The organism is Roseibium sediminis (assembly GCF_008711325.1).
Classification (GTDB): domain Bacteria; phylum Pseudomonadota; class Alphaproteobacteria; order Rhizobiales; family Stappiaceae; genus Roseibium; species Roseibium sediminis.
In genome coordinates, this window is the sequence record NZ_VXDB01000010.1 from 115,344 (window position 1) to 171,926 (window position 56,583).

Below are 56,583 nucleotides of genomic sequence, written 5' to 3' on the forward strand. Positions count from 1 at the left end.
CAAATTTTGTGATCACAAATTACCACTAGTTGATATGGCAATCGGAAGTCCCATGGACTGATCGCGGATTTCATGCCGGATGCAATTGCCAAAAGATCTGAACGGAGCCAGTCGTGAGCAAAGACCAAAACACGCCAACCACATCACCGGTAGACAGCCTGCTCGGTGTCCCGGACGGGGAAGCTGCGCGTGCCTGGCTCCGGGCACGCAACATTCAGGACATCGAGTGTATCGTTCCGGATCTTGCCGGCGTTGCGCGCGGCAAGATGATGCCGACCGAGAAATTCTTCTCCGGCCCGGTCATGACGATGCCGGCTTCAATTTTTGCCCAGACCATTTCCGGCGAATACCCCGAGGACGACGATCGCTTCCAGCACAACCCGGTCGATGGCGACCTCTATTTTCGCCCGGACTATTCCACTCTGACCTCGGTTCCGTGGGAAACGGACCCGACCGCGCAGCTGATCCATGATGCCTACACGCGCGACGGCGCGCTGGTCGAAACAGCACCGCGCAACGTGCTCAAGCGCATTCTGAAACTCTACGAAGACAAAGGCTGGGAGCCGGTTGTTGCCCCGGAAATCGAGTTCTACCTCGTCAAGCCGAACACCGATCCGGATTATCCGCTTGAGCCGCCGGTTGGTCGCTCGGGACGTCCGGAAGTCGGGCGCCAGTCCTATTCCATATCGGCTCTCAACGAGTTCGACGAGTTGATCGACGACATCTACGACCTGTCGGAAAGCCAGGGCCTCGAGATCGACACCATGATCCACGAGGAAGGCGCGGCACAGATGGAAATCAACCTGCGCCACGGCGATCCGCTGGCTCTGGCCGATCAGGTGTTCCTGTTCAAGCGCACGATCCGCGAGGCGGCCCTGCGCCATGACATGTATGCGACCTTCATGGCAAAGCCCATGTCCAGCCAGCCCGGATCAGCCATGCACATTCACCAGTCGGTGAAGGACAAGGTCACCGGCAAGAACATCTTTGCAGATGGCAATGGCGAGGAAACGGCAGAGTTCCATTCCTTCATTGCAGGACATCAGGCCTATCTGCCCCATGTCACCTGCGTGATGGCTCCGTTCGTGAACTCCTACCGCCGATTTGCCCGGAATTCGACGTCGCCGGTCAACGTGTTCTGGGGGTATGACAACCGGACAGTTGGCCTGCGTGTGCCCTATTCGGACCCGCAGTCCCGTCGCCTTGAAAACCGGATTCCCGGCTCCGATGCAAACCCCTATCTCGCCATGGCAGCGTCGCTGGCCTGCGGCTATCTCGGCATGACCAAGGGCCTCACCCCCGATGCGCCGCGCTCCGACTATAACAGCGACGTGCAAAAGTCCCTGCCTCGCGGCTTGCCGGAGGCTTTGGGCCTGTTTGAAAGCAACGAAGACATAGTCGAGGTCTTCGGCGAGCGCTTTGTCGCCACCTACCGGGCGATCAAATATGAAGAGTTCGAAACCTTCATGTCCGTGATCAGCCCGTGGGAACGCGAATACCTTCTCTTGAACGTCTAAGTCTGCCGCACCACGACCGTGTGCCTGCACATCTGGAGTATCCTGCCATGACGGCTCAATCGAATATCTATCCAACCGCGGCCCTGCAGGCCCTTGATGCGGCTCATCATCTTCATCCATTCAGCGACATGAAGTCGCTGAATGCGGAAGGAAGCCGCGTCATCACGCGGGCGGAGGGCGTGTGGCTCTATGATTCTGAAGGCAACCGGATCATGGACGGCATGGCCGGTCTGTGGTGTGTTCAAGTTGGCCATGGACGGACCGAGATCATCGAAGCGGTCAGCAAGCAGATGGAAGAGCTGGCCTATTACAACACGTTCTTCAAGACGACTCATCCGCCTGCGGTGGCCTTGTCCGAAAAGCTCGCGAAGCTGGCCGCTCCGCATATCAACCGCGTCTTCTATTGCTCCTCGGGTTCCGAGGCCAATGACACCGTGTTCCGCATGGCCCGCTTCTACTGGGACCAGATGGGCAAGCCGGACAAGAAGGTCTTCATCGGCCGCTGGAACGGGTATCACGGTTCGACGCTTGCCGGCACCAGCCTTGGCGGCATGAAGGCCATGCATGGCCAGGGCGATCTGCCGGTTCCGGGTGTGCGCCACATCAACCAGCCATATTGGTTCGGTGAAGGCGGCGATATGAGCCCGGAAGAATTCGGCATCCAGCGCGCCCGCGAACTCGAGCAGATGATCGACCAGATCGGTGAGGACAAGGTTGCGGCCTTCATCGCCGAACCCATTCAGGGCGCGGGCGGGGTCATCATGCCGCCGGACAGCTACTGGCCGGAAGTTCGCCGCATCCTGAAGGAACGCGACATCCTGTTCATTTCCGACGAAGTGATTTGTGGATTCGGACGCCTCGGCACCTGGTTTGGTTCCGACTATTACGGCATGGAACCGGACATGATGCCGATCGCCAAGGGCCTGACATCAGGCTACCTGCCGATGGGCGGTGTGATGGTTTCCGACCGTGTCAGTGATGCACTGGTGAACAAGAGCGGCGAGTTCTACCACGGCTATACCTATTCCGGGCATCCGGTCTGTGCCGCTGCAGCTCTGGCAAACCTCGAAATCATCGAACGCGAAGGCCTTGTCGACCGCGTTGCCAATGACATCGGGCCGTACCTCAAGAGCCGCTGGATGACCTTGGCAGATCACCCGCTCGTTGGAGAAGCCCGCATGAAGGGGCTTGTCGGTGCGCTGGAACTGGTCCCCGAAAAAGGCAACCGCAACAAACAGTTCCCGGATACTGGCTCTGTCGGCACCATCTGCCGTGACCAATCATTCAAGAATGGGCTCGTCATGCGTGCCGTCCGTGACAGCATGATCATCTCGCCGCCACTGGTGCTTAGCCATGAGGAGGCGGACGCCCTGGTCGACACAACTCACAAGACACTGGATGCCACTCACCAGATCCTCAAAAAGGACGGCTGGCTGGTTTGAGATCTACACACTCCAACTTCAGATGAAATCTGAGGCCGACTGTTTGGTCGGCCTCTTTTCCCATGATTTCCAATCTCGCCAGGAAATCGGAAAGCCTCGCTCGCACATTGCGAATACTTTACAATCTGTACCAGAAGAAAAGGCCGCCTTGAACGTTTGTTCGAGTGCCGCGGTCCTTGACAATCGGACTGTCGGCCATATCCCCCAGCAGATGAGAAGCCCCGGCTGTTCCACCAATGCCCCAGTTCTCGGTGACGGCAAATCGGGAAGACGCGCTCAGGGTTATATCCCGCAAGCCAGAACCTGCTTTGAAGGTTGCCAATCCACTTGCTGCCGAACCGGAGGCGGAGACGGAATAGTAGGCATCCCCATAATCGGAAGTAACATATGTGGTTGACAGATCCACACCAAATGCCAACCTCTCACTCGCGTTAATTTCATATCCCACACTAAACGTTGCCGTCGTGCCGCTATCTCCCATTACATCATGGGCAACCTCGATGCGTGCGCCAATGCGATCGCGTTGTAACATCAGACCACTATAACCAACGCCAGCTACGCCGCCGAGCCACAGCTCCGCATCAACTTCGTCAAGTTTCTTGATTACGCTGTCGCTGACGTCCTTTCGACCGCCACCATATGCAATCAGTGGCCCCGCATAAAACGTTTCGGAGGGCAATACGTTGGCAGTTAGCTGGGTCCCTGTCAGCTTGATGAAATACGGCCCATTCTGGATGGTGCCGATCAGCCCTGGGTTGAAGCCATAGTCCTTCGAACCAAGGTATTCGGGGCCGTAAAATGCACCCGTTCCCACCAGAACGCTCCAGTCCGAACTTGTGGTGAGAGGGTCAGTCTTTTCCTGCGCAAAAGACTGGGAAGCGAAGAATCCGAGACTTGCCAGACACCCGACCCAAACATAACAATTAGCCACCATGGAAAATACCTCAAGACATTGCAACCACGAATGTTGACACTGTCTATACTTGGATTCAGCCATCGTCAACAGAAATGTTGACACAGTCTACTTTAATTGGAGAAAGCGCCTGAGCGACACGAAATATCATCATGGCAACCTGAAGCAGGCGCTGATAGAGGCAGGCCTTGACATCCTGTGCGCCGAAGGGCTTGAGAAATTGTCACTTCGGGCCTGCGCCAACCGGGCCGGGGTCTCTCATGGCGCACCGAAAAACCATTTTGCCACTTTGGCGGTTTTACATGGGGCGCTCGCAACGGAGGGGTTCAAACGGTTTTCGGCAACGATGCGGGAACATATGATCAACGCCCCAAAGGATGCCAAGTCGCAAGTTCTGGCGAGCGCACAAGGTTATGTCGCATTCGTGGAGGAAAACAAGGACCTCTTCCGCCTCATGTTTTCCATGGAGCGGCAGCCGGATATCTATCCAGAGCTACTTCCGGCCAGCCGAGAAGCGTATTCGGTGCTTCGGGAAGTCGCCCAAAACATGTCGCCGGAGAATTGCGAAAACCCGCAGGGGCAGCTCTCCGTCGAGACAATGCTCTGGACATTCATCCATGGCTACGCGGTCCTGAAGTCCAACAAACAGTTTTACACTGCCAATGCAGAAACAGGGGCAGACCCAAAGCTGGAGGACATATTTCCCAGGTTTCTTTTCAAGAACGAGTGAAGAGTGATCGGAATTGTTTCAAGCCATTGGCTCTTTCGCAGTTTCCTGATCCCAACTCCCAGTTTTGTAGAATCTGCCAAAAGCCTCTATCCGGGCTGAAAATTGCCCGGAGAAATCGGCGCCTACATGCATGAATTGGGCTGAGCCCTGCCCGGGACCAAAGGGACTGCAGCGTAAAAGGCAGTCAGCAGCCTATTCGGCCGCTTCCTGAAAATCGCGCCGTGAGCGCCGAGCCCAGGGGCGCGTGCCTTCCGGCAGTTCGTCGACTGTTCCGACCGGCTGCAGGTACTTCGTCACTTCCGGCCATTCTCCGGCCTTGAGCGCCTTCAGAACTTCCGGCTTGGAAATTTCAAAGCTGGACACTCCGCATCGACGTGCGAGCGGAACCTGATCGAGAATGTATTTTCCGACCGCACGAATATCGCCCTTGTAGGCGAGATGCTCGCGCAACACGCGCGCTGCGGAAAAGCCGCGGCCATCGGAGAAGCTCGGGAAGTCGACGGCAACCACAGCCAGCCGATCCAGATACTCGGTCAGCTGTTCAACGTCATCGCCTGCCTCAACGAGAACAGCCACTGCGTCCTTGCGGCTCAGGATTGCCTGCGGGTCCGACAAGAACTGCTTCAACGGCAAAAGAACGAGCCCGGTCTGCGGCAGGTCCTCAATCGTCTCAATCCGCTGCCAGTTTTCCTCGAAAAAGGAACCGTCCTTGAAAATCGTAGTCATCACTGTTTCCTGACTTTTCAATTTCTGCCACCGGCAGCTTGTCCATCACCTAGCGATAGATGGATGCCACATTCCGTTTTTTCCTGACCGCGCCAGCGACCCGAGCGCGGGTCTTCACCCGGCTCAACCTTGCTTGTGCACGGCAGGCACCCGATGGACGGATATCCCTGCGCGACCAGCGGATGCGGCGGCAGATCCCGATCTCGCGCATAGGCCAGAACATCGTCCGCACCCCAATTGGCCAGTGGATTGACCTTGATCCGCCCGTCTTCCCGCTCGAACACCTGAAGGCTGGAGCGGGTCGAGCTCTGATGACGCTTGCGACCCGATATCCAGGCAGAGAAGCCCGAGAGAGCACGGTCCAGCGGCAGCACCTTGCGGACATGGCAGCAGGCATCGGTGTCGCTCATCCAAAGCATGCCCGCCGGATCTGCAGCCTGCAGATCGTCCTGCGCCGGAAATTCCGTGCGAATATCGGTCAATCCGAGTAGTTCGACCAACCGCTCGCGATACCGCAGTGTCTCGGGAAAGAGCTTGCGCGTATCCACAAAGAGGATTGGCGTTGCCGGGTCGATCTCGGCGACCATATGCAGGAGGACCGAGGAATCGGCTCCGAAGCTCGACACAAGTGCGATTTCGCCAGCGTAGAGATCACGAATAGCCGCCTTGAGGATGTCCTGAGCGGGCGCATCCTCATAGCGGCTGTTGAGCATGGCTATTTCCGCGCTTACACCCAGTTCCGGATCAACGGCTGCACCGAGATCGTCAAGCAGTGCCATAAAGCGCCTCCTTGAAGGGCTCTTCCCCGACCCTTCGATAAGCATCGAGGAAGGTTTCACCTTCGCTCTCACGAAGGCCCAGATAGGTGTCAACCAGTGTTTCGATTGCGTCCACGACTTCTTCCGACGAGAAGCCACGGCCAACGATTTCACCGATAGAGGCGTTTTCATTCGCCGATCCACCGAGGGTGATCTGGTAGAATTCCTCACCCTTCTTTTCCAGACCCAGAATGCCGATATGGCCAACATGGTGGTGACCACAGGCGTTGATGCAGCCTGAAATCTTGATCTTCAGCTCACCAATTTCCGATTGACGTTCGGGTGTCCCGAAGCGCTCGGAAATCCGCTGTGCGACGGGAATCGAGCGGGCTGTTGCCAGTGCGCAATAGTCCATACCGGGGCAGGCGATGATGTCGGTGATGAGACCAGAATTGCCTTCTGCGAAACCGGCGGCAACCGCACGATCGTAGAGCGCCGGCAGGTCATCCAGCTTCACATGCGGCAGGATGACGTTCTGTTCGTGGCTGATGCGGATCTCGTCATGACCAAAGGTTTCGGCGAGTTCTGCAATCACGTCCATCTGCACATCGGTTGCATCCCCCGGAATGCCGCCAATCGGCTTCATGGACAGCGTCACGCTGGTGTGTCCGGGAACCCGGTGCGGGTTGAGATTGTGCTTCACGAAATGGGCAAAGCCGGCATCCGTCGCCTTGCGCGTTTCGACTGCGGAAGACACGTCAGGCAGAACTTCAAGCGGGGGCGGAGCGAAATACGCTTCGATGCGCCGTACTTCCTCGTCCGGCAGTCTCAGAACGCCAAACCGGATCTTTTCGAATTCCGCTTCGATATCCGCCTTCAGTTCCTCCAGTCCGGTTTCGTGGACGAGGATCTTGATGCGGGCCTTATACTTGTTGTCGCGGCGGCCATAACGGTTATAGACGCGCAGGATTGCCTCGGAATAGGCCAGCAGATCCTCTTCCGGCAGGAAGTCACGCACCTTGCGACCGATCATCGGCGTGCGGCCAAGGCCGCCGCCCACGAAGACGACAAAGCCGATTTCACCCTCGTCGTTGCGGGTCAGCTGCAAGCCAATGTCATGCACCTGAACGGCTGCGCGATCATTCGGCGCGCCAGTGATGGCCATCTTGAACTTGCGCGGCAGGAACGAGAATTCCGGGTGGAGCGAAGACCACTGACGCAGGATTTCCGCATAGGGGCGCGGATCGGCAATCTCGTCAGCTGCCGCGCCCGCAAAATGGTCTGCAGTCACGTTGCGAATGCAGTTGCCCGAGGTCTGGATGGCATGCATTTCCACTTCGGCCAGTTCTTCCAGAATGGCCGGGGTATCTTCCAGTTTCGGCCAGTTGAACTGGATGTTCTGACGTGTCGTGAAATGGCCGTAGCTGTGATCGTAAGTCCGGGCGATGTGCGCGAGCTTGCGCATCTGGCGACCGTTCAACGTGCCATAGGGAATGGCCACACGCAGCATGTAGGCATGAAGCTGCAGATAAAGGCCGTTCATCAGGCGCAGCGGCTTGAACTCGTCTTCCGACAGTTCGCCAGCCAGGCGGCGGCGGACCTGATCCTTGAACTGTTCCGTTCTCTGGGTGACAAAGCCGTGGTCGAATTCATCGTAGCGATACATGGAATAACGTCCTTACACAGCTGCCGCGTGGGCCTGCTTGCCCAGATTCGGATGAGTGGTCGGGCCTTTGGCGCGGATTTTTTCGCGCAGGCGAACCGGAACAAGATCACCGTCTTCCTCGGTGACTGCCATTTCATAAACGCCGACAACGAGCTGAGCCTTCTCGGCAGCAGCTCCAAGCGCAAGACCTTCGGCAACGGCGTCCTTGCCTTCGAACACACGGGCACCGGACACGGTCTCGACCCAAATGCCGCCCTCGGCGAGCCAGACGACTTCACCATCCAGAAGACGGTTTGCAGTAATGACCTGCATTGATTTTCTCCTTAAGCCGCGACCACCTGACGGGCATCAAATACCGTCAAGGGTTCAGCAGACGTCATTGCGGCGTAGCCAACGGCCTCGCCAATCACGATCAGCACCGGCCCGTCGATTTCCGGTCGGGTTTCCAGGGTGCTGAGTTCATAAAGCGTGCCGGAAAACTGGCGCTCGTCCGGATGGCTTGCATTCTCGATGATGGCGACCGGCGTTTCGCCCTTCATACCGGACGCGATCAAGCGTTCGGAGACGGCGGCAGCAACCGTGCGGCCCATATAGACGGCAACCGTTGCCCCTTTCAGGGCCAGCCCTGCCCAGTCTGGCAGGGTTTCTGAATTCGCATTGTGGCCGGTCGCAAAGACAAGTGTTGAAGCAACACCGCGAAGGGTCAGCGGCAGCTGCGCGGAGGCGGCAGCTGCAAAGGCAGCGGTGACGCCCGGAACGACTTCAAAGCCAATGTTGCCTGCGCGAAGTGCGTCCATTTCTTCTGCAGCCCGACCGAAAATCATCGGGTCCCCGGCCTTCAGGCGGACAACCTTGTGACCTTCCTTTGCCAACTGAACGAGCAGCTCGCAAATGTCTTTTTGCGGAACGGAATGAGCGCCCTTGCGCTTGCCGACGGAAATGCGCTCGGCATCGCGCCGTCCCATGGCAACCACAGCTGCCGGCACGAGGGCGTCATGCACGATCACGTCCGCTTCCTGCAGCAGGCGCTGCGCCCGCAAGGTCAGCAGATCTTCAGCGCCGGGACCTGCACCAACCAGCCAGACGAAACCCGGCTCATCCGCCATGTTGTTGAGAAGGCGTTGTGCTTCTGAGCGAGCGATATCAGCATTGCCTGCATAGAGATTGGAAGCAACCGAGCCGGAAAAGAACTTCGCCCAGAAGCGACGGCGGGTTGCGCCATCACGGATAAAGCGCGCAGCAGCATCGCGGAAACCTTCCGCAAGGCGTGCAAGCTCACCGGTCTGACGCGGCAACATGCCCTCGATGCGCGCCCGGATATGTCGAGCCAGAACAGGGCCGACGCCTGTGGAGGTGATGGCAACAGCGATCGGTGCTCGATTGACCAGGGCACCCGTGTAGAAGTCGCAGAGATCAGGCTTGTCGACGGCATTGACCGGCACACCCATGATCCGGGCGGCATCCACCACGGCCTTGTCCAGGTCGCGATCCTCGCGGGCACTGAACACCATGGCTGCGTCTGTGATCAATCCCGGACGGAAGTCCTCGGCCACGTGCACAGCGCCCACCGCCTTGATGGCTGCTTCAAGATCGGCGTCGATTTCCCGGGAGATAACTTCGATGCGAGCGTTGGTCTCTCCAAGCAGGCGCACCTTCGCGGCGGCTTCACCGCCATGACCGACAACGAGAACGCGGCGTCCGGCAACCTTCATGAAGGCCGGGAACACATCCAGTCGATCCTTGCGCCATTTGGTCGAGGCATTTGCCATCGGTCACTCTCCGCTCTTGCTCAGGGCATAATTTATGGAGAGCCGGAGCAAAGCGCCGGGCACCAATTTTCAAAGGTGAGCGAAAGAGCGAAATAGTTTTCCAATCGCGCGGAACTTGCTCTCACAAGAGTCTAATGCGCGCGAACACCGTCGGTTTGTGCGAAACAAGAAGAAGGGCCGGGTCACCTTGACCCGGCCCATTTTCACGAGTTGGCCGCCAGTTTGTCTGCGGGAGCCGCCGCGAGCTCTCCGGCGACGGTTTCTGCCGCCTCCAGAGCCCCTTCAAGGAACCCGCCGAACGTGCGGGCCGTCTCAGTGGAGCCAAAGATTACTTTGCCTGACCATAGACCGCGCAAGGGTGCTGGCAAGCCATAGGCTGGATGGAACCTCAGCGGCGCCTTGTCTCGTTCCGTTGCCGTTCTGGGCTCCTGTGCCCAATCCCGCATCAAAAGCGCCTTTGGATTGGCCATCTCGGACCCAAACAGGGCAACGAGCTGTTGCCGCGCGTAGTCGAGAACCTGATCCGCATGTTCAGCACGCGTACTCGCCGCAACACCGACAAAGCCGAACAAGCCATATGGCCCACCTTCTGCCGGAGACGCATCGTGGATCTCGACCATTGGTCCGCGCATGCTCATGGCATCACCTGAATATCCTGCGTCCCTCCAGTAGGGACGGTCATAGACCGCCACGATCTTTGCCTGCCCTGCCATCCATGTCGGAATTGAAGCGAGAGCCTCCCCAACTGCGACCGGCAGGTCAGGGCTGAAAGTGACGCTTTCGGCGATGACACGGGGCGGGACGGCCAACACGATACGCCGGGCCTTGATGAGCTGATTTCCTGCCTTGGCCACAACACCGTCGCTCTGTTCCTCGACATGCACGAGCGGCGAGTGAAACAGAACCCTCTCTTCCGGCAACTCCTTCAAATAGGCCTCTATCAGCTTCCCTACCCCGCCGCTGATGCGCAGCGAACCTTGCATGGAAGCATAGCCGCGATTGGCCTGAACCTCCCCTGACTGATCCTGAAACAGAAGGGCGCCTTGCGAATATTGCTCGAACACTGTCAGTCCGAATCTGGTGGTTGCTGCCTCCATGCGCGGCTGGCCGGGCCAGAACCACGCGGGCCCCAGATCGAAATTCGCCCCCGCTAATTCAGGAGACAGTATGCGCCCGCCGGGCCTGTCCAATGCCTCCACCAGCATCCAGTCCCTGCCTTGCTGCTCAAGGAGGTCGGCAAGGGCAAGGCCAGCCAAACCGGCCCCGACAATCAGAATATCCGTCTTCATCAGAAACTCTCCCCCATTGGCCGCAGGTCCATTTCGAATGTCCATGCGGACTTGGGTTGGTTGGCAAGGGCCAGATAGGCCTCGGCCACATCATCCAGCTTGAGCATGCGATCCGGGGACATGTCATGGAGATCGCGGCTGGCCGCCGTGTCCAGAATTCCATCCAGAATGACATGACCGACATGAACGCCCCTTGGTCCATATTCCTTGGCAAGGGACTGTGTGAGCGCCCGAAGTCCAGCCTTTGCGGAGGCAAAGGCTCCAAACCCTGCCCCGCCCCTTAAACTTGCGGTCGCTCCGGAAACCAGAAACGCTCCCTCGCCAGCATCTGCCATCATTGGCAGAACGGCTTTGCCGAGATTGACGGCAGAGAGCACCATCGACCGCCAGGTCGCCTCGAATTCCGCCACGGAAGTGTCTTCAAACCGGGACATGACAAGTTTTGCCGGATTGTGGATCACCACACGAGGAACACCATGCTCCGAGACGAGGCTATTGACCGCCGCCTTGACGCGATCACCCTCGGTGAGATCGCAGGACAATACCGCGCTTTCGCCCGCAATTGCGGACCGGTTCAGCCCCACAGCTGTGTAGCCTCTCGCCTCAAGTACCTTGACGAGATGCAGCCCGAGGCCCGGGCCACTTCCTGCGACGATTGCCAATGGTTGTTCACTCATGGATATTCTCCTTGGAGACCAACGGGGTTTGCGATGCCTGACCGGGGCACTGGACCACTCCGATCAACGGTTCATCAGGATCTCGAAACGGTCCTCGACAAGCAGGGCTTGACCGTCGGCCTGAACCTTCCAGACTTCGCGGGTGATTATTCCGAAAGCCTTGTTCATGCGCCAACCGGATGAAATGATGCCGGTTGTCTCATCGACAATCTCAAGCTTTGGCAGGATGTAAGTCACATCCGCAAAACCTGTTGCGATGATATTCTGCCAAAAGCCTTCAATCTCGGTACGCCCGGTGAAGGTGCCAAAGGGTTTGGCCTCCATCACTGCGTCCTCAGTATATTGTCTGGCTGCAGAGTTTGCGTCGCCAATATTGAAGGCGCCAATCCATGCAGTGGAGGCTGCAGTGACTGCCTTTTCCACCCGAGCGACCTGATTTTCGTCCAGAGTGCTGCCTTCAGATACAACAACAAGGAGGTCATCGGCCCTGACGCCAAGCGGCAGCGTAAGAACAAGAGCGACCAAAGCAACACGCGCCCAGTTTTCAAAATGACCCAACATGACAGTCTCCCTTTCGATGGATCTTTTCTTGAATTTGCCCGCCGGCAGCGGGGTCACTGCCGGGCGAAGCAAATCGGTCAGCCTGCAAGAACATCCCGCAGGGCAACTGCCAGAGGAGGAGCAGAAGCCGGGCTCTGACCGGTCATCAATGCACCATCGACGACCACGTTTGCTTCCCAGTTCGCCTTGCTGATGTAGTTCGCACCGCGACGCTTCAGTTCGTCTTCCAGGGAGAACAGCAAGTGATGAAGCAGTTCGATTTCCGTATCTTCATCGTTCTTGAAGCCGGTCAGCTTCACACCTTCCACGAGATAGGTGCCATCCGACTTCTTCACATCGCGCAGGATCGCCGGGGCATGACAGACCATCGCGACCGGGCGATTGCTTTCGTAGAAATCGCGGATCATCTTGATGGTGTAGCTGTCGACCGCCAAATCCCACAGCAGGCCATAACCACCCGGTACAAACAGGGCGTCAAAGGTCGAGTAGTCGATCTCGCGCAGCTTGCGGGTGTTGCGGGCTGCAAAGAGTGCCACCGGATCGTTCAGGAAACGCGCCGTGTTTTCAGTGGTGAAAGGCGCCTTCATGGAAAGAAGGTCGATCGGGGCTTCCCCACCCTTTGGTGAAGCGAAGACAACTTCGTATCCAGCTTCGGTAAGGATGTAATAGGGCGTTGCAACTTCTTCAAACCAGGTGCCCGTCTGCTTGCCGCTGATCCCCATTTCATCAACGGAGGACATCACGAGCAGAACGCGCTTTTGCTTGTTTCCAGTAGCCATAAGAGTGGTTCCTTTTCCTGTTGTTGTATCTGACGCAAGGGTAACGAGCGGCGACAGGGCGAGACCTGCGGCGGCGGCGGTTGCCGTTCCCATAAACGTCCGACGTGTAGTTCCGAGTGTCATCACACCCTCCTCAAGACTCCAACCTACTAGTTGGTAGAATGTATATGTTTGTTATTGTCCCCAGCGTCAAGTGTGGACACCAAACAAAAAACGTGGGCGAGAGATTTTTGGAAACCGAAAAGGAAAAATGCCGCAGTTTCCTGCGGCTTTACGCTCCGTGTAAGGAGCAAAAAATAAATCCGGCGCAACTCACAGGGAGAACTTGATCAAGGTCTCCCCCACCCCGTCCACGGATCAGAAACGTCCTGACAGCAGCACCAAAGGCTCAGATCGACCAGTCGATATCTGGTGCAATCGGTATGATGCCAAGTGGGTTTCGCTTCGGGGACTGCGAGAAATAACCCTTGCGGTAGATGTCGAATTTCACCGTTTCTGCAATGCCCGGCAGTGCGTAGAAGTGCCGAGCATAGCGCCAGAGGTTCGGGTAGTCCTGAATGCGTCGGCGCATGCATTTGAAGGCGCTGTAATAGGCAACATCGAATCGGGCGAGCGTTGGAAACAGACGAATGTCTGCTTCTGTCAGTTCGTCGCCAGTCAGATAAGGCTTGTCACCGAGGGCGGCCTCGATTGCGTCCAGCGTTTCAAATACGCCTTCCACCGCCGCGTCATAAGCCGATTGGCTTTCAGCGAACCCTGCCTGATAGACACCGTTGTTCAGCCTTGAATGGATCAATGTGTTCCACTCATCAATCGCATCACCAAGCTGTTTGGGATAAAGATCCCTCGGCCGGTCCGCCAGATGCCCGAACGCCTTGGGCAGAATGCGAACCAGATCTGCCGACTCGTTGGAAACAAGAGTTCCCGTTTCGGCCTCGACCAGCAGCGGGACAGTGACACGGCCAGTATAATCTGACTGCCCATCGGCATAGACCTCATGGAGGGCATTCCGACCTGCCAATTGATCGACATAGCCATTCTGCGGATCGAACACCCAGCCGTCATCGGTGCGCTTGGGAGCCACGAAGGAAACCGGCAAGGCCTTTTCCAGCCCCAGAAGCGCACGGGTGAGCAATGCCCGGTGCGCCCAGGGACAGTTCCAGGCGGCGAACAGATGATAGCGGCCCGGTGTCACGTCTTCGGGCTGAAGCTCCCCTCGCACGACGCTCGGGGTTCTGGTCCACTTTCCGGTTCGGGAAATAGACCCGGCTTCATCATCGCTGACCCAACGGCCATCTATCATCTGTCCCATGTCTACCCTCTCAACCGGTGATGCAGAATGATCGGCACCGCCAGTTCTTCCTCGTCACTCAAGTGCCGTGCCAGAAAAGCCTCGATTGCCCGAGACGTCTCATGGACCTTGGCAACTTCATCCCTCGCCGACTTTTCATCCAGCTGGATGTGTTTGAGCGTGCGATTTGCGACATCCGTGAACTCATGCAGCACCTTGTCGAGCGCTTCATGATCCGTTTCGAGAATTTCCAGCCCCCGGTCGAACCGCGGGTCGGCCGCTGAAAGCTCCGGAAAATAGGAGTGATCCTCGAAATGGTGATGGCCGTGAAGGTTCCTCACCAATGCGTCACCATAGTAGGAGAGCCGCGCCGCATAGTCGTCTGCTTCGCGCGACCTATCGAGGAAGAGTTCCGTTTCCCGGGTCACCAGTTCCCCGAGACGGCGGAACATCACATGGGCCCCAAGCCAGTTTTTGGTCTTTTCCTTGAAGCCCGGATGGGCATCCCAGCTATCACGAGGATACTCATTCAGCAAAACACGCATGCTTTCAGGCATAGGCGTGGTTCGGATATCAAAACGGTCGAACATGTCGCCTCCTTTCGGAGGGGTATGTGGGCATCTCTTGGGAGATTTACAGTGTTGAGAGTGCAGATCTGACATGCGCAAAACGCGCCGAAAAACAACTTAAGTATTTTCTTATTTCAGAATAATAAACCTAATAATCTCTATTAACCCAATAGATACAGGGATACACATAGTCCACAAATCGAAATATATCATCGGCCAACGACGTACAAAAGGGTATATAAAAGGCATTATGGGCACATTATAAACCCAGGGCAGCGGTCCATCAGTTTCCGCTTTTAACATCTTCCGCAGACTCCAGCCCGAATACATTGGTGGAAGTAGTCCGATAAACGCCAATACCTTCATGCCCGACGATTCAGCAATTGCTATGCATAGCATTCCACCAACCATACCCCCACCAACAAAGACTAGGCCGTCCAAAACCTCTCGTTTACTTGGCATCTCAATCAAGAAAAAACCAAATTTCTTCCTCTTTTTGTAAAACGGCGGGAATCCCATGTATACTTGATAGGAGAGGATCAGGTATAGGATAGATGCGTAAACAACCCACATACCTGATCTCCCCCTTATCAACTAATGAATGCCTATTACTTTGCCTTTAAAGCAAGGCAAGCTACTTCATCGCCTGAAGAACGGACACATAGTTGGCAACAGCTGCGCCGCCCATGTTGAAGATGCCGCCGATTTCCGCGTTTTTGACCTGAATGTCACCGGCTTCACCGGCAAGCTGCATGGCTGTCATGACATGCATGGAGACGCCCGTTGCGCCTATCGGGTGCCCCTTGGCCTTGAGGCCGCCGGACGGATTGACCGGCAGTCTGCCATCCATCTCGGTCCAGCCTTCGAGAATGGCGCGGGCACCCTCGCCTTCCTTGGTCAGGCCCATGGCTTCGTATTCGATCAGCTCGGCAATGGTGAAGCAGTCATGGGTTTCGACGAAGGAGAGATCCTCCAGCGCCAGTCCTGCATCGCCCAGCGCCTGCCCCCATGCCTTGGAACACCCTTCGAACTTCAGGATGTCACGGCGGGACATGGGCAGGAAGTCTTGCACATGGGCCAGCGAGCGGAAGGCAACTGCCTTCTTCATGCCGAGAGCCGTTGCGGTGTCGGTCAGAACCAGAGCAGCAGCACCATCGGACACAAGGGAACAATCGGTACGCTTTAGCGGGCCCGCAACAAAGGGGTTCTTCTCGCTTTCGGCACGGCAGAAGTCGAAGCCGAGATCCTTGCGCATCTGGGCATAGGGATTCCCGACGCCGTTCTTGTGGTTCTTGGCCGCGATCTTGGCCAAGGCGTCGGACTGGTCACCGTATTTCTGGAAATAGGAGTCCGCGATCTTGCCAAACACGCCGGCAAACCCCGCAGGAATATCGCCTTCCTCTTTCAGGTAGGACGCCTTCAGAAGGTTCTTGCCGATCTCCGGTCCGGGCGTTGTGGTCATTTGCTCAACGCCAACCACAAGCACGACGCGGGCATCACCGGAAGCAATGGCCCGAACACCCTGATGCACGGCAGCGGATCCTGTCGCACACGCATTTTCAACGCGGGTCGCGGGTTTGAAACGCAACGCCGGATCGGCCTGCAAAACCAGAGAGGCCGTGAAGTCCTGCGTGGAAAAGCCGGCGTTGAAGTGGCCAAACAGGATCTCGTCGACATCTTCTGCGGAAATGCCCGCATCTTCGATGGCCGCCTTTGCGGCCTTCACAACAAGGCTCTCGACCGTTTCGTCCGAGTGCTTGCCAAACGGCAAGTGTGCCCATCCCACCATTGCTGCTGTCATAACGAACTCTCCCGTATCTCGACGGCCTGAATCTACACAGCCCCCTGCCATAGAAAGGCATATGCGGGCTGTTTTCCGGCAGCAGAGTTTCACTAACTTGCCCCGTTCGCAAGAGCCTTTTGACTAGTGCGTCAACTATTTTTATTTATTTTATTATTTTCAATATCTTATATCATTTTTTTGCCGAGAGACTTCCCAACCCCAGAGCCTTCTTCGATATCGCCGCAAATTGGCAACTCGGTCATCCGGATGTCATGTTGACCGGATAAGAACGACATGTTCGCGAGTATTTTTTCTGCATTTTCAAAAATCGAGGCCAGTACGCATTCATGCGTGCTGGCCTTTTTGACTAAACCGTCACGTGTTCACACATTCGTTTCTGATCGTTTCGCATCTTGACCAAGACAGAGCAACGCGGTAGCGCTTGATTCAAAGCGCTTTGAGTGCTTCAATTCCAACATCTTTCATCATCGCGAGGCATCCCCATGGCCGACGTTCTCTTTGCGCCTGCCAACTCGGCACACATTCGCCCCGGGTCGACCGATCCCGACTGGTGGCGCGGGGCCGTCATTTACCAGATCTATCCCCGCTCGTTTCAGGACAGCAACGGCGACGGGATCGGTGATCTGCGCGGCATCCTCAACCGGATAGACTACATTTCCGATCTGGGGGTGGACGGGATCTGGCTCTCGCCGTTCTTCACCTCGCCGATGCATGATTTCGGCTACGACGTTTCGGATTTCGAGAATGTTGACCCGATGTTCGGGACGCTCGCCTGTTTCGATGAGCTGATCGAGGCTGCCCACGCGCGCGGCCTGAAAGTGTTGATCGATCTGGTCATCTCCCACTCTTCGGACCAGCACCCGTGGTTTGTCGAAAGCCGCTCTTCGCGCAACAATTCCAAGGCGGACTGGTATGTTTGGGCAGATTGCAAGCCGGAAGGGTCCCCGCCGAACAACTGGTTGTCACTGTTCGGGGGATCGGCCTGGGAATGGGACGCAACGCGCCGCCAGTATTACCTGCACAATTTCCTCGCAAGTCAGCCGGATCTGAATTTCCATAACCCGGAAGTCCAGGACGCGGTCCTCTCCGCTGCGCGCTTCTGGCTCGATCGCGGCGTCGACGGCTTCCGGCTGGATACAGTGAACTTCTATTTCCACGACCGGGATTTGCGGGACAATCCGCCCCACATTGGCGGTGTTGAGCCCACGACGGTGAAGGCGGACAACCCGTATGCGCTTCAGCATCATCTTTACGACAAGTCCCAGCCGGAAAACCTGAAGTTTCTGGAACGCCTGAGAACGCTGCTCGATGAATATCCGGGCACGACTTCGGTGGGCGAGATCGGAGATGACGGACGATCGATCGAACTGACAGCCGCCTATACGGAAGTGGGAAAACGCATCCACATGGCCTACAGCTTCGATCTGCTGACGCCCCATCATTCTGCCTCCTATGTCCGCCATGTCATCGAGAACATGGAAAACGGGCTGGGCACGGGATGGCCGTCCTGGGCGCTGTCCAACCATGACGTGACGCGGGTGGTCAGCCGCTGGGGAGCGGATCATGATCCGGCAGAGTTTGCACCTCTGGCAACCGCGCTCCTGACTAGCCTTCGCGGCACAGCCTGCATCTATCAGGGTGAAGAGCTTGGCCTTGAAGAGGCGGACGTTCCCTATGAGTTGCTACAGGACCCTTACGGATTGCGCTTCTGGCCGAAATTCAAGGGGCGCGACGGTTGCCGCACGCCAATGCCTTGGTCATCCAAAGCTCCGTCCAGTGGCTTCACCACCGGCAAGCCTTGGCTCCCTGTGGCCGAACCTCATCAGCGCAAGTCTGTCGAGGCACAGGATGGAGTCGCCGGCTCCGTTCTTGAACTCACCCGCCAACTCCTGAAATGGCGGCGCAGCCAACCAGCCCTGCACAAGGGCAGCATCTCCTTCGTTGACAGCCCGGACGGCACTGTCATGTTCCGCAGGCAGCACAAGGGCGAGACACTCCTTTGCGTCTTCAACCTGACGGCAGCACAGGTGGAGGTCGACCTTGGCGGGTTGCCGGTGACCAATGTCGGTCCGGCGTGCTTCACCTGCGAGCAATCAGGAAACACACTCCGCCTCGGAGGACTTCAGGCCTTTTTCGGCAGTGTCTAGCCTGAGGCACAAACGGAAATGCTTTTCAGACGGGGCAGTTCGGACTAGACAGAAGCCTGCTTAATTCTTGCGTCCCCACTGCCCCGTCGAGCCTTGGCCACCGTCATGTCAGATCGCCTGCCTCTTTCCGCCTTCATTATTGCCAAAGACGAAGCGGATCGTATTGGCCGAGCGATAGCAAGCGTTGTCGACTGGGTGGACGAAGTCATCGTCATCGATAGCGGCTCTTCTGATGATACGGTTCGGGTTGCCGAAAATCTCGGCGCTCGCGTTGTTCACAATGCGTGGCCCGGCTACGGGCCACAGAAGCGGTTCGGCGAAGACCAGTGTCGCAACGACTGGCTCTTGAACCTCGATGCAGATGAGGAAATCACTCCGGACCTGAGAAGCGAAATCGAAACCCTGTTTCGCTCAGACCGCCATCTTGATGCTGACAGCTGGCGCATCATGATTCGGGATGTGTTTGCCCATGAAAGCGAACCTGCCCCATGGGCCTATGGGTATCACCAGATCCGCCTGTATGATCGCCGCCAGGGCCGCTTTTCTGAGTCCTCGGTCCATGACACGGTCCGCCCGCTTGAAGGTACGACGACCAAAAACCTGAACGGCATCATGGGCCATCGGTCAATCCGGTCACTGGACTTTCAGGTCGGCAAATACAATCGCTATTCAAACATGCAGGTGGAGGACATGCGCACGCGCGGGCGCTCTCTTCCGCGCTGGCGGTTGCTGACCGAGTTTCCGGTCTCGTTCCTGAAAGGCTATTTCGCCCGGCAATATTGGCGATATGGCTGGTGGGGCCTGATCCTGAGCATGAACTATGCTCACGGACGTTTCCTGCGGGTCGCAAAGGCCTATGAAGCCGAGCTTCTGAGCGCGACCTCGAAATAAACTTTCAAAGACAGAACTCACGCTCGGCTTGTCAAACCGCTGTCGCCATTCGGTCCTCGGATACTTCCGGCCTGTGAACGCGGATAGGCTGGCGGACACCGGCGAGCCGGTTGTACTGATCCAGACGACGAATGGTGGTTTCGGTCAGCTCGTGGCCTCGGGACAGGACAAGCTCCTGCGATGTTTCCGTGAGGATATCGTCCACCAGTACGTCGCCGACCCGAAGGTTGCGGACATAGCAGAGTGTGATTTCCTTGCCCGACATATCCAGGCCACCGTCAAGCAGCACTTTCTTCGCCAAACGCAGTAGATCGGGGTCATAAGCCTTGGACCGGATCATCAACGCTTCGAAGGCTGGGGTATCAACACCACCATCCGGACTCGCCATCCACAAGTCGGTCAGGATCTTGAGAATTCGCGCATTGAGCGGAATGTCCGAACCAATTGGGCCTTCCTTTGGAAACCCCGAACCGTCGAAGCCGCGACCGGAGAGATAAAGAACCTCAGCCACCTTCTCCAGCTGCGGGATGTTTTTCAGCAGGTCGCGCGTCTGGCGCGGAGCGTCGGCAAGAACTTCGCGCTGTTGATCGGTCAAAGGCTTGGCAGCCCGATATCTTGAGAGAATTTCCTTAGGCAGCAGCGCTTCCCCAAGCGGAGACAACATCACTGCCATCTCCAGTTCCCAGGTTTTCCGGATACCCATTGCCTTGGCAAGTTTGAGCGCATTTTGACGAATGGGTGCTGTCCTGCGAAAGGCATCGGCGTGGAACTGCGACAACATATCGATCAACAGCTTCACCGAACCGGCCAGCGTGCGCTCCAGATTATTCCGGTCATGAACCAGTCGTTTGTGATAGGAAAGCGCGGATTCCATCGCATTGAGGATCGCGTCATCGCTATATGGAGCCACGAGCACACTATAGGCATGACCGGTGTTCAACGCCTTACGGAAGAAGTCGGTTGATTCCTCCTCGGTCAGAATGATGCGTGCAGAATAGGGAGCCACGACATCAACTGCCTTGGAAAAACTGATACTGTCCGTGGGTCCAAGTTCGGCGCCACAGACCACAATTGCCGGAGTACCATGGGTTTTGAGCCAGCTGAGTGCCTTTTCCGCGTCCCTGAAGTTGACAAGATCATACTTGTCCCTCAAGAGGCGTTTAAACTTCCCATGGGTCCTCGATTGTCCGTCGACCAGAACCACTTTTTCAAGAGCGTTCGCCATTCCTGCCCTCCGGGGAGATGGTGCTAATGCGAACCACCAAATGCAACTTTGTTTCTACAATCAAGAACTATATACAACCAGAATCAGCAAACACTCCGTTAAAAAACTTATTCTTTATGCATTCTCCGTCTCTTTATTTCAAATAACCCTTCGTAAATCGTATTTATTACAATCCGATTCACTATTTCCGCATCACAATCATCGGGAGAACTACCATGGATGGTAAAACAACCGATGTATTGGTTATTGGCGCTGGCGCGGCTGGTCTTTATGCAGCAGACCTCCTGTCTCGCCATGGTCTAACCGTTGAAATAGCGGAACAAATGCGCGCACCTGCCAGAAAATTCCTGCTGGCGGGCCGGGGCGGGCTGAACATAACCCACAGCGAAGCGCTGCCCGAGTTCGTTGACCGCTACCGGGAGGCAAAAACCTTTCTGGAGCCGCTCGTTCAGTCGTTTTCGCCACAAACCTTACGTCAGTGGTGCCAAGAGCTGGGCAGCGAAACCTTTGTGGGATCAAGCGGGCGTGTTTTTCCAACAGCCATGAAAGCTTCCCCGCTCCTTCGCGCCCTCATGCAACGTCTCGACAAACACGGCGTTCGTCTTCACTCGCTTCATCGGTGGAGCGGCATTGATGCAAATGGTGGTTTTCAGTTTACGCGCCCTGATGGCACGAATGTCACCCTCAAGGCACGCGCGGTCGTACTGGCCCTTGGCGGTGCCTCGTGGCCCAGACTTGGGTCAGACGGATCCTGGCAGGATATACTGAAAGCTCGCAGTATCGGCATGGCTCCGTTCCGACCGGCAAATTGCGGGTTTCACGCCTGCTGGTCCGACATCCTGAAAGAGAGTGTGGCGGGCGTGCCCTTGAAGCGAATCGCCCTTCGTCTGGACGACAAGACCGTACAAGGCGAGGCACTGATATCGAAATCCGGCCTCGAAGGCGGTGCAATCTATGCCTTGTCTGCCGAAATTCGGGACCGAATCGAGCTGGATGGCAGCGCGACCATTTCTCTGGACCTGAAACCCGACCTGACTGTCGACGCCGTTGAAAAGCGGCTGCTCAAGCCAAGAGGCAAGCAATCTGCATCCAGCTGGCTTCGCAAGACTGTCGGGCTCGACAAGGCGGCACAGTCGCTGCTGCGGGAATCAGGCCCCTTGCCGCAACAGCCCTCCCATCTGGCCAAACTGATCAAGGGCTGCCCGGTCAAACTGACCGCACCCTATTCCATCGACCGGGCGATATCCTCTGCCGGGGGAATTCATCTCGACGAGGTGAACGAGGATCTGATGCTGAAAAAATTGCCGAACGTCTATGCGGTTGGCGAAATGCTGGATTGGGAAGCGCCGACCGGCGGATATCTGCTGCAGGCTTGTTTTTCCATGGCCCATCACGCGGCCAGCAACATCATTCGAACCTTGCAGGACGGCCACGAAACCGGAGTTCGCACATGACCAAGCTTTATGTAGATGCCGATGCCTGTCCGGTGAAGGATGAAGCCTTGAAGGTGGGCGAGCGTCACAAGGTGCCGGTCATATATGTCAGCAACGCATGGATGCGCCTGCCGGACAGCCCTTATTGCGAGCGAAAGATCGTGCCGGAAGGACTGGACGAGGCTGACAACTGGATTGCCGACAACGCAACAAAAGGGGATGTGGTGGTAACCGCCGACGTTCCCCTCGCCTCACGCTGCGTCGATGCAGGAGCCTTGGTGCTCGCTCCAAATGGCAAACCCTTTCGCGAGGATGCCATGGGGATGCGCCTTGCCATGCGGGATCTGTCGACCCACCTTCGCGAGGCCGGTGCGATTCGGGAAGGTGGACCTTCCTTCACGAAAGCAGATCGCTCCCGGTTTTTGAACCAGCTTGAAACGACCATGCGGGCGGCAAAGCGGGTTGCCGAGGGCAGCTCCTAGGGCACTTCCTGCTCAAAACCCCAAAAAGGCGCTTGCCGTAGACCGGCACCACTCCTACGTATTGTGTGTTGGTCACAGACCGACCGGGACACGAACTAGACTTGGCAAAGATTGACTTCGGCGGCTTCATCGCTGCTTTGAAATACCAAACTTTCCGTTTCTAAAGACTGCTCGACTTTGCGCGTCTCCCAACATGGGACGCCGCGCGCCCTCAATACGGAAAGGTATCTCCATGCGCGAGACCGGCACTATCAAGTTCTTCAACCATGACCGCGGCTTCGGTTTCATCACTCCGGACAATGGCGGCAAGGACGTGTTCGTCCATATCACTGCATTTGAGCAGGCTGGAATGGCGGCACCGGAAGAAGGTGCAAAAATCAGTTTTGTCGCTGAAGATGATCGCCGTGGACGCGGCAAGCAGGCTGCACAGCTGGAAGCCGTCTGATTGGCAGCTTGACCTACGCCTGATATTCAAAACGCCGGAGCCCGTCTCCGGCGTTTTTCTTTCTAAAGATCGTAATCCTGCCCCTCAATGTCCGGGCGGGTGGTCCGATTTGATCGCAAATCCTCAAGCACCTGCATGCGCGCCCGGCTTCGCTCCGGATTAAACCGGGTCACCCGGGCAATGAGCACTTCTGCGATGGCCATCAGGGCGAGGGACGAGTCCCATGCCGTGTTGACAGCCACGCGGGCCGGCAGAACATAGCTGGCCGTCCGCGCAATGGGCGACACCCAGCTGTCGGTGATGAGCGCAAGGGTTGCCCCACGTTCGGCCGCGGCATCGGCGAAGTTGATGAGCTCTGTCTGATACCGGCGAATGTCAAACACAAGCACGGCATCCTTCGGCCCGATACTCACCAGCAGATCCTGCCAGTTCGCCTGTTGGCCGCTGACATGATGGACATTGGACCGAACGATCCGCAAATGCGCTGCCATGTAGCGCGCCAGGCTGTCGGTGAAGCGCCCGCCGATCAGGTAGAGATTCTTGCGGTCATCGGCGAGTAGTTTCGTCAGCCCCTCCAACTCACCTTTGGGCAAATGAGCAAAGGTCTCGCGCACATTGTCCACCAAGGCACTGACCAACGGATCGCCAACGTCGGAATCGGCAAGCTGCGAACTTCGTGCCAACGGCGAATTCAACTGGCTTTCCAGCTCCTTTCGCAGCCGGTCCTGAAAGTCCGAAAAGCTCGGAAACCCAAGCCGCGCAACGAAGCGCAGGATTGACGGCGAACTGACATTTGCCGCCTGCGCGAACTGCGCCACTGTCCCCAGTCCGAGCATCGGATAGTTGGCCAGCAAGGCATGAGCTGCCTTGCGCTCAGTCGCAGTAAATTCGTCGAGTCGATCCCGAATGTCTTCCACAAGGGGACGATCCATCACTGCCACCTCCAGATTTTTATCACCGGCAACTTTCCCGTTGACACTGACGAAAAGCGCGTATCAAATGATACAGAAAATAATTCAGAACGCAATTTTGTAACAAATAGAACAGACATTTTGCGTTGGAATACGAAGGGCTTGGGAATGGAAATCCGTGCGACATCACGCACAGACTTGCCAGCGGTCAATGTTTTCAACCGTTCAGGCAGCAGCAGCATCGTTCTGGTGTGTGACCACGCCAGCAATCGCATGCCGCTCCCCTATGACCAGTCCCTCGGGATTTCCGAAGCCGACAAATTCGCCCATATCGCATGGGATCCCGGCGCGCTTGGCGTCAGTCTTGAGCTCTCCCGCTTGCTGGACGCCCCGCTCGTTGCCTCGACTGTCTCCCGGCTGATCATCGATTGCAATCGCGATGAGGCGGCTGTCGATCTCATCCCGGAAATCAGCGAGACAACCGTTATTCCCGGAAACGCGAACCTCTCGGACATAGAACGTCAAAAGCGCATTACGCTCTCCCATCGTCCGTTTCATCAGGCCATCGAGGAGGTACTCGACGAACGGGCGGCCAAGGGACAGCCGACTGCGGTTATTTCGGTTCACAGCTTCACCCCTGTCTACAAGGGGCAACAACGCCCGTGGGAGATCGGATTGATCTGCGGCAACGACCGGAGCCTGATCGACCCTGTCATAGACGACCTCAAGAGCCGGACGCAGTTTCAAGTCGGGGACAATGAGCCTTATTCGCCAAGGGACGGCGTCTACTACACGCTGAGCCGTCATGGCGAAAAGCGCGGCCTGCGCTCCTTGATGATCGAGATCCGCAACGACGAGATATCCACGCCCGAGATGGAAAACCGCTGGGGTGCCCTTCTCGCGCCCGTGCTGGAAAAGGCCGTCCTGTCGCAGAATGGGAGACAGCATGCCTAGACTGTTCCGCTGGTATGTTCACGGCGTTGACCGCTTCAACCGCACTCTTGGCCGGATCATCATGTATGGCGTGTTCGTCATGGCAGCGATCCTGTTGTGGTCCTCGATCTCGAAGACCTTTTTCAACCCTTCGCTGTGGACGCTGGAAGTCGCCCAGTTTGCCATGGTGACCTACTACATTCTGGGTGGCCCCTATTCCATGCAGCTCGGCTCGAACGTGCGCATGGACCTGTTCTATGCGGAATGGTCGCCGAAGAAGAAGGCGTGGTTCGATGCTTTCACGGTGCTTTTGCTGCTCTTCTATCTCGGCGTCCTTCTTTATGGCGGCCTGACGTCGACCGCCTATTCGCTGGGCTTTTTTGGCTCAAACGCCTTTGAATTTTACCACAAGCTGTTCGTGGCCTTCTTTACCGGCGGGCCAGATGCGGCCAGCGAGGTGTTTGGCTACATCGAGCGCAGCCCGACAGCATGGCGACCGGTGCTCTGGCCGATCAAGGTCGTCATGTGCCTCGGCTTCTTTCTCATGCTCCTGCAAAGCATTTCCGAACTCATCAAGGACATTGCGACCATCCGTGGAGAAGAAATCTGATGTCCTATGAGTTAATCGCAATCCTGATGTTCTCCTCGATGATGCTGATGCTCCTGACCGGGCAACGCGTCTTCGGGGCCATTGGCGGCGTTGCTGCTGTTGCGGCTCTTGCGCTTTGGGGAACAGGCGGGTCTGACATTCCATTCGCTTCCGCCATGAAGCTGATGAAATGGTACCCGCTGCTCACGCTGCCGATGTTCATCTTCATGGGCTACGTCTTGTCGGAATCGCGCATTGCAGACGACCTCTACAAGATGTTCCACGTCTGGATGGGACCGGTCAGCGGCGGTCTTGCGATTGGCACCATCTTCCTGATGGTTCTCGTCTCCGCCATGAACGGCCTGTCGGTCGCAGGCATGGCAATCGGCGCGACCATCGCCCTGCCGGAGCTGCTTCGGCGCGGCTATGACAAGCGCATGGTGACCGGCGTCATACAGGCTGGCTCATCCCTTGGAATTCTCGTACCCCCGTCGGTCGTTCTTGTGCTCTATGCCATGATCGCCCGGCAGCCGGTCGGCCAACTCTGGCTGGCCGGCGTTATTCCCGGCCTGATGATGGCTGGCATGTTCGTCATCTACATCGTGATCCGCTGCAAACTGCAGCCGCATCTCGGCCCGGCCCTGCCGCTTGACGAACGCAATGTCTCCCGGTCGGAAAAATACCGCCTGCTACTCTCGGGTGTCCTGCCGCTGGTCATTTTCGGGGCCATGATGATCCCGTTCGTCAACGGCTGGACCAGCCTTGTCGAAAGCTCGGCCATTGGCGCCCTGACAGCTTTTGCAGCGGCCCTGCTCAAGCGCCGGATGACATGGTCGATCTTCCAGACCTGCCTGCGCAACACACTCGGCATCTCATGCATGTTCATGTGGATCATTCTTGCAGCGCTTGGCTTTGGCGCGGTGTTCGATGGCCTTGGCGCGGTGAAGGCGATCGAGAACCTCTTTACCGAGCAGCTCGGTCTCAGCCCGTGGATGATCCTCATCCTCATGCAGCTGTCCTTCATTGTCATGGGGACGTTCCTTGATGACACGGCGATGCTGGTGATTGTTGCCCCGCTTTATGTTCCGTTGGTGGGCGCACTCGGGTTCGATCTGGTCTGGTACGGCGTCCTCTATACGATCACGACCCAGATCGCCTACATGACACCGCCCTTCGGCTACAACCTCTTCCTGATGCGCGCCATGGCTCCCGCCGACATCACGATGCGCGACATCTACGGCTCGATCACACCCTTTGTGATGGTCATGATCCTGGCTCTCGCGCTCGTCATGATCTTCCCGCAAATCGCCCTTTGGCTTCCTGACTATGTCTATGGGAAGTGAGCCATGGCGACAAAGAACAAATACGAGCCGGGAAAACCCGGCCAGTTCCCGGCACCAGATTGGCAGACCTGCCTGACCCGGCGCCGCAAAGACCTGTAACCAACCAGACTGGGGAATGACAGATGACGAACAGACGTGATTTCATCAAGAAGGCGGGCCTTGGCACTGTTGCTGCCGCTGGTGCGTCCACCCTTGCAGCTCCGGCCGTTCTCGGTCAGGCGCCGATCAAGTGGCGCATGCAGACCTATGCCGGTCCGGCCCTCGCCGAACACGTGATCAAGCCGCATATCGACGCCTTCAACAAGGCAGCCAACGGCGAGATGGAAATCGAGCTTTTCTTCGCCGACCAGCTGGTTCCGACCGGCGAATTGTTCCGCGCCATGCAGCGCGGCACGATCGACGCCGTTCAGTCCGACGATGACTCCATGGCCTCTCCGACCGAAGTCACCGTGTTCGGTGGGTACTTCCCGTTTGCCAGCCGCTATTCGCTTGATGTGCCGGTACTGTTCAACCAGTACGGCCTGAAGGAAATCTGGGAAGCCGAGTATGCGAAGGTTGGCGTGAAGCACATTTCCGCAGGCTCCTGGGATCCGTGCCACTTTGCCACCAAGGATCCGATCCGCTCGCTGGCAGATCTGAAGGGCAAGCGTGTCTTCACCTTCCCGACCGCCGGTCGCTTCATGAGCCAGTTCGGCGTCGTTCCGGTCACCCTGCCGTGGGAAGACATTGAAGTTGCGGTCCAGACCGGCGAACTGGACGGCATCGCGTGGTCCGGTATCACCGAGGACTACACGGTTGGCTGGGCAGACGTGACCAACTACTTCCTGACCAACAACATTTCCGGTGCGTGGGCTGGCTCCTTCTTTGCCAACCAGGAACGCTGGAACGAGCTGCCGGATCACCTGAAGACCATGCTGCAGCTGGCCATGGACGCCTCTCACTACTATCGCCAGTGGTGGTACTGGGGCGGCGAAGCTTCTCTGCGCGTCAACGGCACGAAGATGGAGCTGACCACCATCCCGGATGAAGAATGGGCAACCGTTGAGGCGGCCGCGCTCAAGTTCTGGGACGAGATTGCAGCGGAATCGCCGGTTAAGGCTCAGGTCGTCGAGATCTTCAAGAAGTACAATGCCGACATGCAAAAGGCAGGTCGCCCGTACCGCTACACCTAAAACCATGCCATTGTGGGAGCGGCCCGGTTCCGGGCCACTCCCCTTGGCTTATCTCTATTACTGAAACAAACGGATCCCCAGAATGGCTGGCACTCTGACCTTTGACGGTCTGAAACAGGCGGTTTCGGACGGCGAAATTGATACGGTTCTTGTCTGCATCGTCGACATGCAGGGACGCCTGATGGGCAAACGCTTCCATGCGCAGCATTTCATCACCAGCGCGTATGAAGAAACCCATTGCTGCAATTACCTTCTGGCGACGGATCTGGAAATGTACACGGTCGCAGGCTATGCCTCGACAAGCTGGTCAGCAGGCTATGGCGACTATGTCATGAAGCCGGATCTTGCGACACTCCGCAAGATTCCGTGGCTGGAAGGAACGGCCATGGTCCTGTGCGATGTTCAGGATCACCATACCCACAAGGACGTGCCGCATTCGCCCCGCGCCATGCTGAAAAAGCAGATTGCGCGCCTGAAGGAGCTCGGCTTTACCGCCAAGATGGCGACCGAACTGGAGTTCTTCCTGTTCGAGAAAAGTTTCGACGAGATCCGCAAGGAAGGTTTCCGCGATCTGGAGCCGATCTCCGGCTACAACGAGGACTATCACATCCTGCAGACCACCAAGGAAGAGGAAGTGATGCGCCCGGTTCGCAATCACCTCTATGCCGCGGGCATTCCGGTGGAGAACAGCAAGGGTGAGGCGGAAGCCGGTCAGGAAGAGCTGAACATCAAGTATGCAGAAGCCCTCGACTGTGCGGACTATCACACCATCGCCAAGCACGCGGTAAAGGAAATCGCCTGGGCGAAGGGTCGCGCCGTGACCTTCCTGCCGAAGTGGCACCATGACCGGGTCGGGTCGTCATCGCACATTCACCAGTCGCTCTGGAACGCGAACGGCGAAAACGCCTTCTGCGATGCAAAGGGCGAGCATGGAATGTCCGAGCTCATGCGCAACTACATGGCCGGACTGATCAAATATGCGCCGGAATATACCTATTTCCTGGCGCCCTACATCAACAGCTACAAGCGGTTCCAGAAGGGCACATTCGCTCCGACCAAGACCGTCTGGTCCATCGACAACCGCACCGCCGGTTTCCGCCTGTGCGGCGAAGGCACGAAGGCACTTCGCGTCGAGTGCCGCATTGGCGGGTCGGATCTCAACCCGTATCTGGCGCTTGCAGTGCAGATCGCGGCCGGGATAAAGGGCATTGAGGAAAAGCTGGACCTCGCTCCGCCGGCAAGCGGTGATGTCTACGATGCCCGCAAGGCACCTGAAATTCCGGGCACCCTTCGCGATGCAAGGGAGACCTTGCGTGAGTCCAAGATGCTGCGAGAAGCCTTCGGGGACGGCGTTGTCGACCATTATGCCCGTGCGGCAGAATGGGAGATCGAGGAATTCGACCGTGTGGTGACCGACTATGAAGTTGCCCGCGGATTTGAACGTGCCTGATACCGGCTGCCCGCCGAACAGAAGAAATCAACACAACCCCCGCGCATGCAGACATGCGGCGGGAATCAGAGGTGAAAAATGAGTGATATCGTCAAGCTCGTCTCGCCGGTCGACGGTTCGGTTTATGCCGAACGCCCTGCGCTCAACGAAGCCGCGGTTGAACAGGTTGTTTCTGCAGCCCGCACAGCCCAGATTGCTTGGGCAGCAACACCGTTGGCTGAACGCGTTGCCCTCTGCCTGAAGGCACTTGAAGCGCTCAAGGCGATAAACGGCGATGTTGTTCCCGAACTGGCATGGCAGATGGGACGCCCGATCCGCTATGGCGGCGAACTTGGCGGTACCATCGAGCGGACCGAATATTGTGCCCGTATTGCCGAAGAGGCCCTCGCCGATATCGAGCGCACCGATCGCCCCGGTTTCAAGCGCTACCTGAAGCGCGTGCCGCTTGGCATCGTCATGGTGATCGCACCGTGGAACTATCCGTTCATGACGGCGATCAACACCATCATGCCGGCTCTGATGGCCGGGAACGTGATCATTCTCAAGCACGCCGCCCAGACGCTTCTCGTCGGCGAGCGCCTTGCCCAGGCTTTCGAAACTGCCGGCCTGCCCAAGGGCGTGTTCCAGAACATTGTACTCACCCACTCGGGCACGGAAAAGCTGCTTGGCTCCGGCCTCATCGACCATGTGAACTTCACCGGTTCCGTCGGCGGCGGCAAGGCCATCGAAAAGGCCCTCGCCGGTACCTTTGCAACGCTCGGCCTTGAGCTTGGCGGCAAGGATCCAGCCTATGTCCGTGCGGATGCCGATCTGGACTATGCGGTTGCAAACCTCGTGGATGGCGCGTTCTACAATGCCGGTCAGTGCTGCTGCGGCATTGAGCGTGTCTATGTGCACGAGAGCCTCTATGACCGTTTTGTCGATGGCTTCGTCGATCTGACCAAACAGTACAAGCTGGGCAACCCGCTGGACGAGGCAACCACGCTCGGGCCGATGGCTCAGGCCCGCTTTGCCTCCTGGGTGCGCGAACAGACCGAAGAAGCCCTTCGCAAGGGCGCAAAGGCGCATATCGACATGTCCGCCTTTGAAATGAACAAGGAAGGCACGCCTTATCTTGCTCCGCAGGTCCTGACCAACGTGAACCACCAAATGTCGGTAATGCGCGAGGAAAGCTTCGGCCCTGTCGTCGGCATCATGAAGGTAAAGGACGACGCGGAAGCCCTGCAGCTGATGAATGACAGCCCGTACGGCCTTACTGCCTCCCTCTGGACGGAAGACCCGAACGAGGCTGCCAAAATCGCCGACCAGATCGAAACCGGCACCGTCTTTATGAACCGCTGCGACTATCTCGATCCGGCGCTTGTGTGGACCGGGGTGAAGGACACCGGCAAGGGCGCGGCCCTGTCGGAAATCGGGTTCCACAACCTGACCCGTCCGAAGTCCTATCACTTCCGTCTGGAACACTGATCCGTATCCAGCGTCGTCTTATCGTGTCACCCGGTCCGTTGCCTTTGGGCCGCCGGGTGAGACAGGCCCAATCAAGAAAACCCAAGTCTCTGAAAGAGCACTGCAATGAGCACTCTTCCTTCTGTCAACTGGTCCTATCCGACCGCCGTTCGCTTTGGCGCAGGCCGGATTTCCGAGATTGCCGACGTCTGCAAGGCAGCCGGAATGTCCAAGCCGCTTCTTGTCACCGACAAGGGCCTGGCCAACATGGAGATCACGACAAAAACCCTCGACCTGCTTGAGGCTGCAGGTCTTGGTCGCGGGATGTTCTCCGACGTGGACCCGAACCCGACGGACAAGAACGCTGAAGCCGGCGTGAAGGCCTATCGCGACGGCGGATATGACGGTGTTGTCGCCTTTGGCGGCGGTTCGGGACTGGACCTTGCGAAGGTCATCGCCTTCATGGCCGGACAAACCCGTCCGCTCTGGGACTTTGAAGATATCGGGGACTGGTGGACACGCGCCAATGCCGCTGCAATTGCCCCGATCATTGCCGTCCCGACGACTGCTGGCACCGGATCGGAAGTCGGCCGGGCGGGCATCATCACCAAGGTCGACACGGCCGAAAAGAAGATCATCTTTCACCCGAAGATGCTTCCGACCACGGTGATCTGTGACCCGGAACTGACGATTGGCATGCCGAAATTTCTGACAGCAGGCACCGGCCTTGATGCCTTTGCCCATTGTGTCGAGGCCTATTCCAGCCCGCATTATCATCCGATGAGCCAGGGTATCGCGCTGGAAGGCATGCGGCTGGTGAAGGAATACCTTCCGCGCGCCTATGCGGATGGGACCGACCTTGAGGCACGCGGCCACATGATGTCCGCAGCTGCCATGGGCGCAACGGCCTTCCAGAAGGGACTTGGTGCGATCCACGCGCTCAGCCACCCGATCGGGGCGGTTCATCACACCCACCACGGCACGACCAACGCCGTGTGCATGCCTGCTGTCCTGCAGTTCAACAAGACCGCGATTTCGGACCGGTTTGACAAGGCAGCAGCCTATCTCGGCATTGCTGGCGGTTTCGAAGGTTTCTGCGCCTATGTCGATGAGCTGAATGCATCGATGAACATTCCAAAGACCTTGAGCGAGCTTGGCGTCAAGGACCCGAACATCGACGAACTGACAGCCGCCGCCCTTCGCGACCCGAGCACCGGTGGCAACCCGGTCGAGATGACCTACGAAAACACCAAAGCGCTCTTCGAAGAGATCATGTAAGCCGATTGGCAAATCGCCGGACAACGTCTGGCCTTTGACAAGAAAGCCCCGCAAAAACTGCGGGGCTTTTCCTTTTCGGGCGAGCGGACCGTCTCCTCACAAACAGGCGTAGATTTCCTGTTCGCCGATCTGGCCGAGGATCCTGCCGTTCTGTTCGACCAGAATGGCACCTTGCGTTGTCCGCTTTTGGGCGATGACGGCGCGGACCGGAGTGTCGGGAGCGCAGCGCGGGGCCTCAACCAGACCGCCGGGGCGAACGGGCCCCATGATATCGCGGGCCCTGAGAACATTGAGCGGGTTCATGTGACCGACGAAATCAGCGACATATTCGGTTGCCGGGCGTTTGACGATTTCCTGCGGCGTTCCGAGCTGGATCACCCGCCCGCCTTCCATGATGGCTATGCGTGAGCCGATCTTGGCGGCTTCATCGAGATCATGACTGACGAAGATGATCGTTCGATTGAGTTCTTTCTGCAGATCCAGAAGCTCGTCCTGCAGACGATCGCGGATCAGCGGATCAAGGGCAGAGAACGGCTCATCCATCAAGAGGATCGGCGCATCGGTGGCAAAGGCGCGCGCAAGGCCAACGCGCTGCTGCATGCCACCGGACAGCTCGTGAACATATTTTTCACCCCAGCCATCCAGACCGACCAGCTTCAACTGGGCCGCTACCTTCTCTGCACGCTCCGCTTTCGGCATTCCCGACAGCTCAAGCCCGAAGCCGACATTTTCGGCAACTGTCCGCCATGGCAGAAGCGCAAATTGCTGGAACACCATGCCTATGCGATGGCGCCGCAGATGGCGCAGGGCGTCGGGAGAACAGGTTTCCGGGTTGATCCACGCATCTCCGTCACGAACCTCGACCTCGCCCCGGATCACTGGATTGAGGCCGTTGACCGCGCGCAGCAAGGTGGATTTTCCGGACCCGGACAAGCCCATGAGGACGATGACCTCGCCTTCCTCAATATCGAAGTTTGCACCAGCCACGCCGAGCGTCTGGCCGGTTTCCTTCAAAATATCCTCGCGCCGCATGCCCTGGTCGATGAGCTGCAGGGCGGAATGCGGTTCGCTGCCGAAAACGATATCGACATTCTTGAAACGGACGATTGGCTCGCTCATCTGCGGCCTCCTTCAGCAGCTTCCGTGCGGAAGAAGCGATCAAGCACGATCGCGATCAGGACGATGGCAACACCAACCTCAAATCCCTTGGCGATGTTGACCGTGTTCAGCGCCCTCAAGGTTGGCACGCCGAGGCCATCCGCGCCGACAAGGGCTGCAATGACGACCATGGAGAGCGACAGCATGATGGTCTGGGTCAGACCTGCCATGATCTGCGGCAGGGCATAGGGCAGCTCGATTTTCCAGAGCAGTTGACTTTTGGTTGCCCCGAAGGCCTGCCCTGCTTCAATCAGCTGTTTCGGCGTTGAAGACACGCCGAGCTGCGTCAGACGGATGGGTGCCGGAATGGCAAAGATGACCGTCGCGATGAGACCCGGGACCATGCCAAGGCCGAAGAGGATCAACGCCGGGATCAGGTACACGAATGTCGGGATGGTCTGCATCAGGTCCAAAATGGGCCGGATGAACGCAAAGAGCTTTGGCCGGTGGGCTGCAGCAACGCCAACCGGAACACCTACCACCATGCAGACGATGGAGGCGGCGATTACAAGCGCGAGGGTTTCGGTTGTTTCTTCCCAATAGCCCTGATTGATGATCAGCAGCATGGCGAGGATAGCAAAGACGGTGAAACCGATGCGCCGATGAATGCCGTAGGCTAGAGCGCCTGTCAGGGCGACAATGGCGAGAGGATGGGGTGCCTGCAAAAGCCACAGGATTGCATCGATCATGGCCTCCAGCCCATAGGCAATGGCGTCGAAGACCCAGTAGGCATTGTCCGTGAGCCAATCCACGAAGGATTTTGCCCATTGCCCGATAGGCAGCTTGTGCTCGGTCAACCAGTCCACGAGCCCCTCCCCTGTTCAATTGTCGCTGGAAGCAAAAAACCGGAGAGCAGGCTCTCCGGTTTCATCTGCAGATCGATCAGAGACCGAGCTTGGCCTTTACGGCAGCTACCGCGTCACCGCCGTCAACTGTGGTGACACCAGCCAGCCAGCCTTCGAAGCTGGCCGGGTTTGCCTTCAGCCAGGCGCTGGCAGCCTTGTTCGGCTCTTCGCCATCATTGAGGATCGCGCCCATGATCTCGTTTTCCATGGCAAGCGTGAACTCGAGGTTCTCAAGCAGCTTGCCGACATTGGCGCATTCGCTGGTGTATCCGGCGCGCACGTTTGTGTAGACAGTTGCACCGCCGTAGTTCGGGCCAAAGATGTCGTCACCCCCATCAAGATAGGCCATTTCGAAATTGGCATTCATCGGGTGCGGTTCCCAACCGAGGAACACGACGTCCTGCTTGCGTTTTTCGGAGCGAGCGACCTGAGCCAGCATGCCCTGCTCGGAGGACTCGACCACTTCAAAGCCCTTCAGGCCAAAGGTGTCTGCCTCGATCATGTCGATGATCAGGCGGTTGCCGTCATTGCCCGGCTCGATGCCATAGATCTTGCCATCAAGGTCATCCTTGAACTTGGCGATATCAGCAAAGCTCTTCAGGCCCTTGTCATAGGTGTATTTCGGCACGGCGAGAGTGTATTTCGCACCTTCCAGATTGGCCCGGACGGTTTCAACAGATCCGTCTTCCCGGTAAGCGGCAATGTCGCCTTCCATGGTCGGCATCCAGTTGCCGAGGAAGACGTCAATGTCCTTGTTCTTCAGGGACGCATAGGTGACCGGAACGGAGAGGATCTTGACTTCCGTTTGATAGCCCAGCGCTTCCAGGACCGTGGTGGTTGCCGCAGTTGTTGCGGTGATGTCGGTCCAGCCAACATCGGAGAAGCGAACGGTTTTACAGCTTTCAGGCTCGGCAGCCGAGGCCGCAGTGGTCATTGCCGCGCCAAGGGCGAGCGTGCCGAAAATCTTCGAGATCGATGTCATGGTTATGGTCCCTCCGTTTGGATGACAGCTTTGCGTAGGTTTAACAGCTGTTCTTGCAGAGACAACCGAAACCCAAGCGCCTCCCGCTTGGTCATCCCGGCCAAGTCCCCTGTTTTTCCTATTTGAAACACCACCCCGCACTTTTTGCAAGTTTTCATTGATTGACCAATCAATTAAAAATACAAACAAGAAAGAAAGAGGACCGCGATGCCAAAAGTTGGAATGGAAGCCGAACGGCGACGGTCGCTGATTTCCGCAACGGTCGATGCGATCCACGAATGCGGATATTGCGACATAACGATGGCCCAGATTGCCAAGCGCGCAGGTGTATCCGGCGGGCTGGTTCATCATTACTTTGGCTCGAAAGATCAACTTCTTGCCGCAACCATGCGGCATTTGCTGAAGGACCTCGGCACAGCCATCCGTGAACGACTTGCCAGGGCCGAAACCCCGCGTGAACGCATCAGCGCGATCATTGACGGGAACTTTGGCGACGGACAGTTTCAGCCGGCGGTGATCGCCGCATGGCTCGCCTTTTATGTGCAGTCTCGCACGACCCAGAGCAACGGACGTCTGCTGCAGATCTATTCCGCTCGTCTCGTTTCAAACCTCACCTTCAACCTTCGCAAGCTCATGCCCGGCAAGGATGCTGCCCGTGTGGCGGAGGGCATTGCCTCGATGATCGACGGCGTGTGGATCCGTCAGGCGCTACGCGACCAAAGGGTCAACCGCGAAGATGCGGTGGCGCTGGTTGAAGATTATGTGGACACGCAGCTGGCTATGTACGCCTCCCGCTCTCCTGCTGACACTCCACACCCCGGAAAACTCTCATGACCGACCAATTCGATTTCATCATCATCGGCGCCGGGTCTGCGGGCTGTGCCCTTGCCTACCGCCTGTCCGAAGACCCGCGAAACCGCGTGCTCGTACTGGAGTATGGCGGTACGGACGCCGGGCCTTTCATCCAGATGCCCGCTGCTCTTTCCTACCCAATGAACATGTCGCTTTATGACTGGGGCTTTGAAAGCGAGCCTGAACCGCATCTGGGCGGTCGGCGTCTAGCGACCCCGCGCGGCAAGGTAATCGGCGGATCATCCTCCATCAACGGCATGGTCTATGTGCGCGGTCACGCCTGTGACTTTGACACATGGGAGGACATGGGTGCGGCTGGCTGGGGCTATCGCCATGTGCTGCCCTATTATCAACGCATGGAAACAAGCCACGGTGGACAGGCCGGGTGGCGCGGGACGGATGGTCCCTTGCATGTCTCGCGCGGCACAAAGTGGAATCCGCTTTATGATGCCTTCCGTAAGGCTGGTGAGCAGGCAGGCTACGGCTTGAGCGACGACTATAACGGCGAACGTCAGGAAGGCTTCGCCGATATGGAAATGACCGTCCACAAGGGCCGCCGCTGGTCAGCTGCAAATGCCTATCTGAAGCCCGCCCTCAAGCGACCCAATGTCGAACTGATCAAAGGGGCTCTGGTGCGCAAGATCCTGTTTGACGACAGGCAGGCCATTGGCGTTGCCTACGAGGTTGGCGGCGAAATCAAGCACGCGCTGGCTGCACGCGAGATCATCCTGTCGGCTTCATCGATCAACTCTCCGAAGATTCTGATGCAGTCAGGCATCGGTCCCGGCACTCACCTGACCGAACATGACATTCCGGTCATCGCGGACCGAGCAGGCGTTGGCGGTAATCTTCAGGACCACCTGGAGCTCTATATCCAACAGGCGTGCACCCAGCCGATCACGCTTTACAAGCACTGGAATCTTTTCTCCAAGGCGTTGATCGGAGCCCAGTGGCTGTTCACCGGGACCGGCCTTGGCGCCTCCAACCATTTCGAGGCCTGTGCCTTCATCCGCTCGCGGGCGGGGATCAAATATCCTGATATCCAATATCATTTCCTGCCCTTCGCCGTTCGCTATGATGGCAAGGCTGCCGCAGAAGGTCATGGCTTTCAGGCGCATGTGGGGCCGATGCGATCAAAGTCGCGCGGACATATCCGGCTCACATCCAGCGACCCGCATTCCGAGCCATCCATCCTCTTCAACTACATGTCCCATGAAGACGACTGGACAGAGTTCCGCACGGCCATTCGCCTGACGCGTGAAATCTTCGGCCAGGAGGCCTTTTCCCCCTATCGCGGCAAGGAAATCCAGCCTGGCGATCAGGTGCAGAGCGATGAGGATCTCAATGCCTTTATTCGCGATCACGCAGAAAGCGCCTACCATCCCTGCGGAACCTGCAAGATGGGCGACAAGGACGACCCGAGCGCCGTTGTGGACCCGCAATGCGGGGTCATCGGTGTTGATGGCCTTCGGGTTGCCGACAGCTCGATCTTCCCGATGATCACCAACGGCAATCTCAACGGCCCGTCGATCATGGTCGGAGAGAAAGCCGCCGACCACATTCTTGGCCGCGACCTGCTTCCGGCTTCAAATGCCGAACCCTGGATCCATCCGAACTGGCAGACCGCCCAGCGCTGACCCAAACCGACATTGGAGACTTCAATATGCGTGCGCAACCTACCGCTTCCCATCATGTCGGCGGTCGCTACCTTGAAAGCGCGAATGGCAACGAGCTTTTGTCCACCTTTCCGGCGACCGGAGAGGTGATTGCCCGATTGACCACGGCTGATGACGCGCTGATCGACGAAGCCATCAAGGCTGCAAAAGCCGGACAAAAGCTCTGGGCGGCGACACCGGCCGCCGAACGCGGACGCGTTCTGCGCCGAACCGCGGAAATCCTGCGATCAAAGAACCACGAACTCTCTGTTCTGGAAACGCTGGATACCGGCAAGCCCTTGCAGGAAACCCTGATTGCCGATGCGGCCTCCGGTGCCGATTGCCTTGAATATTTCGGCGGCCTTGCCCAGACCCTGACGGGCGAGCACATCGATCTTGGCGCGTCCTTTGCCTATACCAAGCGTGAACCGCTCGGTATCTGCGTTGGCATTGGTGCGTGGAATTACCCGATCCAGATTGCCTGCTGGAAAGCTGCCCCGGCGTTGGCCTGCGGCAATGCGATGATCTTCAAGCCGTCCGAAGTGACCCCGCTTTCCGCCCTGAAGCTGGCCGAAGCCTTCAAGGAGGCTGGTCTGCCGGATGGCGTCTTCAACGTTGTTCAGGGGTTTGGCGATGTGGGCGCCAAGCTCATTTCGCACCCGACGGTAGCAAAGGTATCCTTGACCGGTTCCGTTCCAACCGGCTCCAAGGTCGCCGCCCTTTCCGGCGAGCATCTGAAAAAGATCACGCTGGAACTGGGCGGCAAATCTCCGCTGATCATCTTTGACGACGCGGATATCGAAAATGCGGTCTCCGCCTCGATCAATGCGAATTTCTATTCCAGCGGACAGATCTGCTCCAACGGAACACGGGTCTTCGTCCACACCTCCATCAAGGAGAAATTCCTTTCCCGGCTTGCCGAACGCACCCGAACCGCAATACTCGGCGATCCTCTGGATGAGGCGACAAATATCGGTCCGCTTGTATCAAAGCCCCAACTCGACAAGGTCCTCTCCTATCTGGACATTGGCCAGAAGGAAGGTGCCCGGGTTGTTGTCGGTGGCTCTGCGGCCTCGGTGACCGACTATCCGAACGGCTATTTCGTCGAGCCGACGGTGTTTGCAGATGTAACTGACGGCATGCGCATTGCGAGCGAGGAGATCTTCGGACCGGTCATGTGCGTTCTCGATTTTGACGACGAGGCCGACGTTATCGCCCGCGCCAACAATACCGAGTTCGGTCTGGCTGCCGGCGTCTTCACGAAGGATATCCAGCGTGCTCATCGGGTCATCGACCAGCTGCAGGCCGGAACCTGCTGGATCAACACCTACAATCTGACGCCTATCGAAATGCCCTTTGGCGGATACAAGAAATCCGGTATAGGGCGGGAGAACGGCCACGCCGCGATCGAGCACTACAGCCAGATCAAGAGCATCTATGTCGAGATGGCCGGTGTCGAAGCCCCGTTCTGAGCGGGCAGAACCGATTAGGAAACATGAAACAGGTTGACGTCCTGATCCTCGGGGCCGGCGCTGCCGGCCTCATGTGCGGCATTGCAGCTGCGAAGCGCGGGCGCAAGGTCGTCATTCTGGATCATGCGGGAAAACCGGCGGAAAAAATCCGGATTTCCGGCGGCGGACGGTGCAACTTCACCAACCTGCATTGTTCCCCGGCGAACTTCCTGTCGCAAAACCCGAGATTCTGCGTATCGGCGCTCAAGCGCTATACGCAGCAGGACTTCCTGGCGCTCGTCGACAGGCACCGGATCAGCTGGCACGAGAAAACCCTTGGCCAGCTTTTTTGCGACAACAGCGCCATGGACATTATCCAGATGCTGCTTCGCGAGCTGGAAGGTGCGGGCGGCCAGTTGCTTTTGGACACACGGATCACCGATGTTTCCAAACCCGATGATCGGTTTGCGGTCGACACGTCAAGGGGGCGCTATTGCGCGCAATCACTCGTCGTGGCAACCGGAGGACTTTCGATCCCCAAGATCGGCGCAACGGGGTTCGGGTACGATCTGGCCCGCAAGTTCGACATTCCGACTCTGGAAACACGGGCGGGTCTGGTGCCGCTCACCTTCTCGGACGCAAACCGCGAGCTTTGCAAGACGCTGGCGGGCGTGTCGGTAGACGCAGTTGTGTCCTTCGCCAAGACCAGGTTCCGCGAAGGTCTTCTCTTCACCCACCGGGGCCTTTCCGGCCCTTCGATCCTGCAAATCTCCAGTTACTGGCAGGAAGGCAAACAGGTCACGATCAACCTGAACCCGGAAGTGGATGCCTTTGAGAAGCTTAGCCGCGAGCGAACGGCATCGCCGCGGCAGGACCTTCGCACCGCCCTTAGTCACCTCCTCCCGAAACGTCTTGCCGAAGAAGTCAGCGCGGAAGGCAGCTTTACCGGCCGCCTTGCCGACAAATCGGACAAGGTGCTGCGCAAGGTGGCTGACCGGATCAACGCCTGGCAGGTTCTTCCCGTCGGCACAGAGGGCTACCGGACGGCGGAAGTCACCCTTGGCGGCGTCGACACCAAGGCGCTCTCTTCCAAAACCATGGAATCGACCAAGGTCAGCGGCCTTTATTTCATTGGCGAAGTTGTTGATGTGACGGGCCATCTGGGAGGATTTAACTTCCAGTGGGCATGGTCTTCAGGGCATGCAGCAGGTCAATTTGCCTGAGGTCGAGGGACCGCTTTCAAAAAAGCTGGCTTCTACACTCACATATTATCGTTGACGTCGCGGGCATTCCACCTCATATCTACCTGATGCGCCTGACACAACAAACCAACTACGCGGTACGCGCGCTCATGTATTGCGCGGTCAATCCGGACAAGCCAAGCCGAGTGGCGGATATTGCCGCAAGCTTCGACATGTCCGAAACGCACCTGTTCAAGATCATGAAAGTTCTGGTCGACGCTGACCTGATCAAGACGATCCGGGGTCGAAACGGCGGCGTCATGCTTGCCAAGCCGGCCGATACGATCACGGTTGGCGAAGTCGTGCGTGCGGCGGAAGAGAGCTTCCTTCTCGCCGAGTGCTTTGACTCAGGCCGCAAGGACTGCCCGCTGATCATGTCTTGCGGGTTCAACGGTCTTCTGCACGAAGCTCTTGAAGCGTTCATGGAAGTTCTGGACATGAAGTCCATCGCCGATTTGTCCGAAGACCGCTTCGGCATGCGGGAACTCCTGAAGATCGACACGCCTGCAGCTGTTGTGGCCAACGCCTGAGGACAGGGCTCAGCGCCCTCCCGCAGCTCTCATGTGCTCGACATTGACCCCGTAAAAGGTGGAAACGGAATCCCGTGGGCGTCCACGCCCCTCGTATCTGAGGGCATGCACAACATCATTCGGGAACACCTTTGTCTTCAGCTCCTTGACGATCTTTTTCGCGTGACCGAAAGGCGCGATGAAATCGGTCACAAATACATGCGACCCGGATGTCCAGTCCTCCAGAGTGAGGACCTCCTTGCATCCCAGAAACTTGTCGCGCGCCGCATCTGAAAAGAACCCCCAACACACGAACGCAACTGCGCAGCCATGTTCGTTGTGGAACAGGCGGTACTGGCCCTTCAGAACCGGCGGAAGGATCAGGTCCGACAGATCCGCAACGGGAAAATGGCGATGCATCGGCGAATGCGACATGAGGGACACAATCTGGCCGACGGTCTCGTAAATCGCGGCGTTGATTTGAGCCGACACCTGAGGCTCATGTGCTGAAGCGGCTTTTTGTGTAGCACTCATCATTTCACCGCCTTGCCGACCGGAATGCGTTCGCTACCGAACTGGATTGCCTCAATCCCCTTCAACACAGTGCGTTGGGCAACTTCTGGCTGCCCCTTGTCGTCCAGCTTGATGTCCCCTGCCTTGGTGAGTTTGAAACGGACGAGAACCGGCTCACCCTTGTCATTGGTTTCCAGGGCATATTCGCGCGCCGAGCCCGGTACATGAAGCGTATCGAAACCTGCACCGCCATCGACCTTCTCAGAGCCGGAGCGCGCGATCAGCACATCGTTGCCTTCGTCGCCCTTCAGGGACTGGTTCTTGCCGCGCCCGGATGATTCCACGATGTCCGCCCCCTCGCCGCCCGAGGCTGCATTGTTCTTGCCGCGCCCGGAGGTGACATAATCATCCCCCTTGCCGCCTTCGGCGGTGGTGAACCATGCGTCCCCGCCAACGACGCGGTCATTTCCGTCGTCACCATAAGCTCCAGCGTGAAATACGGACGTTCCGCCCATCACCGTATCATTGCCCGCACCGCCATGGGCACCGGAGTGGAATAGACCGAAACCGGCCTTCACGATGTCATCGCCCTCGTCACCGAAGGCCGCGCTTGCAATGAGGCTGGATCCCCCGGCGACGATGTCATTGCCGCGCCCACCTTTTGCAATCGACAAAAGCAGACCGTTTCCGCCCTGAACGCGGTCATTGCCATCCCCACCATCCGCTATGTCGAACAGAGATGTTCCACCTACCACGGTGTCATTTCCCGCTCCGCCAAAAGCCAGATTGAAGAGTGCGGTCCCACCCTGGATGACGTCGTTGCCGTTTCCGCCGAACATGATGTTACCAACGCCGCTTCCCCCACGGATGAGGTCGTTGCCCTCACCGCCATGAGCAAACAGAAGACCGACGCCGCCATTGATCGTGTCGTTTCCGGCCCCTCCAAAGGCGAGACTCAACAGCGAGTTCGTGTTGATCGTGTCATTACCGCTGGAGCCAATGTGAAGTCCGACGAGGGAATTGGAAATCTCACCTGCCCCGCGATTGAAGGCAAAACTGATCCAGCTTTGCAGCATCTGCATGGGATCGGGCATGAGCATGGTGGTTGTCCCGCCAGCCATCAGCCCGGCAATGCGCGTTGCCAGCGGAGGTGCCGCGGAAATGAGATTCGAGGTGCTCGATGCAATCAGGCCCATAAGCGCCTGCGGAACAGATCCGCCTGCCATTGCATAGGCGTCTACGGATGCATGCGGAGTTCGGTATCCATTGGCCGTGCCGGCGAAGGCTTGCGCGCCGACGGCACCGAGAGGCGCCTGAGTGGATGGCAAAGGTGCGAACCGGGCAAAAGTCGAAGCCCTGGCTTGACTGCCAGCCCCCTGCGCCCACCCCAGAGCACCGCTGAATGCAGCACTTGCCGTGTTTGCTGATGAATGCACCTGAGTGTGCTCACAGGTAACTGCGCGCCTGTTTGACCACGAACCGAAATCGGACATCTGAAACCCCTTAAGATCGCAGGGAGTTAATCAGACTGCAGCTTGTGGCGAAATTGTCGGGAACTACCGCCAACATTACGTAGTTGGGGTTGCGGGGGCATGACCTGATCAAACAAAAGAGCCCGCCTTTCGGCGGGCCCAATTGCATTTCAAAAGTCTTCAAAATCAATTTCCGGTTTCCCGGACTTTCAAAGAACTGGAGCCTTGGCGAGATTGCCGGGCTGGCTGACCGCTGAGGGAGAGGAGAGGGCGGTTGGCTTGCGTTGGCGATCTCGCTTTTGACTTAAGCTTGCCTGTGTCAGGAACACCAGAGGACGCGATTTCCGATGCCCTGTCGATCAGGCATTGCCTTGATACAAAAACTTGAGTATCAGTGTCAAGTATTGTTGAGCGAAAAACTCAACTTTAGAGACATTCCAGCAATTTCAGTCATTACGGTGTGTGAACCATGCGCTCAAATATCAGACAGGACCGGCTCACCCTTCCCGCAGCCCTTGGCCTTCGCCCCAGCAAGCCCGCTCCGGCAGCCATCCAACCCATTCAGCTGCAATCTCGCTCGCTGTTCAAGGGACAACGTGAACTGCACATCCAGCATAATGACGAGACGTATCGACTCAGCATCACCAAACTCGGCAAACTCATCCTCACGAAATGAGTGACAATGACGCTCCTCAGGCGGCGGCACTCTCTTTGCCGCTGCCAACAGCGTAGATCGGCATATCCTTTTCCACGCCCCGAAGCTTGTAGCTTCCCATCAATTCGATTTCGCTGCGTTGAGAAGGCGTCAGGCTCCGATAGACCGGTTCGGTGAACAACAGAGGACGTTTAAGCTCTTTGCAAAGAGCCTCCACGCGGCTCGTTTCGTTCACGGCTCGGCCAATCACGGTAAAATCGAGTCGGCTCTCCCCGCCGACATTGCCAAAGAACACCTCACCTTCGTGCAATCCAATGCCCATTTTCAGCGGCGCCCAGCAAGCTATCTCTGCCAGTTCCGGAGTCGGATTGGCGTTCACATCTTCAAGGCGGGCAATTGCGCTTCGTGCTGCTGCAAGGGCCCGTTCTCCGGCCCCTGCCCCGTTGGTTGAAGCGGTCGGGAAAACCGCGAGAATACCATCCCCGATGAACTTCAGAATGTCGCCTCCGTGGTCGAGAACCGCATCCGAGACGATTTCGAAATAGGTGTTCAAGACAGCCGACACCTGCGGACCTTCCAGACGATCAGACAAGGTTGTAAAGCCACGAAGATCTGACATCCAGACAACGGCATCGATCGCCTCCCCATCGCCGCGCCTGATTTCGCCACTCAACACCCGCGCGCCGGCGCTTGGGCCCAGATACGTATCGACAACGTTTTGCGCAATTCGCTGAAGGATGTGCCGCTCCACATGCAGCGCGAGGATATCCATCAGCATGCGCGTGTCCTCGGCGATCGTCTCCGGGAACCCGTCGGGATGCCGGGTTGCAAATGTGATTGCGTTGTGACGATCCCCGGCGGTTGTGAGCGGAAGAATCGCGTACTCCGTATAGCCCTCGTCCGCCAGTTCCTGCATCAACGGAAAAGCCGCCCGTCCCTCTGCCGTCCTCAAATCAACCTGCAGGGTTTGCCCGGTCTCCATCACGCGGGCGAGCGGATTTCTGGTGAAGGACGGAGCTGTCATTGCTCCAGCCTCGGCAACCACTTCATCACAGAATTCATCGTTTGAATTCCAGACCCAGGAGAACCCGATGATCCTTGGATGCAGCGTGCCAATGTGCAACGAAGACCGATCAACAGGTATGCCCGCCGCCCGGCATCGCCAGAGAAACTCTTCAAACATGTAAAGAACATTCTCGATCCGCGACGCTTCGTGCAGGAGCCAGTCAATGATCTTCGCAACGGATTGTTCAACAGGTGCACATGCCGGCCCGCGTCGGCTTCTGTCCTGAATATAGACAAACGGGGCGTAGCTGCGCGGTGCAGGATCAAACTTGTTCTTGAGCATGGTAGCGGCCCGGTTGGAATTGGTGGCGCAGATAGAGATGGGGAGTTCACCAGATCCTGCAAGCCAGACCTGATCGAGCTTTTGTCCGACAGCCTCGCACACTATCGGTCGGTCCGGCGGAGTTTTTCAATTTTTCTGGAAAAGCAACCGGCCTATTTGCAGGTCTCCCGGCACCCTTTCTCGCTCGTGCGAGTAATCTTCAAGACATCCGTTATGCTATAAATGACAATATACTTTATTTGCCAATTGACACTCATGCAAACCCGAGAAGCGAATCACAATCAACGCGCTGAAACGGACCATTATGCCGTTGATTTACCGTAATAAATTCCCAAACCCTCCACAACCCGGCGTTTTCACGCAAGAAAAATTCCCCTAAGATATCAATACAGTATTCCCACAACCGAATACTATATCCACAGGGTTACGATTTCTATCCTTGCGTGCCGAAATTATTTTCCACACCCTTGATGAAACTGCACTTGGCAGCAATACGCAGTGGCTCGTGCAAAAGGTGACCTGACCCGCAGAAGCCGGAACGTCCCCTTCAGGGCACATTCGCAAGGGCTCTATTGCCCGCCTTTCAAATGCAGTTCGCGTTCGCGTTTTTCCATCTGTGCCGCGTACCCCATCGACTTTCATTTTGGAGAATTCTGAATGAAAACCACAAACAAGCTGGCCGAACTGGAAGCACTCAACGAAGACTATACAAAGGCTCTGGCCAAGAACGCTTCCTCACTACTTGAAGTCCTCAAAGTCCGTAGCCCTGCTGAACAACAACAGCTCTATGATGTGTTCTCCGGCTTTGCGACCCTGTTGCCAGACAGCGCCGAAACGCGCGCGTTCAAACGGATGATCGATTATTATCAGGACGAATTCTGGGAAGAGGAAGATATCGGCGAAGAGGATTTCCCGGACGTCGGCCACGGCTAATCTCTATACCCCCTGAATATTGAAAAGTGCAGACAGGCCGCTCGATGCGTCGGGCGGCCTCTTTCGTACCCCCAGCAACAGGTACGCTCTCCCGTGTCCTTGAAGCTTCTGCCGTCCGTTGGATTGACAACTAATATTTGCCCTAGGCAACAGCTAGGTTTGCCACTCAAGAAAACGGGGGCACACGATCATGGACCGCAGCAAAACCGACACCGTCTATTCGAGATATTGCGGCCTGATGGAGGATGACGGCATTTGTGTCGACCTTGTTATCAGCCGTCCCGCCAATCGACACGAATGGTCGCTGGAGGTGATCAACACCGCCGGAAAATCCTTTGTTGCGGAAGAAACATATGGAAGCGAAGACGAGGCCTTCAGCGCCTTTTCCTCCATGGTTCAGGAGCGCGGCATGGTCTACTTCCATTCCTTTGAGCTGATGACGATCGCCTTTCCGCACAACATGACACTTCACTGACCCGAAACGCAAAACGGCGCCCGAAGGCGCCGTTCCGTCAATCTGTCAAAAGACAGATTATTTCATTTCAGTGATAACTTCGAAGCTGTCGCCGGCAACCTTGAACAGGGCGTAGGTGCCCGGAACATCGCCGTTTGCATCGAAGTTGTGGTCGCCAGCTGCACCCTTGTAGTCGATGGCAGTCCCTGCTGCGATCAACTCCTTCGCCTTTGCCCACTCACCCGGACGGATCGGCTCGCCTTCACCGTTGGAGATTGCGCGCAGGGCAGCCGGAACACCAGCCTTGTCGCCGCCAGCCTTTTCAAGGGCAAGAGCCACCATGAAGGCTGCGTCATAGGATGTGGTTGCGAAGATTGCATCCGGGTCGCCGCCAACAGCCTTGAACGCTGCGTTGAACATGTCCAGAGAATCGGACTTCTCGCCAACCGGCGAAGACGCGACGAAGTTTGCGAGGTTTTCAGCACCCAGCTCCTTGATCGGAGCATCGGACTTCATGCCGTCGCCGCCTACGAACTTCTCGAAGAAGCCGTTTTCGAGGGCCTGACGCAGAACGGTGAGACCGGTGCCATCGCCGTAGTCGAAGATCACCAGTGTGTCAGCACCACCGGAAGCCAGGTCCGCGAGGTTGGAGCGATAGGACGCCTTGCCGTCTTCGTGAGCTGCAAAACCGGCAATGGTGCCGCCCTTGGCTTCGAATTCGGACTTGAACGCATTGGCAAGGCCCGTGCCGTAGTCGTTGTTGATGTAGGCAACAGCGACCTTTTCGTAGCCCTGATCACGCAGGGTACGGGCGAGCGCGCGGCCCTGATAGTCGTCAGACGGAACGGTCCGGAATACGGTGTCGTTGTCTGCGATGTTGGTGATTTCCGGGGACGTGCCGGACGGGGTCACAAGCGCGATGCCTGCCGGAACGGTTACGGAAGCAGAAGCTGCGAGAACTGCGCCCGAGCAATGCGGGCCAACAACGGCGGACACACCTTCGATGTTGACTGCCTTGGTCGCAGCGTCGGTACCGCCTTGCGGGTTACACGCGCTATCGCCAACCACGCCAATGAGCTTCTCGCCGGCAAGAATGCCGCCCTGCTCGTTGACCTGAGAGATTGCCAGCTGGGCGGAATCAATCATCGCAGGTGCCATGGCAGCGATCGGGCCGGACACACCACCGATCAGACCGATCTTGACGTCAGCCTTTGCCGGTGCACTGGCCAGAGCCGTCGCCGTCAAAAGTCCAGCAGCCAAAGCCAGGAACTTGGTTTTCATCAAACTACCTCCACTTAACTCCCTGCCCTCTGGCAGGAATTCCCAGGCACTGAATCGTGCCATATTCTCTATTGTCCACTGCCCGTCTTGCTCTGGTCACCCCGCAAGGGTTCGGGCAGAAGTCCTTCGGACCGGAACCGCAGAACCAGTTGCAGCAGCAGGCCAATCAGGAACAGGCGAATGTACTTCGCCTTGACCGCATATTCGTGCGGAAGTTGATCAGTTGCAATCTCTGAAACCGACCAAATGATCCATACAACCGCGGCGCCGAGAATTGCTCCCCGGTTATTTCCGGACCCTCCAAGGATCAGCATGATCCATACAAGGAACGTGGCCACCATCGGATCGATCGCTTCCGGCGTGATGGATCGGTTGAAATGCGCAAACATGGCGCCAGCAAGGCCCATGATCGCCGCACCGAAGATAAACGCTTCAAGGCGGCGATACTCGATGTCCTTGCCCATCGCGCGTGCAGCAAGTTCATTGTCGCGAATGGCACGCATCATGCGGCCCCAAGGCGAATTGAACTGGCGCTCGACCAACAGATAAGTGACAGCGAGCACGCCGATGACGATTGCGAGATACGCGGCCTGCGATTCGACATACGGCAGGTCACCGCCCGGACGCGGGAGACCGGTGATGCCACGGGCACTGTTTGTCAGGGCTTCTTCCGACTTGATCACCAAACGGATGATTTCCGCGATGCCGATCGTGGCAATCGCCAGATAGTCTGAACGGAACCGCAGACATATCTTGCCGATTGGCCAAGCGATGGCGGCAGCCGCGACCATGGCTGCCAGCCAGCCGACAAAGAACGGCATGTCGAAGCCGCCAATGCGACCGTCGGCATGTGCGGATGTCAGGATCGCTGATGTATAGGCGCCAACCGCGAAGAACCCTGCAATACCGGCGTTGAAGAGACCGGCAAAGCCCCACTGAACATTCAGGCCCAGCGCCAACAGCGCGTAAATCCCGATGAAGATGCCCATGAAGAGGGCGTAGTTGACAAGACCAATGAGTTCCATGTCGTTCCCCTCCCCTTAAAGCACCTTGCCGCGCAGCAGCCCTGTCGGACGCACAAGCAGCATGATCAGCAGAATGACGAACGCCATGGCCGCCTTGTATTCGCTCGGCAGAACGAGAACGGACAGCTCTTCTGCAATGCCGACGATCAGGCCGCCAAGGACGGCGCCTTCCACGCGTCCGACCCCGCCAAGGATCGCAGCAGCGAACATTGGCAGCAGCATGTGCCAGCCCATCATCGACTTCAGTTCGGTGTTGATGCCCAGGAAGACGCCGGATGCGGCGCAAAGGCCACCAGCGATGATCCAGGTCAGCATGACGACAACGCGGTTGTCGATACCGGACAGAAGCGCCAGATTCGGGTTGTCGGACATGGCACGCATGGCCTTGCCCCACTTGGACTGCTTCAGGAAGACATACAGCCCGCCGACCAGAAGGATCATGGCGAGAACGGTATAGATCTCGCGGTCTCGGATTCTCAGGCCGAAATAGACGTCCGGACGGGAAATGCCGCGGACATAGCTTTCCGAGTCCACGCCCCAGATGACCTGCACCACGGCCCGCACCATCAGGGCGATACCGAGTGAGGCAATCACGGTAATGATTTTCGGCCGATCACGCAGGTGCTCGTAAAACACCTTGTCGATCCCGACTGCGATGAAGGCTGTTGCCACAACGGCGACCGGCAAGGCAACCAGCGGCGATACGCCAATGGCAGTTACGACGGCGAAGGCGATGAAAGCGCCGAGCGTTGCAAGGTCACCATGCGCAAGATGCGCATAGCGAAGGATGGCAAACACGAGCGTGATGCCCACGGCGCCGAGTGCGTAAATGGATCCGAGGACGATGCCCGGGATCACATAGAAATTCAAAAGTTCCAAGATGCCCATGACGCTCTCTTATCCGCCCAGGAACATTTCAGCGATTTCGCGATCTGCCAGAAGGTCGGCACCCGTTCCCTCATGCCGATTTTGGCCTGCAGCCAGAACATAGCCGCGATCCGCGAAGGCAAGCGCCTGTTTGGCGTGCTGCTCGACGAGCAGAATGGCAACGCCGGTGTCGCGCACATCACGGCTGATCTGGAAGATCTGTTCCATGTATTTCGGTGAAAGACCGGCCGTCGGCTCATCCAGAAGCAGGAGCTTGGGATCAAGCATCAGGGCCCGGCCCATGGCAACCATCTGGCGTTGCCCGCCAGAAAGGCTGCCAGCCAGCGTCTTGCGGCGCTCCTTCAGATCCGGAAACAGCTCATAGACACGGTCATAGGCTGCGGACAGGTCGCCCTTTTTCAGGAAGGCACCCATCTCGAGATTTTCCTGGATCGACATTTCCCGGAAAATATTGTCGACCTGCGGCACATAGCAGATGCCCCGCTGCACGATCCGGTTCGGCGACCAGCCGGTGATGTCGTCACCGTCAAAGACCGTGCGACCGCCACGAATGTTCAACAGACCGAAGACGGCCTTCATTGCCGTGGACTTGCCCGCGCCATTCGGCCCGACAATCACGACGATTTCCTTTTCCTGCACCGTCAGGGAAACGGACTGCAGAATATCTGCATCGCCGTAGCCGCCGGTCAGGTTTTCCATCGACAGAAGAGGTGTCATCAGTGAGCCCCCTCTGCCCGCTCGCCCAGATAGGCTTCAAGAACCTGCGGGTTCGAGCGCACTGTCTGGAAGTCTCCCTCGATCAAGACACTGCCTTCGGCCATGCACACCACCGGATCACAGAGTTTCTCGATCATTTCCATATCGTGTTCGATGAGGATAAAGGTGTAGCCCCATTCCTTGTTCAGGATCTGGATCTTTTCTTCCAACTTGCGCAGCAGGGTGCGGTTGACACCCGCGGCTGGCTCATCAAGCAGAACCAGCTTGGCATCGGTCATCATCGTACGACCAAGCTCCAGAAGCTTCTTCTGGCCGCCGGAGAGGTTACCGGCTCGCTCGTGCGCAACATGGCTGAGTCCCAGAAATTCCAGCGTATCCAGCGCCTTGCGCTCCACGCCGGCTTCCGAAGCCTTGACCTTGCCCCAGGAGACCCAGTTGGACCAGAGACTCTCGCCGGGCTGTGACGGCGGAACCATCATGAGGTTCTCGAGGGCCGTCAGGCGGTGAAATTCGTGCGGAATCTGGAATGTTCGTACCAGTCCCTTGTGAAACAGTTCGTCGCTTGGAAGACCTGTAATGTCTTCTCCCCGGAAAGTGATTTTCCCGCTGGTCGGTTTCAGCGCTCCGGCAATCAGGTTGAACAGCGTCGTCTTGCCAGCCCCGTTCGGGCCGATAAGTGCTGTAATTGTTCCTTCCTGCACCTTGAAGGAACACCCGTTGACTGCTCGAAAACCGCTGAAATCCATCACAAGCTGGTCGAGTTCCAGCATGAAGGCTCCTTGCCGCCGTCCCCTGGCGATCATTTCGTCGTTATAGCACCCGGTCTCTTCGCCGGTGTTTTCCAAATGCGGGTTCCATTCCCTCGCATTCAGCCGAAATCCTTGTAACGAGGTCTTTGGCCCAATCAACCAAGAATGAACCTTTTTTGCCGCTACAAGAGGAATTTTCTGTCCTTTTTACTTGCTGCGCCGCACATAAAGACCTCCTCTATTTTATTTTATACTTAAAATATTTAACTATAAAATTTATATCATTGCAAGCGTTTTCGCAGCGTCACGCTTGTTGACTTGGCCAGTTTCCGTCAGCCCTGCCCGATCCCATGCTCAATGCCCCCCACCCGGCACGTCGCTCAGCGCGCCCATACAATCAGAAACAGGCTGGCTGCGGCTCGAGGATCGTGAAAAATACAACCGTCGCGTGATTTTTATCTCTTGTTACGGTTTAAATGATTTGACTGGGCCGGAAATACCTACATTCTGATACAAAGTGACTTCTACAATTAATCTTTTCATTCATATCGTCAGTTATCATGTTGTCAGGTACTCACATACAGACCAGCAATGGTTGAATAGTGTGGTAATGGTCACAAAGCTGGATTGGAAGGAAAGGAGCTTAAATGAGAAGTCGGTTTGCCAAAACTCTTCCTTGTCTTGTTTCCTCTTTCGGTTCTGCTCGCAAACATTCGATCACCTGCCTGTTCGTCCCCTGCACCCTTGATCCCCTCAGGTCGGGAGGGGTCGATTGAGAGTGGTGAATGAACAGACGGCTCGAACAGACCATCGCGGCGATACGCCTGACGAGATGACGTCGCCTCTTGCTGCAAATGACGAAACGAAGCCGACCCTTCAGCGGCTGCAGCCGGACCAGCTGTTTTCCATCTTCAATCAGCTCTCGACCGCACTGTGGATCTTCGACTTTGACTGCAAGCGGGTTCTTTGGGCGAACAGGGCCGGTCTGGAAGCCTGGGACGCAGGGTCGGTGGAAGAACTGGCCGCCCGCGACCTCGCGCCTGACATGTCCGATGCAGTGGAGAAGCGGCTAAACCAGTATCGTGCGGATTTCATGCGCAATGATGCGACGTTTTCAGAAATCTGGACGCTGTATCCGAAGGGCAAACCTCGTACGATGCAGCTCCAGATGCGCGGATTCACGCTTCCCGATGGTCGGGTGTCGTTGCTGTGCGAGGGTCTCGTTGACCACGAGCTGCACCCGGAAACCCTTCGCAGTACGGAAGCCCTGCTGCATACGCCCGTCATGATTTCCCTGATAACCGAGGGGGGGGCGCCGCTTTACCGGAATCCGGCCTCCCGTGCGAGCTGCGTCAATCTTGAAGACAACTTCTTCGACCAGTTTGCCGACCCTGAAGAACGGCAGGATTTCCGCCATCTTCTGAATGAGAGTGATCATGTCAGCTCTGTTGCCCGCTTCAAGACCGGAGACGGGTTGCGGTGGCACGAAATCACGGCAAAGGCCTGTCTGGACGCTGCGACCGGTGTGCCTGCCTACCTCATCAGCGAGATTGACGTCACCGAACTGCACGAGACCAAGGAACAAGCGCAGCATCTGGCATCTCATGACACGCTGACCGGCCTGCCGAACCGGGCATTCGTCAACAAACACCTGCCGGACATGCTGCAGGAGGCCCATCAGGGCAACGGATGCCTGCATGTCCTGCTCATAGACCTGGATGGCTTCAAGGCAGTCAACGACACCTATGGCCATGCGACCGGCGACATGCTTCTGCAAACATTCGCAAGCGAGCTGAGGGCCATGGTCACTTCCGAAGGTTCCGGCCGTGACTTTACTGCAAGACTGGGTGGTGACGAGTTTCTGGTTTGCTTGCAAGGAGCTGCTGCAGCCGAGGCACCTGCCCTCTTTGGGCAACGGCTTTTGGACAGCTTTGCACATGCAAAGCAGATCGACGGCAAGTCTCTCTTGATCGGCTTCAGTGTCGGATATGTGTCCCTTCCTGCGGATGCGGCAACATTGGACGAGGCGATGCGCAATGCAGACCTTGCCCTTTATCGCGCCAAGGCCTCGCGCAGCTCCAAGTGTGTCTCCTACCGCTCGCTGCAGCAGCCCGTCCAGGCCAAGGCTGTCCAGAGCTGATCCGCACTTCCATCTCCACATGACCCCCTGTTTCCTACCGTTACGACATGCCAGTAGCGGGAAACCGTCACCGGGATCGCTGAGCAGCGTTCCGGTCTTGACCTGCTTGACAGCAGTGATGCTGAAGTACGAATAATCCCGCACAACCAATTTGACGGACCAAATCAGGACGGTAACCGCCCATGTTCATCAGCGTCTTCGACATTTTCAAGATTGGCGTTGGCCCATCCAGCTCGCATACGGTCGGGCCCATGGTTGCGGTATCGCGGTATCTGGATCGGCTTCGCGACTTACCGGGGCTCGCTGATCGCGCAGAGCGCATCACCGTCACGCTGCACGGCTCTCTGGCCTTCACCGGCAAGGGACACGCAACCGATCAGGCCGTCTCTCTGGGCCTTCTGGGCGCAATGCCCGACACGCTGGATCCGGACGCCGTGTCGGGAATGATCGAAGGTTTGCGCCAGGAGAAAATGCTGCACCCGGAAGGGCTGCCTGCCCTTCGGTTCGACCCGGACGTCGATGTCGTGTTTGACTACGGCCCCGCGCTCCCCTTGCACGCCAATGCAATGACCTTCAAGGTCCATGGCGCGAATGGCGATGTGGTGGACGAGTTCGTCTATTATTCCATCGGTGGCGGTTTCGTTGTGACCGAGGCGGAACTGCGAAATACGCGGAACGAGGAAGAGCCCATTACGGACCAACCGGAGTTTCCGTTCCCGTTCAAGAATGCCAAGCAGATGCTGGAGATGGGCAAGGCAACACCCTGCACCATCGCGGAAATGAAATTCCGCAATGAATGCACGCTGCAGGATGAGGAGGCCGTACGTCAGGGATTGGACCGAATCTGGTCCGCCATGGACGCCTGCATCAATCGCGGCATTCGGGAAGGCGGCATCCTGCCGGGCGGACTGAAGGTGAAACGCCGGGCCGCCGACATCTATCAGAAACTCATTCGTGAAGGGCGAACCAATCGCCCCTTCGAACACACCGTTGTTGATTGGCTCGGCGTCTATGCGATGGCCGTCAACGAGGAGAATGCAGCTGGTGGACGGGTGGTTACAGCCCCCACGAACGGAGCAGCAGGCGTGATTCCGGCTGTGATGCGCTACTATCTCGATCACTGCCCGGATGCCAATCAGGAAGGTATTCGAACCTTCCTGCTGACTGCTGCAGCCATCGGCGGCATTATCAAATCCAACGCTTCCATTTCAGGCGCTGAAGTTGGCTGTCAGGGCGAAGTGGGTTCTGCTTCTTCAATGGCCGCGGCCGGCCTTTGCGCTGCCCTTGGCGGCACAAACGAGCAGATCGAGAATGCGGCCGAGATCGCGCTGGAGCACCACCTCGGCATGACATGCGATCCGATCGCTGGACTGGTTCAGGTTCCCTGCATCGAGCGCAATGCGCTTGGCGCGGTGAAGGCGGTCACCGCTGCATCGCTTGCCCTAAGGGGAGACGGGTCGCATTTCGTGCCGCTGGATGGCTGCATCGAGACCATGCGCCAGACGGGCATGGACATGATGGACCAATACAAGGAAACCTCCCGTGGCGGGCTTGCGGTGAACATCGTCGCGTGCTGACAAGGCAGTGTGGGCGAAACATCACCAATGCGCCTACACAGCCTAAAGTTAGATTGAAACCGGTAAGCTCTTGGTCTTTAATCCCTTTGACCTCACAGACAGACGGGCAAGGGAAATACCATGACCCTCAGTGTTGTTCCGCTTTATGCTGGCATACTTGCCATCATGTATGTCGTGCTTTCCGCGCGGGTTATTCTGTTGCGCCGAAAGAGCGGGATCGTGCTGGGTGACAGCGGGGATATTTCGCTGACGCGCCGCCAAAGGGTTCACGCAAATTTCGCCGAATACGCACCACTGGCGCTCGTGCTGTTATTGATCGCGGAAATTCAGGGAACGGGGGCATACGCCCTGCACGGTCTATGCGTGATCCTGATTGTCGGACGCGTGCTGCATGCCTACGGGGTTGGTCAGGAACATGAACCGGCGCCGTTTATTCATCGGGTGCTGGGCATGGCATTGACGTTCGGTGTCATCCTGATGGCAGCCGCACTCGATATGATGTCCGTTCTCTGAACAATCCCCTGACCTATCAGATCTGCTGAAGCCTGGTCTTGTGGGCATGCGCAATATGCAGGCGTGCTGCCTTGTCAGCCGCCTCGCTGTTGCCTGCCGCTATCGCGTCCACAATGGCTGCATGCTCTTCGACCGCAGTTTCCCGGCGCTCAGGCGTATCAAGTGTCGTTCCCGCCATCAGGATCAACGAGAGGCGCAGATGATCGATCTGGTCAACCAGATATCGATTGTGGGAGGCCAGACAAAGCCTGCGATGAAATTCACGATTTGATCGAACCAGACTGTCCTGATCCTGAACGCGCTGACGGTCCGCGGTCACCAAGTCCTGCAGGATCTCGATTTCCGGGCGCGACGCGTGCTTCGCGGCAAGACCGGCAGCCGTTCCTTCCAGAACCTCGCGCATGAAGTAGACTTCCGCGACCTGCCCGTGATCCAGCGTTGGTATCACCATTCCGCGATTGGGCTCATGCACGGCAAGGCCTTGTGCTTCAAGCCGTTTCAAACCTTCGCGAATAGGCGTGCGGCTCACTCCGAAGCGATCCGCAAGATCAGCCTCGCGAAGCCGGTCACCCGGTTTCAGGTCCCGCTCTTCAATCAGGCCAATCAGCCGGTGATAAATTTCTGATCCGTTCATTCCAGTGTTGGTAGCTCTTTTTTGAAGAACAAACTAGTGCAACCTCACGCCCTGTCGCCTGAGCTCGGACTGCAGTTTGCTGATGTCGAGCTTGTCCGGGGAACACCCGTGCTTGACCGACAAGGCGGCAGCGACCCCGGCCCCCTGCCCCGTCACCGTGCAACACATCATGTTGCGGGTCGCGGCATGGCTGACCTTGTCGCCGCCCGTTGCACGTCCGGCGACGAGAAGGTTGCCAACTCCGCGCGGGATCAGGGTTCTGTAGGGAAGCTGAAAGTAGCGGCCGGTGGTGGGCAGGATCAGGATCCCGTACCCGTCGATAAATTCCGGGAAGATGCCGATTGAATCCTCGAACCGTCCCTGTTCGCGGACATCATGTCCTGTCATGTCATAGACGGCCCTGATCTTGCGCGTATCGCGAATGCCGATTGACATGCCGAAATTGCGCAGCTTTGCACCTTCACAGCCGGGCTGGAAGCGTCGCAAGGCCTCCACTGCCATCATGGCCTGCTTTCGGCCTTCGATCTCGTTGCGCGTCATGGAATCCGGGTCTGTGCCGTCACATTCGGGAAGATGCACAAGGTTCAGATAAGTCAGGTCGCCGGTCTCGTAGATCGCGCCCCAGGTTCCGGAGATGGTCGATAGATGCGGCGGGATAATGCCCGCCTCAACCGCTTTCTGGAACGGCTTGCGCAGAAACGGCGAGAACATCCGGTCTTCCTTGCCGGTAGTCTCCACGGACCACTCGCCGCTTT

General features: G+C 57.4%; 55 protein-coding genes (1 of these 55 cut by a window edge). 26 read left to right on the forward strand and 29 right to left on the reverse strand.

The genetic code is table 11. From position 1 onward, the window contains the following. Positions 1 to 113: 113 nt before the first annotated feature. Both F0155_RS11940 and F0155_RS11945 read left to right on the forward strand, forming a co-directional pair. Positions 114 to 1,517 carry a glutamine synthetase family protein gene (locus F0155_RS11940; protein WP_150524739.1) on the forward strand — a complete coding sequence of 468 codons (1,404 nt, stop codon included), beginning with the start codon at positions 114 to 116 and terminating at the stop codon, positions 1,515 to 1,517. Positions 1,518 to 1,564: 47 nt separating this feature from the next. After that, positions 1,565 to 2,959, forward strand: coding sequence for an aspartate aminotransferase family protein (locus F0155_RS11945; RefSeq protein ID WP_150524740.1), 1,395 nt, complete (start codon positions 1,565 to 1,567; stop codon positions 2,957 to 2,959). A gap of 118 nt (positions 2,960 to 3,077) precedes the next feature. Here the strand turns inward: F0155_RS11945 and F0155_RS11950 are convergent, their stop codons facing one another. Beyond that, positions 3,078 to 3,773, reverse strand: a complete 696-nt coding sequence (locus F0155_RS11950; protein ID WP_161599798.1) for a MipA/OmpV family protein — start codon at positions 3,771 to 3,773, stop codon at positions 3,078 to 3,080. Between the two features lie 457 nt (positions 3,774 to 4,230). Here F0155_RS11950 and F0155_RS23415 point away from each other — a divergent pair, with 457 nt between their 5' ends. Continuing rightward, positions 4,231 to 4,602 (forward strand): TetR-like C-terminal domain-containing protein, encoded by a 372-nt coding sequence (locus F0155_RS23415; RefSeq protein ID WP_161599799.1) that lies wholly within the window; start codon positions 4,231 to 4,233, stop codon positions 4,600 to 4,602. A gap of 192 nt (positions 4,603 to 4,794) precedes the next feature. On the opposite strand, the gene F0155_RS11960 is transcribed toward F0155_RS23415, so the two are convergent. The 13 genes from F0155_RS11960 to F0155_RS12020 all read right to left on the reverse strand — a co-directional run bounded on the left by F0155_RS11960 (position 4,795) and on the right by F0155_RS12020 (position 16,488). Continuing rightward, positions 4,795 to 5,328: a DUF934 domain-containing protein gene (locus tag F0155_RS11960; RefSeq protein ID WP_150524743.1), complete on the reverse strand. Its 534-nt coding sequence runs from the start codon at positions 5,326 to 5,328 to the stop codon at positions 4,795 to 4,797. A gap of 17 nt (positions 5,329 to 5,345) precedes the next feature. Then, on the reverse strand, positions 5,346 to 6,107 hold the full coding sequence (locus F0155_RS11965; protein WP_150524744.1) for a phosphoadenylyl-sulfate reductase: 762 nt from the start codon (positions 6,105 to 6,107) through the stop codon (positions 5,346 to 5,348). Next, positions 6,094 to 7,752 (reverse strand): nitrite/sulfite reductase, encoded by a 1,659-nt coding sequence (locus tag F0155_RS11970; RefSeq protein ID WP_150524745.1) that lies wholly within the window; start codon positions 7,750 to 7,752, stop codon positions 6,094 to 6,096. The genes F0155_RS11965 and F0155_RS11970 overlap by 14 nt, the downstream gene beginning before the upstream one ends. Before the next feature lie 12 nt (positions 7,753 to 7,764). Further along, on the reverse strand, positions 7,765 to 8,064 hold the full coding sequence (locus F0155_RS11975; protein ID WP_150524746.1) for a DUF2849 domain-containing protein: 300 nt from the start codon (positions 8,062 to 8,064) through the stop codon (positions 7,765 to 7,767). An 11-nt stretch (positions 8,065 to 8,075) separates the two neighbouring features. Continuing rightward, positions 8,076 to 9,521, reverse strand: coding sequence for a siroheme synthase CysG (gene cysG, locus F0155_RS11980; protein ID WP_150524747.1), 1,446 nt, complete (start codon positions 9,519 to 9,521; stop codon positions 8,076 to 8,078). 203 nt (positions 9,522 to 9,724) lie between these two features. Further along, positions 9,725 to 10,810, reverse strand: a complete 1,086-nt coding sequence (locus F0155_RS11985) for a flavin monoamine oxidase family protein (protein WP_150524748.1) — start codon at positions 10,808 to 10,810, stop codon at positions 9,725 to 9,727. Beyond that, positions 10,810 to 11,487 carry an SDR family oxidoreductase gene (locus F0155_RS11990; protein ID WP_150524749.1) on the reverse strand — a complete coding sequence of 226 codons (678 nt, stop codon included), beginning with the start codon at positions 11,485 to 11,487 and terminating at the stop codon, positions 10,810 to 10,812. The genes F0155_RS11985 and F0155_RS11990 overlap by 1 nt, the downstream gene beginning before the upstream one ends. A 63-nt stretch (positions 11,488 to 11,550) precedes the next feature. Beyond that, on the reverse strand, positions 11,551 to 12,048 hold the full coding sequence (locus tag F0155_RS11995) for a YybH family protein (RefSeq protein WP_150524750.1): 498 nt from the start codon (positions 12,046 to 12,048) through the stop codon (positions 11,551 to 11,553). A 77-nt stretch (positions 12,049 to 12,125) separates the two neighbouring features. Next, on the reverse strand, positions 12,126 to 12,950 hold the full coding sequence (locus tag F0155_RS12000; protein WP_150524751.1) for a type 1 glutamine amidotransferase domain-containing protein: 825 nt from the start codon (positions 12,948 to 12,950) through the stop codon (positions 12,126 to 12,128). A gap of 265 nt (positions 12,951 to 13,215) precedes the next feature. Then, positions 13,216 to 14,139 (reverse strand): glutathione S-transferase family protein, encoded by a 924-nt coding sequence (locus tag F0155_RS12005; protein ID WP_150524752.1) that lies wholly within the window; start codon positions 14,137 to 14,139, stop codon positions 13,216 to 13,218. 2 nt (positions 14,140 to 14,141) lie between these two features. Beyond that, positions 14,142 to 14,708 (reverse strand): hemerythrin domain-containing protein, encoded by a 567-nt coding sequence (locus tag F0155_RS12010; protein ID WP_150524753.1) that lies wholly within the window; start codon positions 14,706 to 14,708, stop codon positions 14,142 to 14,144. Positions 14,709 to 14,816: 108 nt separating this feature from the next. After that, positions 14,817 to 15,260: a hypothetical protein gene (locus tag F0155_RS12015; protein WP_150524754.1), complete on the reverse strand. Its 444-nt coding sequence runs from the start codon at positions 15,258 to 15,260 to the stop codon at positions 14,817 to 14,819. A gap of 61 nt (positions 15,261 to 15,321) precedes the next feature. After that, complete coding sequence (locus tag F0155_RS12020) at positions 15,322 to 16,488, reverse strand: acetyl-CoA acetyltransferase (RefSeq protein WP_150524755.1); 1,167 nt, start codon at positions 16,486 to 16,488, stop codon at positions 15,322 to 15,324. 485 nt (positions 16,489 to 16,973) lie between these two features. Between F0155_RS12020 and F0155_RS12025 the strand changes: the two genes are divergently transcribed. Beyond that, positions 16,974 to 18,638 (forward strand): alpha-glucosidase, encoded by a 1,665-nt coding sequence (locus F0155_RS12025; RefSeq protein ID WP_150524756.1) that lies wholly within the window; start codon positions 16,974 to 16,976, stop codon positions 18,636 to 18,638. Positions 18,639 to 18,743: 105 nt separating this feature from the next. Next, positions 18,744 to 19,529, forward strand: coding sequence for a glycosyltransferase family 2 protein (locus tag F0155_RS12030; protein ID WP_150524757.1), 786 nt, complete (start codon positions 18,744 to 18,746; stop codon positions 19,527 to 19,529). Positions 19,530 to 19,560: 31 nt separating this feature from the next. Here the strand turns inward: F0155_RS12030 and F0155_RS12035 are convergent, their stop codons facing one another. After that, a complete protein-coding gene (locus tag F0155_RS12035; RefSeq protein ID WP_150524758.1) occupies positions 19,561 to 20,754 on the reverse strand; it encodes an HD domain-containing phosphohydrolase in 1,194 nt (397 codons plus the stop codon). 215 nt (positions 20,755 to 20,969) lie between these two features. On the opposite strand from F0155_RS12035, the gene F0155_RS12040 reads away from it, so the two are divergent. From F0155_RS12040 to F0155_RS12050, 3 genes are all read left to right on the forward strand, one after another. Then, on the forward strand, positions 20,970 to 22,208 hold the full coding sequence (locus F0155_RS12040) for a TIGR03862 family flavoprotein (RefSeq protein WP_150524759.1): 1,239 nt from the start codon (positions 20,970 to 20,972) through the stop codon (positions 22,206 to 22,208). Then, entirely contained in the window at positions 22,205 to 22,669 is a 465-nt protein-coding gene (locus tag F0155_RS12045; protein WP_150524760.1) for a YaiI/YqxD family protein, read from the forward strand. Before F0155_RS12040 ends, F0155_RS12045 begins: the two co-directional genes overlap by 4 nt. 232 nt (positions 22,670 to 22,901) lie before the next feature. After that, entirely contained in the window at positions 22,902 to 23,114 is a 213-nt protein-coding gene (locus F0155_RS12050; protein WP_150524761.1) for a cold-shock protein, read from the forward strand. Positions 23,115 to 23,176: 62 nt separating this feature from the next. On the opposite strand, the gene F0155_RS12055 is transcribed toward F0155_RS12050, so the two are convergent. After that, positions 23,177 to 24,061, reverse strand: a complete 885-nt coding sequence (locus tag F0155_RS12055; RefSeq protein ID WP_425299923.1) for a MurR/RpiR family transcriptional regulator — start codon at positions 24,059 to 24,061, stop codon at positions 23,177 to 23,179. A 132-nt stretch (positions 24,062 to 24,193) separates the two neighbouring features. Here F0155_RS12055 and F0155_RS12060 point away from each other — a divergent pair, with 132 nt between their 5' ends. The 7 genes from F0155_RS12060 (at position 24,194) to F0155_RS12090 (ending at position 32,236) form a co-directional block, all read left to right on the forward strand. Beyond that, complete coding sequence (locus F0155_RS12060; protein WP_150524763.1) at positions 24,194 to 24,979, forward strand: N-formylglutamate amidohydrolase; 786 nt, start codon at positions 24,194 to 24,196, stop codon at positions 24,977 to 24,979. Further along, positions 24,972 to 25,568, forward strand: coding sequence for a TRAP transporter small permease subunit (locus F0155_RS12065; RefSeq protein ID WP_150524764.1), 597 nt, complete (start codon positions 24,972 to 24,974; stop codon positions 25,566 to 25,568). The genes F0155_RS12060 and F0155_RS12065 overlap by 8 nt, the downstream gene beginning before the upstream one ends. Next, positions 25,568 to 26,890: a TRAP transporter large permease gene (locus F0155_RS12070; RefSeq protein ID WP_150524765.1), complete on the forward strand. Its 1,323-nt coding sequence runs from the start codon at positions 25,568 to 25,570 to the stop codon at positions 26,888 to 26,890. The genes F0155_RS12065 and F0155_RS12070 overlap by 1 nt, the downstream gene beginning before the upstream one ends. Before the next feature lie 122 nt (positions 26,891 to 27,012). Beyond that, complete coding sequence (locus F0155_RS12075) at positions 27,013 to 28,062, forward strand: TRAP transporter substrate-binding protein (RefSeq protein WP_150524766.1); 1,050 nt, start codon at positions 27,013 to 27,015, stop codon at positions 28,060 to 28,062. An 82-nt stretch (positions 28,063 to 28,144) separates the two neighbouring features. Continuing rightward, a complete protein-coding gene (locus F0155_RS12080) occupies positions 28,145 to 29,512 on the forward strand; it encodes a glutamine synthetase family protein (protein WP_150524767.1) in 1,368 nt (455 codons plus the stop codon). Between the two features lie 78 nt (positions 29,513 to 29,590). Next, positions 29,591 to 30,979 (forward strand): aldehyde dehydrogenase family protein, encoded by a 1,389-nt coding sequence (locus F0155_RS12085; RefSeq protein ID WP_150524768.1) that lies wholly within the window; start codon positions 29,591 to 29,593, stop codon positions 30,977 to 30,979. 105 nt (positions 30,980 to 31,084) lie between these two features. Then, positions 31,085 to 32,236 (forward strand): iron-containing alcohol dehydrogenase, encoded by a 1,152-nt coding sequence (locus F0155_RS12090; RefSeq protein WP_150524769.1) that lies wholly within the window; start codon positions 31,085 to 31,087, stop codon positions 32,234 to 32,236. Positions 32,237 to 32,332: 96 nt separating this feature from the next. On the opposite strand, the gene choV is transcribed toward F0155_RS12090, so the two are convergent. The 3 genes from choV to F0155_RS12105 form a co-directional block, all read right to left on the reverse strand. Beyond that, positions 32,333 to 33,355, reverse strand: coding sequence for a choline ABC transporter ATP-binding protein (choV, locus tag F0155_RS12095; RefSeq protein WP_150524770.1), 1,023 nt, complete (start codon positions 33,353 to 33,355; stop codon positions 32,333 to 32,335). Then, a complete protein-coding gene (choW, locus tag F0155_RS12100; RefSeq protein WP_150524771.1) occupies positions 33,352 to 34,200 on the reverse strand; it encodes a choline ABC transporter permease subunit in 849 nt (282 codons plus the stop codon). Before choW ends, choV begins: the two co-directional genes overlap by 4 nt. Before the next feature lie 76 nt (positions 34,201 to 34,276). Further along, entirely contained in the window at positions 34,277 to 35,221 is a 945-nt protein-coding gene (locus F0155_RS12105; RefSeq protein WP_150524772.1) for a choline ABC transporter substrate-binding protein, read from the reverse strand. Between the two features lie 207 nt (positions 35,222 to 35,428). Between F0155_RS12105 and betI the strand changes: the two genes are divergently transcribed. The 5 genes from betI to F0155_RS12130 all read left to right on the forward strand — a co-directional run bounded on the left by betI (position 35,429) and on the right by F0155_RS12130 (position 40,950). Then, positions 35,429 to 36,055 carry a transcriptional regulator BetI gene (betI, locus tag F0155_RS12110; RefSeq protein ID WP_150524773.1) on the forward strand — a complete coding sequence of 209 codons (627 nt, stop codon included), beginning with the start codon at positions 35,429 to 35,431 and terminating at the stop codon, positions 36,053 to 36,055. Continuing rightward, on the forward strand, positions 36,052 to 37,710 hold the full coding sequence (gene betA, locus F0155_RS12115; protein WP_150524774.1) for a choline dehydrogenase: 1,659 nt from the start codon (positions 36,052 to 36,054) through the stop codon (positions 37,708 to 37,710). The genes betI and betA overlap by 4 nt, the downstream gene beginning before the upstream one ends. 26 nt (positions 37,711 to 37,736) lie before the next feature. Then, on the forward strand, positions 37,737 to 39,200 hold the full coding sequence (gene betB, locus F0155_RS12120) for a betaine-aldehyde dehydrogenase (protein WP_150524775.1): 1,464 nt from the start codon (positions 37,737 to 37,739) through the stop codon (positions 39,198 to 39,200). A 23-nt stretch (positions 39,201 to 39,223) separates the two neighbouring features. After that, the gene (locus F0155_RS12125; protein WP_150524776.1) at positions 39,224 to 40,402 is read left to right on the forward strand and encodes a BaiN/RdsA family NAD(P)/FAD-dependent oxidoreductase; all 1,179 of its coding nucleotides are present in this window, start codon (positions 39,224 to 39,226) and stop codon (positions 40,400 to 40,402) included. A gap of 86 nt (positions 40,403 to 40,488) precedes the next feature. After that, on the forward strand, positions 40,489 to 40,950 hold the full coding sequence (locus F0155_RS12130; RefSeq protein WP_150524777.1) for an Rrf2 family transcriptional regulator: 462 nt from the start codon (positions 40,489 to 40,491) through the stop codon (positions 40,948 to 40,950). Positions 40,951 to 40,959: 9 nt separating this feature from the next. Here F0155_RS12130 and F0155_RS12135 read toward each other — a convergent pair whose 3' ends face one another. Together F0155_RS12135 and F0155_RS12140 are read right to left on the reverse strand one after the other, a co-directional pair. Then, complete coding sequence (locus tag F0155_RS12135; RefSeq protein ID WP_161599800.1) at positions 40,960 to 41,421, reverse strand: toxin-activating lysine-acyltransferase; 462 nt, start codon at positions 41,419 to 41,421, stop codon at positions 40,960 to 40,962. Positions 41,422 to 41,462: 41 nt separating this feature from the next. Then, complete coding sequence (locus F0155_RS12140) at positions 41,463 to 42,935, reverse strand: calcium-binding protein (protein WP_150524779.1); 1,473 nt, start codon at positions 42,933 to 42,935, stop codon at positions 41,463 to 41,465. Between the two features lie 448 nt (positions 42,936 to 43,383). Here F0155_RS12140 and hemP point away from each other — a divergent pair, with 448 nt between their 5' ends. Next, a complete protein-coding gene (gene hemP, locus F0155_RS12145) occupies positions 43,384 to 43,590 on the forward strand; it encodes a hemin uptake protein HemP (protein ID WP_150524780.1) in 207 nt (68 codons plus the stop codon). Between the two features lie 16 nt (positions 43,591 to 43,606). Here the strand turns inward: hemP and F0155_RS12150 are convergent, their stop codons facing one another. After that, positions 43,607 to 45,019: an adenylate/guanylate cyclase domain-containing protein gene (locus tag F0155_RS12150; protein WP_208999247.1), complete on the reverse strand. Its 1,413-nt coding sequence runs from the start codon at positions 45,017 to 45,019 to the stop codon at positions 43,607 to 43,609. Positions 45,020 to 45,574: 555 nt separating this feature from the next. On the opposite strand from F0155_RS12150, the gene F0155_RS12155 reads away from it, so the two are divergent. Both F0155_RS12155 and F0155_RS12160 read left to right on the forward strand, forming a co-directional pair. Further along, positions 45,575 to 45,850, forward strand: coding sequence for a hypothetical protein (locus F0155_RS12155; protein ID WP_150524781.1), 276 nt, complete (start codon positions 45,575 to 45,577; stop codon positions 45,848 to 45,850). Between the two features lie 190 nt (positions 45,851 to 46,040). After that, on the forward strand, positions 46,041 to 46,325 hold the full coding sequence (locus tag F0155_RS12160) for a hypothetical protein (protein WP_150524782.1): 285 nt from the start codon (positions 46,041 to 46,043) through the stop codon (positions 46,323 to 46,325). 57 nt (positions 46,326 to 46,382) lie between these two features. On the opposite strand, the gene F0155_RS12165 is transcribed toward F0155_RS12160, so the two are convergent. From F0155_RS12165 to F0155_RS12185, 5 genes are all read right to left on the reverse strand, one after another. Then, the gene (locus F0155_RS12165; protein WP_150524783.1) at positions 46,383 to 47,585 is read right to left on the reverse strand and encodes an ABC transporter substrate-binding protein; all 1,203 of its coding nucleotides are present in this window, start codon (positions 47,583 to 47,585) and stop codon (positions 46,383 to 46,385) included. Positions 47,586 to 47,653: 68 nt separating this feature from the next. Continuing rightward, positions 47,654 to 48,610 (reverse strand): branched-chain amino acid ABC transporter permease, encoded by a 957-nt coding sequence (locus F0155_RS12170; protein ID WP_150524784.1) that lies wholly within the window; start codon positions 48,608 to 48,610, stop codon positions 47,654 to 47,656. Positions 48,611 to 48,625: 15 nt separating this feature from the next. Beyond that, positions 48,626 to 49,498, reverse strand: coding sequence for a branched-chain amino acid ABC transporter permease (locus F0155_RS12175; protein WP_150524785.1), 873 nt, complete (start codon positions 49,496 to 49,498; stop codon positions 48,626 to 48,628). A gap of 9 nt (positions 49,499 to 49,507) precedes the next feature. Continuing rightward, positions 49,508 to 50,215 carry an ABC transporter ATP-binding protein gene (locus F0155_RS12180; protein ID WP_150524786.1) on the reverse strand — a complete coding sequence of 236 codons (708 nt, stop codon included), beginning with the start codon at positions 50,213 to 50,215 and terminating at the stop codon, positions 49,508 to 49,510. Next, complete coding sequence (locus tag F0155_RS12185) at positions 50,215 to 50,985, reverse strand: ABC transporter ATP-binding protein (RefSeq protein WP_150524829.1); 771 nt, start codon at positions 50,983 to 50,985, stop codon at positions 50,215 to 50,217. The genes F0155_RS12180 and F0155_RS12185 overlap by 1 nt, the downstream gene beginning before the upstream one ends. A gap of 757 nt (positions 50,986 to 51,742) precedes the next feature. On the opposite strand from F0155_RS12185, the gene F0155_RS12190 reads away from it, so the two are divergent. From F0155_RS12190 to F0155_RS12200, 3 genes are all read left to right on the forward strand, one after another. After that, positions 51,743 to 53,104, forward strand: coding sequence for a sensor domain-containing diguanylate cyclase (locus F0155_RS12190; protein WP_244303510.1), 1,362 nt, complete (start codon positions 51,743 to 51,745; stop codon positions 53,102 to 53,104). A gap of 182 nt (positions 53,105 to 53,286) precedes the next feature. Further along, positions 53,287 to 54,681, forward strand: coding sequence for an L-serine ammonia-lyase (locus F0155_RS12195; protein WP_150524788.1), 1,395 nt, complete (start codon positions 53,287 to 53,289; stop codon positions 54,679 to 54,681). Between the two features lie 120 nt (positions 54,682 to 54,801). Beyond that, entirely contained in the window at positions 54,802 to 55,194 is a 393-nt protein-coding gene (locus tag F0155_RS12200; RefSeq protein ID WP_150524789.1) for an MAPEG family protein, read from the forward strand. Positions 55,195 to 55,210: 16 nt separating this feature from the next. On the opposite strand, the gene F0155_RS12205 is transcribed toward F0155_RS12200, so the two are convergent. Further along, positions 55,211 to 55,828, reverse strand: coding sequence for a GntR family transcriptional regulator (locus F0155_RS12205; protein ID WP_150524790.1), 618 nt, complete (start codon positions 55,826 to 55,828; stop codon positions 55,211 to 55,213). 33 nt (positions 55,829 to 55,861) lie between these two features. Then, a protein-coding gene (locus F0155_RS12210; protein WP_208999248.1) for an FAD-dependent oxidoreductase crosses the window boundary here: on the reverse strand, positions 55,862 to 56,583 show its 3' portion. The gene runs 640 nt beyond the window's last position; 722 of the gene's 1,362 nt are visible here — the last part of the coding sequence; its start codon lies beyond the right edge, outside the window; the stop codon is at positions 55,862 to 55,864.

What these genes read in the sequence shown, in the direction of transcription:
- F0155_RS11945 (WP_150524740.1), top strand. Translation starts at nt 1,565, where the DNA reads ATGACGGCTCAATCGAATATCTATCCAACCGCGGCCCTGCAGGCCCTT.
- F0155_RS23415 (WP_161599799.1), top strand. Translation starts at nt 4,231, where the DNA reads ATGATCAACGCCCCAAAGGATGCCAAGTCGCAAGTTCTGGCGAGCGCA.
- F0155_RS11960 (WP_150524743.1), bottom strand. Translation starts at nt 5,328, where the DNA reads ATGACTACGATTTTCAAGGACGGTTCCTTTTTCGAGGAAAACTGGCAG.
- F0155_RS11965 (WP_150524744.1), bottom strand. Translation starts at nt 6,107, where the DNA reads ATGGCACTGCTTGACGATCTCGGTGCAGCCGTTGATCCGGAACTGGGT.
- F0155_RS11970 (WP_150524745.1), bottom strand. Translation starts at nt 7,752, where the DNA reads ATGTATCGCTACGATGAATTCGACCACGGCTTTGTCACCCAGAGAACG.
- F0155_RS11975 (WP_150524746.1), bottom strand. Translation starts at nt 8,064, where the DNA reads ATGCAGGTCATTACTGCAAACCGTCTTCTGGATGGTGAAGTCGTCTGG.
- cysG (WP_150524747.1), bottom strand. Translation starts at nt 9,521, where the DNA reads ATGGCAAATGCCTCGACCAAATGGCGCAAGGATCGACTGGATGTGTTC.
- F0155_RS11985 (WP_150524748.1), bottom strand. Translation starts at nt 10,810, where the DNA reads ATGAAGACGGATATTCTGATTGTCGGGGCCGGTTTGGCTGGCCTTGCC.
- F0155_RS11990 (WP_150524749.1), bottom strand. Translation starts at nt 11,487, where the DNA reads ATGAGTGAACAACCATTGGCAATCGTCGCAGGAAGTGGCCCGGGCCTC.
- F0155_RS11995 (WP_150524750.1), bottom strand. Translation starts at nt 12,048, where the DNA reads ATGTTGGGTCATTTTGAAAACTGGGCGCGTGTTGCTTTGGTCGCTCTT.
- F0155_RS12000 (WP_150524751.1), bottom strand. Translation starts at nt 12,950, where the DNA reads ATGACACTCGGAACTACACGTCGGACGTTTATGGGAACGGCAACCGCC.
- F0155_RS12005 (WP_150524752.1), bottom strand. Translation starts at nt 14,139, where the DNA reads ATGGGACAGATGATAGATGGCCGTTGGGTCAGCGATGATGAAGCCGGG.
- F0155_RS12010 (WP_150524753.1), bottom strand. Translation starts at nt 14,708, where the DNA reads ATGTTCGACCGTTTTGATATCCGAACCACGCCTATGCCTGAAAGCATG.
- F0155_RS12015 (WP_150524754.1), bottom strand. Translation starts at nt 15,260, where the DNA reads ATGTGGGTTGTTTACGCATCTATCCTATACCTGATCCTCTCCTATCAA.
- F0155_RS12020 (WP_150524755.1), bottom strand. Translation starts at nt 16,488, where the DNA reads ATGACAGCAGCAATGGTGGGATGGGCACACTTGCCGTTTGGCAAGCAC.
- F0155_RS12025 (WP_150524756.1), top strand. Translation starts at nt 16,974, where the DNA reads ATGGCCGACGTTCTCTTTGCGCCTGCCAACTCGGCACACATTCGCCCC.
- F0155_RS12030 (WP_150524757.1), top strand. Translation starts at nt 18,744, where the DNA reads ATGTCAGATCGCCTGCCTCTTTCCGCCTTCATTATTGCCAAAGACGAA.
- F0155_RS12035 (WP_150524758.1), bottom strand. Translation starts at nt 20,754, where the DNA reads ATGGCGAACGCTCTTGAAAAAGTGGTTCTGGTCGACGGACAATCGAGG.
- F0155_RS12040 (WP_150524759.1), top strand. Translation starts at nt 20,970, where the DNA reads ATGGATGGTAAAACAACCGATGTATTGGTTATTGGCGCTGGCGCGGCT.
- F0155_RS12045 (WP_150524760.1), top strand. Translation starts at nt 22,205, where the DNA reads ATGACCAAGCTTTATGTAGATGCCGATGCCTGTCCGGTGAAGGATGAA.
- F0155_RS12050 (WP_150524761.1), top strand. Translation starts at nt 22,902, where the DNA reads ATGCGCGAGACCGGCACTATCAAGTTCTTCAACCATGACCGCGGCTTC.
- F0155_RS12060 (WP_150524763.1), top strand. Translation starts at nt 24,194, where the DNA reads ATGGAAATCCGTGCGACATCACGCACAGACTTGCCAGCGGTCAATGTT.
- F0155_RS12065 (WP_150524764.1), top strand. Translation starts at nt 24,972, where the DNA reads ATGCCTAGACTGTTCCGCTGGTATGTTCACGGCGTTGACCGCTTCAAC.
- F0155_RS12070 (WP_150524765.1), top strand. Translation starts at nt 25,568, where the DNA reads ATGTCCTATGAGTTAATCGCAATCCTGATGTTCTCCTCGATGATGCTG.
- F0155_RS12075 (WP_150524766.1), top strand. Translation starts at nt 27,013, where the DNA reads ATGACGAACAGACGTGATTTCATCAAGAAGGCGGGCCTTGGCACTGTT.
- F0155_RS12080 (WP_150524767.1), top strand. Translation starts at nt 28,145, where the DNA reads ATGGCTGGCACTCTGACCTTTGACGGTCTGAAACAGGCGGTTTCGGAC.
- F0155_RS12085 (WP_150524768.1), top strand. Translation starts at nt 29,591, where the DNA reads ATGAGTGATATCGTCAAGCTCGTCTCGCCGGTCGACGGTTCGGTTTAT.
- F0155_RS12090 (WP_150524769.1), top strand. Translation starts at nt 31,085, where the DNA reads ATGAGCACTCTTCCTTCTGTCAACTGGTCCTATCCGACCGCCGTTCGC.
- choV (WP_150524770.1), bottom strand. Translation starts at nt 33,355, where the DNA reads ATGAGCGAGCCAATCGTCCGTTTCAAGAATGTCGATATCGTTTTCGGC.
- F0155_RS12105 (WP_150524772.1), bottom strand. Translation starts at nt 35,221, where the DNA reads ATGACATCGATCTCGAAGATTTTCGGCACGCTCGCCCTTGGCGCGGCA.
- betI (WP_150524773.1), top strand. Translation starts at nt 35,429, where the DNA reads ATGCCAAAAGTTGGAATGGAAGCCGAACGGCGACGGTCGCTGATTTCC.
- betA (WP_150524774.1), top strand. Translation starts at nt 36,052, where the DNA reads ATGACCGACCAATTCGATTTCATCATCATCGGCGCCGGGTCTGCGGGC.
- betB (WP_150524775.1), top strand. Translation starts at nt 37,737, where the DNA reads ATGCGTGCGCAACCTACCGCTTCCCATCATGTCGGCGGTCGCTACCTT.
- F0155_RS12125 (WP_150524776.1), top strand. Translation starts at nt 39,224, where the DNA reads ATGAAACAGGTTGACGTCCTGATCCTCGGGGCCGGCGCTGCCGGCCTC.
- F0155_RS12130 (WP_150524777.1), top strand. Translation starts at nt 40,489, where the DNA reads ATGCGCCTGACACAACAAACCAACTACGCGGTACGCGCGCTCATGTAT.
- F0155_RS12140 (WP_150524779.1), bottom strand. Translation starts at nt 42,935, where the DNA reads ATGTCCGATTTCGGTTCGTGGTCAAACAGGCGCGCAGTTACCTGTGAG.
- hemP (WP_150524780.1), top strand. Translation starts at nt 43,384, where the DNA reads ATGCGCTCAAATATCAGACAGGACCGGCTCACCCTTCCCGCAGCCCTT.
- F0155_RS12155 (WP_150524781.1), top strand. Translation starts at nt 45,575, where the DNA reads ATGAAAACCACAAACAAGCTGGCCGAACTGGAAGCACTCAACGAAGAC.
- F0155_RS12160 (WP_150524782.1), top strand. Translation starts at nt 46,041, where the DNA reads ATGGACCGCAGCAAAACCGACACCGTCTATTCGAGATATTGCGGCCTG.
- F0155_RS12165 (WP_150524783.1), bottom strand. Translation starts at nt 47,585, where the DNA reads ATGAAAACCAAGTTCCTGGCTTTGGCTGCTGGACTTTTGACGGCGACG.
- F0155_RS12170 (WP_150524784.1), bottom strand. Translation starts at nt 48,610, where the DNA reads ATGGAACTCATTGGTCTTGTCAACTACGCCCTCTTCATGGGCATCTTC.
- F0155_RS12175 (WP_150524785.1), bottom strand. Translation starts at nt 49,498, where the DNA reads ATGGGCATCTTGGAACTTTTGAATTTCTATGTGATCCCGGGCATCGTC.
- F0155_RS12180 (WP_150524786.1), bottom strand. Translation starts at nt 50,215, where the DNA reads ATGACACCTCTTCTGTCGATGGAAAACCTGACCGGCGGCTACGGCGAT.
- F0155_RS12185 (WP_150524829.1), bottom strand. Translation starts at nt 50,985, where the DNA reads ATGCTGGAACTCGACCAGCTTGTGATGGATTTCAGCGGTTTTCGAGCA.
- F0155_RS12195 (WP_150524788.1), top strand. Translation starts at nt 53,287, where the DNA reads ATGTTCATCAGCGTCTTCGACATTTTCAAGATTGGCGTTGGCCCATCC.
- F0155_RS12200 (WP_150524789.1), top strand. Translation starts at nt 54,802, where the DNA reads ATGACCCTCAGTGTTGTTCCGCTTTATGCTGGCATACTTGCCATCATG.
- F0155_RS12205 (WP_150524790.1), bottom strand. Translation starts at nt 55,828, where the DNA reads ATGAACGGATCAGAAATTTATCACCGGCTGATTGGCCTGATTGAAGAG.